This window comes from Pseudarthrobacter sp. (assembly GCF_036675385.1).
Lineage (GTDB): Bacteria > Actinomycetota > Actinomycetes > Actinomycetales > Micrococcaceae > Arthrobacter.
Window position 1 is genome coordinate 1 of sequence record NZ_JAKFFD010000158.1, and the last position, 44,862, is coordinate 44,862.

At 65.2% G+C, this 44,862-nt stretch carries 39 protein-coding genes, 4 tRNA genes and 2 pseudogenes; 17 read left to right on the top strand and 28 right to left on the bottom strand.

The genetic code is table 11. The features are described from left to right. Nucleotides 1-558 precede the first annotated feature (558 nt). Nucleotides 559-1,233, top strand: a complete 675-nt coding sequence (locus V6M49_RS12575) for a vitamin K epoxide reductase family protein (RefSeq protein ID WP_332761297.1) — start codon at nucleotides 559-561, stop codon at nucleotides 1,231-1,233. Between the two features lie 137 nt (nucleotides 1,234-1,370). Here V6M49_RS12575 and ndk read toward each other — a convergent pair whose 3' ends face one another. Next, on the bottom strand, nucleotides 1,371-1,790 hold the full coding sequence (ndk, locus tag V6M49_RS12580; protein ID WP_058932211.1) for a nucleoside-diphosphate kinase: 420 nt from the start codon (nucleotides 1,788-1,790) through the stop codon (nucleotides 1,371-1,373). A gap of 189 nt (nucleotides 1,791-1,979) precedes the next feature. Here ndk and V6M49_RS12585 point away from each other — a divergent pair, with 189 nt between their 5' ends. Continuing rightward, complete coding sequence (locus tag V6M49_RS12585; protein ID WP_332761298.1) at nucleotides 1,980-2,738, top strand: nuclear transport factor 2 family protein; 759 nt, start codon at nucleotides 1,980-1,982, stop codon at nucleotides 2,736-2,738. Here the strand turns inward: V6M49_RS12585 and V6M49_RS12590 are convergent. From V6M49_RS12590 to V6M49_RS12605, 4 genes are all read right to left on the bottom strand, one after another. Continuing rightward, nucleotides 2,735-3,184 (bottom strand): DUF4233 domain-containing protein, encoded by a 450-nt coding sequence (locus V6M49_RS12590; protein ID WP_332761299.1) that lies wholly within the window; start codon nucleotides 3,182-3,184, stop codon nucleotides 2,735-2,737. The two genes, V6M49_RS12585 and V6M49_RS12590, sit on opposite strands and share 4 nt — an antisense overlap. Nucleotides 3,185-3,186: 2 nt before the next feature. Then, nucleotides 3,187-4,545, bottom strand: coding sequence for a bifunctional folylpolyglutamate synthase/dihydrofolate synthase (locus V6M49_RS12595; protein ID WP_332761300.1), 1,359 nt, complete (start codon nucleotides 4,543-4,545; stop codon nucleotides 3,187-3,189). 3 nt (nucleotides 4,546-4,548) lie between these two features. Next, nucleotides 4,549-7,887 (bottom strand): isoleucine--tRNA ligase, encoded by a 3,339-nt coding sequence (gene ileS / locus V6M49_RS12600; protein WP_332761301.1) that lies wholly within the window; start codon nucleotides 7,885-7,887, stop codon nucleotides 4,549-4,551. A 399-nt stretch (nucleotides 7,888-8,286) separates the two neighbouring features. Then, nucleotides 8,287-9,339, bottom strand: coding sequence for a glycerophosphodiester phosphodiesterase (locus V6M49_RS12605; protein ID WP_083510487.1), 1,053 nt, complete (start codon nucleotides 9,337-9,339; stop codon nucleotides 8,287-8,289). A gap of 214 nt (nucleotides 9,340-9,553) precedes the next feature. On the opposite strand from V6M49_RS12605, the gene V6M49_RS12610 reads away from it, so the two are divergent. Further along, nucleotides 9,554-10,564 (top strand): endonuclease/exonuclease/phosphatase family protein, encoded by a 1,011-nt coding sequence (locus tag V6M49_RS12610; protein WP_332761302.1) that lies wholly within the window; start codon nucleotides 9,554-9,556, stop codon nucleotides 10,562-10,564. Here V6M49_RS12610 and V6M49_RS12615 read toward each other — a convergent pair. Further along, on the bottom strand, nucleotides 10,561-11,319 hold the full coding sequence (locus V6M49_RS12615; protein ID WP_141140833.1) for an SDR family oxidoreductase: 759 nt from the start codon (nucleotides 11,317-11,319) through the stop codon (nucleotides 10,561-10,563). The two genes, V6M49_RS12610 and V6M49_RS12615, sit on opposite strands and share 4 nt — an antisense overlap. A gap of 82 nt (nucleotides 11,320-11,401) precedes the next feature. Between V6M49_RS12615 and valS the strand changes: the two genes are divergently transcribed. Further along, complete coding sequence (valS, locus tag V6M49_RS12620) at nucleotides 11,402-14,020, top strand: valine--tRNA ligase (RefSeq protein ID WP_332761303.1); 2,619 nt, start codon at nucleotides 11,402-11,404, stop codon at nucleotides 14,018-14,020. A 314-nt stretch (nucleotides 14,021-14,334) separates the two neighbouring features. On the opposite strand, the gene V6M49_RS12625 is transcribed toward valS, so the two are convergent. The 6 genes from V6M49_RS12625 to V6M49_RS12650 all read right to left on the bottom strand — a co-directional run bounded on the left by V6M49_RS12625 (nucleotide 14,335) and on the right by V6M49_RS12650 (nucleotide 19,574). Then, nucleotides 14,335-14,949 (bottom strand): mycothiol-dependent nitroreductase Rv2466c family protein, encoded by a 615-nt coding sequence (locus tag V6M49_RS12625; protein ID WP_332761304.1) that lies wholly within the window; start codon nucleotides 14,947-14,949, stop codon nucleotides 14,335-14,337. A 68-nt stretch (nucleotides 14,950-15,017) separates the two neighbouring features. Further along, nucleotides 15,018-16,298, bottom strand: coding sequence for an ATP-dependent Clp protease ATP-binding subunit ClpX (gene clpX, locus V6M49_RS12630; RefSeq protein ID WP_056340575.1), 1,281 nt, complete (start codon nucleotides 16,296-16,298; stop codon nucleotides 15,018-15,020). Between the two features lie 179 nt (nucleotides 16,299-16,477). After that, nucleotides 16,478-17,137 (bottom strand): ATP-dependent Clp protease proteolytic subunit, encoded by a 660-nt coding sequence (locus tag V6M49_RS12635; protein WP_141140836.1) that lies wholly within the window; start codon nucleotides 17,135-17,137, stop codon nucleotides 16,478-16,480. Between the two features lie 37 nt (nucleotides 17,138-17,174). Beyond that, the gene (locus V6M49_RS12640) at nucleotides 17,175-17,798 is read right to left on the bottom strand and encodes an ATP-dependent Clp protease proteolytic subunit (RefSeq protein ID WP_056340581.1); all 624 of its coding nucleotides are present in this window, start codon (nucleotides 17,796-17,798) and stop codon (nucleotides 17,175-17,177) included. 224 nt (nucleotides 17,799-18,022) lie between these two features. Next, on the bottom strand, nucleotides 18,023-19,414 hold the full coding sequence (tig, locus tag V6M49_RS12645; RefSeq protein ID WP_332761305.1) for a trigger factor: 1,392 nt from the start codon (nucleotides 19,412-19,414) through the stop codon (nucleotides 18,023-18,025). A gap of 85 nt (nucleotides 19,415-19,499) precedes the next feature. Continuing rightward, nucleotides 19,500-19,574, bottom strand: a tRNA-Pro gene (locus tag V6M49_RS12650). 148 nt (nucleotides 19,575-19,722) lie between these two features. On the opposite strand from V6M49_RS12650, the gene V6M49_RS12655 reads away from it, so the two are divergent. Continuing rightward, a tRNA-Gly gene (locus V6M49_RS12655) sits at nucleotides 19,723-19,796 on the top strand. Nucleotides 19,797-19,855: 59 nt separating this feature from the next. Here the strand turns inward: V6M49_RS12655 and V6M49_RS12660 are convergent. The 3 genes from V6M49_RS12660 to V6M49_RS12670 form a co-directional block, all read right to left on the bottom strand. Next, on the bottom strand, nucleotides 19,856-20,776 hold the full coding sequence (locus tag V6M49_RS12660; protein ID WP_332761306.1) for an Fpg/Nei family DNA glycosylase: 921 nt from the start codon (nucleotides 20,774-20,776) through the stop codon (nucleotides 19,856-19,858). Beyond that, nucleotides 20,776-21,270 carry a ribose-5-phosphate isomerase gene (locus V6M49_RS12665; RefSeq protein WP_254751058.1) on the bottom strand — a complete coding sequence of 165 codons (495 nt, stop codon included), beginning with the start codon at nucleotides 21,268-21,270 and terminating at the stop codon, nucleotides 20,776-20,778. The genes V6M49_RS12660 and V6M49_RS12665 overlap by 1 nt, the downstream gene beginning before the upstream one ends. 79 nt (nucleotides 21,271-21,349) lie before the next feature. After that, on the bottom strand, nucleotides 21,350-22,366 hold the full coding sequence (locus V6M49_RS12670) for a hypothetical protein (protein WP_141140839.1): 1,017 nt from the start codon (nucleotides 22,364-22,366) through the stop codon (nucleotides 21,350-21,352). Between the two features lie 110 nt (nucleotides 22,367-22,476). Here V6M49_RS12670 and pepN point away from each other — a divergent pair, with 110 nt between their 5' ends. Together pepN and V6M49_RS12680 are read left to right on the top strand one after the other, a co-directional pair. After that, a complete protein-coding gene (gene pepN / locus V6M49_RS12675) occupies nucleotides 22,477-25,044 on the top strand; it encodes an aminopeptidase N (RefSeq protein ID WP_332761307.1) in 2,568 nt (855 codons plus the stop codon). Nucleotides 25,045-25,053: 9 nt separating this feature from the next. Next, nucleotides 25,054-25,527 (top strand): OsmC family protein, encoded by a 474-nt coding sequence (locus V6M49_RS12680; protein WP_104060846.1) that lies wholly within the window; start codon nucleotides 25,054-25,056, stop codon nucleotides 25,525-25,527. A gap of 7 nt (nucleotides 25,528-25,534) precedes the next feature. Here the strand turns inward: V6M49_RS12680 and V6M49_RS12685 are convergent. Then, nucleotides 25,535-26,543: pseudogene (locus tag V6M49_RS12685) on the bottom strand (NAD-dependent epimerase/dehydratase family protein). Nucleotides 26,544-26,676: 133 nt separating this feature from the next. On the opposite strand from V6M49_RS12685, the gene V6M49_RS12690 reads away from it, so the two are divergent. Both V6M49_RS12690 and V6M49_RS12695 read left to right on the top strand, forming a co-directional pair. Then, nucleotides 26,677-27,357, top strand: a complete 681-nt coding sequence (locus V6M49_RS12690; protein ID WP_371706684.1) for a mechanosensitive ion channel family protein — start codon at nucleotides 26,677-26,679, stop codon at nucleotides 27,355-27,357. 4 nt (nucleotides 27,358-27,361) lie between these two features. After that, nucleotides 27,362-27,814, top strand: coding sequence for a globin (locus V6M49_RS12695; protein WP_141140843.1), 453 nt, complete (start codon nucleotides 27,362-27,364; stop codon nucleotides 27,812-27,814). 52 nt (nucleotides 27,815-27,866) lie between these two features. Here the strand turns inward: V6M49_RS12695 and V6M49_RS12700 are convergent, their stop codons facing one another. Continuing rightward, complete coding sequence (locus tag V6M49_RS12700) at nucleotides 27,867-28,523, bottom strand: hypothetical protein (RefSeq protein ID WP_104060850.1); 657 nt, start codon at nucleotides 28,521-28,523, stop codon at nucleotides 27,867-27,869. A 63-nt stretch (nucleotides 28,524-28,586) separates the two neighbouring features. Here V6M49_RS12700 and V6M49_RS12705 point away from each other — a divergent pair, with 63 nt between their 5' ends. Further along, complete coding sequence (locus V6M49_RS12705) at nucleotides 28,587-29,567, top strand: acyl-CoA thioesterase (protein WP_332761308.1); 981 nt, start codon at nucleotides 28,587-28,589, stop codon at nucleotides 29,565-29,567. Between the two features lie 101 nt (nucleotides 29,568-29,668). On the opposite strand, the gene ettA is transcribed toward V6M49_RS12705, so the two are convergent. From ettA to V6M49_RS12720, 3 genes are all read right to left on the bottom strand, one after another. Then, the gene (ettA, locus tag V6M49_RS12710) at nucleotides 29,669-31,351 is read right to left on the bottom strand and encodes an energy-dependent translational throttle protein EttA (protein WP_058932192.1); all 1,683 of its coding nucleotides are present in this window, start codon (nucleotides 31,349-31,351) and stop codon (nucleotides 29,669-29,671) included. A 46-nt stretch (nucleotides 31,352-31,397) separates the two neighbouring features. Next, entirely contained in the window at nucleotides 31,398-31,955 is a 558-nt protein-coding gene (locus V6M49_RS12715; RefSeq protein WP_332761309.1) for a DUF6993 domain-containing protein, read from the bottom strand. A gap of 108 nt (nucleotides 31,956-32,063) precedes the next feature. Further along, nucleotides 32,064-32,645, bottom strand: coding sequence for a single-stranded DNA-binding protein (locus tag V6M49_RS12720; protein ID WP_141140845.1), 582 nt, complete (start codon nucleotides 32,643-32,645; stop codon nucleotides 32,064-32,066). Nucleotides 32,646-32,860: 215 nt separating this feature from the next. Between V6M49_RS12720 and V6M49_RS12725 the strand changes: the two genes are divergently transcribed. Beyond that, nucleotides 32,861-32,933, top strand: a tRNA-Arg gene (locus V6M49_RS12725). A gap of 112 nt (nucleotides 32,934-33,045) precedes the next feature. On the opposite strand, the gene V6M49_RS12730 is transcribed toward V6M49_RS12725, so the two are convergent. The 3 genes from V6M49_RS12730 to V6M49_RS12740 are packed head-to-tail and all read right to left on the bottom strand — an operon-like array spanning nucleotide 33,046 to nucleotide 36,283. Further along, the gene (locus V6M49_RS12730) at nucleotides 33,046-33,903 is read right to left on the bottom strand and encodes a sugar phosphate isomerase/epimerase family protein (protein ID WP_332761310.1); all 858 of its coding nucleotides are present in this window, start codon (nucleotides 33,901-33,903) and stop codon (nucleotides 33,046-33,048) included. Further along, nucleotides 33,900-35,114, bottom strand: a complete 1,215-nt coding sequence (locus tag V6M49_RS12735; RefSeq protein ID WP_332761311.1) for a dihydrodipicolinate synthase family protein — start codon at nucleotides 35,112-35,114, stop codon at nucleotides 33,900-33,902. Before V6M49_RS12735 ends, V6M49_RS12730 begins: the two co-directional genes overlap by 4 nt. Further along, nucleotides 35,114-36,283, bottom strand: coding sequence for a Gfo/Idh/MocA family protein (locus tag V6M49_RS12740; protein ID WP_141140848.1), 1,170 nt, complete (start codon nucleotides 36,281-36,283; stop codon nucleotides 35,114-35,116). The genes V6M49_RS12735 and V6M49_RS12740 overlap by 1 nt, the downstream gene beginning before the upstream one ends. Nucleotides 36,284-36,461: 178 nt before the next feature. On the opposite strand from V6M49_RS12740, the gene V6M49_RS12745 reads away from it, so the two are divergent. Together V6M49_RS12745 and V6M49_RS12750 are read left to right on the top strand one after the other, a co-directional pair. Then, on the top strand, nucleotides 36,462-37,550 hold the full coding sequence (locus V6M49_RS12745) for a LacI family DNA-binding transcriptional regulator (RefSeq protein ID WP_332761312.1): 1,089 nt from the start codon (nucleotides 36,462-36,464) through the stop codon (nucleotides 37,548-37,550). A 5-nt stretch (nucleotides 37,551-37,555) separates the two neighbouring features. Further along, nucleotides 37,556-38,191, top strand: a complete 636-nt coding sequence (locus V6M49_RS12750; RefSeq protein WP_332761313.1) for a GNAT family N-acetyltransferase — start codon at nucleotides 37,556-37,558, stop codon at nucleotides 38,189-38,191. Here the strand turns inward: V6M49_RS12750 and map are convergent. Continuing rightward, nucleotides 38,178-38,945 carry a type I methionyl aminopeptidase gene (gene map, locus V6M49_RS12755; protein WP_332761314.1) on the bottom strand — a complete coding sequence of 256 codons (768 nt, stop codon included), beginning with the start codon at nucleotides 38,943-38,945 and terminating at the stop codon, nucleotides 38,178-38,180. The two genes, V6M49_RS12750 and map, sit on opposite strands and share 14 nt — an antisense overlap. Before the next feature lie 131 nt (nucleotides 38,946-39,076). Between map and V6M49_RS12760 the strand changes: the two genes are divergently transcribed. Further along, nucleotides 39,077-39,862: a DNA alkylation repair protein gene (locus V6M49_RS12760; RefSeq protein ID WP_442959724.1), complete on the top strand. Its 786-nt coding sequence runs from the start codon at nucleotides 39,077-39,079 to the stop codon at nucleotides 39,860-39,862. 15 nt (nucleotides 39,863-39,877) lie between these two features. Here the strand turns inward: V6M49_RS12760 and mptB are convergent, their stop codons facing one another. Continuing rightward, on the bottom strand, nucleotides 39,878-41,434 hold the full coding sequence (mptB, locus tag V6M49_RS12765) for a polyprenol phosphomannose-dependent alpha 1,6 mannosyltransferase MptB (RefSeq protein ID WP_332761315.1): 1,557 nt from the start codon (nucleotides 41,432-41,434) through the stop codon (nucleotides 39,878-39,880). A gap of 163 nt (nucleotides 41,435-41,597) precedes the next feature. On the opposite strand from mptB, the gene orn reads away from it, so the two are divergent. The 3 genes from orn to def all read left to right on the top strand — a co-directional run bounded on the left by orn (nucleotide 41,598) and on the right by def (nucleotide 43,121). Further along, nucleotides 41,598-42,230: an oligoribonuclease gene (gene orn / locus V6M49_RS12770; protein ID WP_332761316.1), complete on the top strand. Its 633-nt coding sequence runs from the start codon at nucleotides 41,598-41,600 to the stop codon at nucleotides 42,228-42,230. 129 nt (nucleotides 42,231-42,359) lie between these two features. Next, nucleotides 42,360-42,432 (top strand) — tRNA-His (locus tag V6M49_RS12775). 116 nt (nucleotides 42,433-42,548) lie between these two features. Next, nucleotides 42,549-43,121 carry a peptide deformylase gene (gene def, locus V6M49_RS12780; protein ID WP_141140853.1) on the top strand — a complete coding sequence of 191 codons (573 nt, stop codon included), beginning with the start codon at nucleotides 42,549-42,551 and terminating at the stop codon, nucleotides 43,119-43,121. 9 nt (nucleotides 43,122-43,130) lie between these two features. On the opposite strand, the gene V6M49_RS12785 is transcribed toward def, so the two are convergent. The 3 genes and pseudogenes from V6M49_RS12785 to V6M49_RS12795 form a co-directional block, all read right to left on the bottom strand. Further along, complete coding sequence (locus V6M49_RS12785) at nucleotides 43,131-43,928, bottom strand: HNH endonuclease family protein (RefSeq protein WP_332761317.1); 798 nt, start codon at nucleotides 43,926-43,928, stop codon at nucleotides 43,131-43,133. A 125-nt stretch (nucleotides 43,929-44,053) separates the two neighbouring features. Further along, nucleotides 44,054-44,257, bottom strand: a complete 204-nt coding sequence (locus tag V6M49_RS12790) for a hypothetical protein (protein WP_332761318.1) — start codon at nucleotides 44,255-44,257, stop codon at nucleotides 44,054-44,056. A 77-nt stretch (nucleotides 44,258-44,334) separates the two neighbouring features. Next, a pseudogene (locus V6M49_RS12795) lies at nucleotides 44,335-44,862 on the bottom strand (glyceraldehyde-3-phosphate dehydrogenase); the annotation flags it as partial.

Consider the following 44,862-nt stretch of genomic DNA (forward strand, 5'->3'; position numbering starts at 1 on the left):
GCCTTCGGCACTGCCTTCCGGCGTGTCCGGGTGGCCTTCTTGGGCGCTTCCGTGGCCTCGGCGACGGCTTCATCATTAACGGCTGGTGTTTGTTCGTTTTCCATATGTGGCAACACTCCTGCCCCTGGCGTACCGCCACATCCGGCACCCATTGGGGCACATATTGTCAAAACCCGCAGGCGTTGACAGAAGTCAAGTGGATACTCCCAGGTTCGCACCGGCAGAGGGGTGCGGCAGCCCGTGGGAGCCGTCGGCTGTGTCCTGAAACCCGTTGTTCTACACGCCACAACCAGGTGCCGACCAATGGAATTGCGGGAAGCCGGATCAGAGAATCCGAAGCCTGCCCTGCTCATCATTGGCGGTCTTGAAACAAGCCACCGGACCGGAGTCCGAATGTGGGTCGGCCTCCAGCCATGTTCATTCTCTCACACCCGGGCTGAAAGGCGGCGGAACCACGGGCAACGGATCGGTACTTGAGTGCGCTGACTGAATGCTGCTTCCAGCCACCGGCGTTACAATCGGGGCAAGGAGCACCCGAAGCAAAGGACGCCACACACCATGCCCAGCATTTCCTCCCACGGCACCGACACGCCGGCTTCCTCTCCTCCTGCGGAGCCGTTAGCCGCCACGCCCGGGAGCGTGCCGCCGATGGCACGCAACCGGCCCTTCGGGTGGCTACTGGTCATCACCGGCGCCATCGGCTGGCTGGCCTCCGGAGCGCTGGTCCTGGAAAAGCTCGCTGTCCTCGAGGATCCGAATCACGTAACGGCCTGCGACGTTAATCCGTGGATCTCCTGCGGCCAGGTTATGCAGACGTGGCAGAGCTCGGCGTTCGGGTTCCCTAACATGTTCATTGGCATCGTGGCGTTCGCCGTCATCATCACAGTGGGCATGGCCCTGCTCTCCGGCGCCACGTTCGCACGCTGGTACTGGGCAGGACTCCAGGCCGGCGTCACGCTCGGCTTCGCGTTTGTGGTGTGGCTCTGGTCCCAGGCCCTCTACGACATCCACATCCTGTGCCCGTTCTGCATGATTGTCTGGGCCGCGATGATCCCGCTCTTCGTCTGGGTAACCATCCGAAACGTCGTCCACGGCATCATCCCCGTCCCGTCAGGTGCAGCACGCGTGCTCGGCGAATCAGGCTGGATCATCACGGCGTTGCTGTACGTGGCAGTCATCGCCAGCATCTTCTTCGCGTTCATCCAGGTGTTTGCCGGAACCTCAGGCTTCTAACGCGGACCCCGCACAAACGCACAAAGGCGCCAACGGACAAGCGCGAACGGACACTTGAGGCCCCGGTTTCCCGGGGCCTCAAGTGTCCGTTCGCGCTGTGGACTCAAATGTCCGTTCGCGCAGTTCGCGGGTGGACTTTAGTCCTGGAACCAGATCTTGATTTCGCGCTCGGCCGAGTCCACGGAGTCGGAGCCGTGGACCAGGTTCTGCTGGACCTTCAGGCCCCAGTCGCGGCCGAAGTCGCCACGGATGGTGCCGGGAGCCGCAGTGGTGGGATCCGTAGTGCCGGCCAGGGACCGGAAGCCTTCAATGACGCGGTGGCCTTCGAAGATCGCGGCCACCACCGGTCCGCTGAGCATGAATTCAACGAGGGGCTCGTAGAACGGCTTGCCCACGTGTTCTTCGTAGTGCTGCTCCAGCAGTTCCCGGCTGGCGTCAACCTTCTTCAGTTCGGCGAGGGTGTAGCCTTTGGCCTCAATGCGGCCCAGGATGGCGCCGCTGAGGTTGCGGGCAACGCCGTCGGGCTTGATCAGTACCAGGGTGCGCTCAATGGTCATAGCTGCTCCAATGCGTAATGGGTGGTTTCCCACCAGTTTACGGCGTTTAAAAAGCACCATGGGACGGGTTGTGACCGTTGACGGTCCCAGCCGAATGCCCCCTTGTCTTCCCGCGCGCAACTAGACACACTGAAAGGTGGCCGCGCAAACAGCCGTCTACGGCCGGATGCGACAGAGAGGACGCCGACAATGGACAACAAGCAGCTTGTAATGAAAGCGGGGAGCGAGCTTTTCATTGACCGCGACTTGGGGGCGGTGGACCGATGGTGGGCAGCGGACTACCGCCAACACAGCGCCATGGCCGCCGACGGACCGGAGGCGTTGCGCAGTCTGGTGGCTGGCCTGCCCGAAGGGTTCCGCTTTGAGCCGGCCAGGATGCTTGCCGACGGTGATCTGGTGGCAGTGCACTGTGTCTACCACGGCTTCGGGCCGGATCCGCTTGTGGCGTTCGACCTGTTCCGTGTCGCGGACGGCCGGATCGCCGAGCACTGGGACGCGCTCCAGCCGGCGGTGGCCAGCACCGCCAGCGGCCGGAGCCAGATCGATGGTCCGGCCGAAGTCACCGCACCGGAACAGACTGAGGCGAGCCGCGCCGTCGTCGTGGGTTTCGTCGAAACGGTCCTTAAGGGCGGGCAAGTCGACCGGATCACGGAGTTCATCAGCACGGAGCAGTACGACCAGCACAACCCTGGCGTCGCTGACGGCCTGGACGGGCTGGGTGCGGCGTTGAAGTCGTGGGGTGAACAGGGCATCACGATGCAGTACGACACCTTGCACCGTTCAGTCGCCGAGGGCGAGTTCGTGCTGACCCAGTCCGAGGGACGGCTGGGCGGCAAACCCACCGCGTTCTACGATCTGTTCCGGGTCGACGGAGGCAAGATCGTCGAGCACTGGGATGTCGTGGCGGACATTCCGGAGTCATTGCCCCACGGCAACGGCCTCTTCTAGTCCGTTTGGCCACCCTCTGCCCCGTGCGACGCGTTCCACTCGGCCTGGTCGCGTTCGCGCTTTGCGGCTTCGGAGTCGATCCGGATGCCGGTACGGATTCCATACCACCAGGCCAGGCCGAACAGCCCGCCCACAAGGAACATCATGGGCTCAACGATGCCCGTCAGGATCAGCACAATCTGCAGGATCCAGCCCAGTCCCACGCCCCAGGGCTTGGATAGCACCGCGCAGGCCAGGATCATCACCACGCTCAGTGCGATGCCGATGCCCAGGATCAGCGCCGGCGGAAACTCGCCGCGCCTGAGTCCAAAGACGGCCAGCGTTGCGAAAAAGACCACAAACGCTTCAAGCAGCAGGACGGTGGAGGCAAACATCACCTTGGTGGACCGGCGCTTCTTGGGCATTCCCGGGCGCCACTCGCGCTGCGCTTTGGTCAGCTTCGCCACGGCTAGGCCTCCGTCTTTCCGAGCAGGATCCGGGCTTCCGCCACCAGGGTGATGGACCCCGTCACCAGCACGCCGCCGGAGAGGTCGTCGCTGGCTTCGGCCCGTTCCACGGCCCATTCGAGGGCGTCGTCGAGCTTCTCAGCAATGTGGATGTTGTCTTCGCCGAAGCCCATTTCCACCGCCAGTTCAGCCAGTTCGGCCGCGGGTACCGCCCGCGGCGAGTTGGACTGGGTGAAGCAGTATTCCTGGGCGATCTCACCCAGGGATTCCTTGAGCTGGCGCAGGATCTCTTCGGCGTCCTTCTCCTTCAGGACTCCCACTACCGGCACCAGCCGGGTGAAGGTGAAGGCCTCCTGGATGGCCTCGGCCGAGACCCGGATGCCGTCCGGGTTGTGGGCCGCGTCAACGATGATGGTGGGCGCCGTCCGGACAACCTCGAGGCGGCCCGGGGACGTGACGGATGCGAATGCTTCCTGCAGCACTTCGGCGTCAAGTTCCTTTTCGCCGCCGAAGAAGGCCTCAAGGGCTGCCACGGCCACTGCCGCGTTCTGGGCCTGGTGCGCGCCGTGCAGCGGCAGCAGCAGTTCCGGGTACCGGCCGGCGATGCCCTGGATGCTCACCACCTGGCCGCCCACGGCGACCGTCCGGGATTCAACGCCGAACTCCACACCTTCAAACCGGAAAGGGACTGCCACTTCCTTGGCCTTTTCGAGCAGCACCTGCGCAGCATCAACGGGCTGCGAGGCACTGATGAGGTAACCGCCGGGCTTGATGATGCCGGCCTTCTCATAGGCAATGTCCTCGGTGGTGTCGCCCAGCAGGTCGGTGTGGTCCAGCGAGATGGGGGTAACCACCGAAACCAGGCCGTCGCCCACGTTGGTGGCATCGGTGATGCCGCCCAGGCCCACCTCGATCACGGCCACGTTGACGGGCTGGTCCGCGAAGATCGCGAAGCCCAGAATGGTCAGGCATTCGAAGTACGTGAGCCGGGGCTCCCCCGCCGCGGTGAGTTCGTCGTCGACGATCTGCAGGTACGGGCGGATCTCGTCCCAGATCCGGACGAACGTTTCGTCGGAGACGGGGTGGCCGTCGATGCTGATCCGCTCGGTGACCTTGGACAGGTGCGGGCTGGTGTAGCGGCCGGTGCTCAGGCCGTGTGCGCGCAGACCGGCCTCAATCATCCGGGCGGTGGAGGTCTTGCCGTTGGTGCCGGTCACATGGATGATCGGGAACGCCTTGTTGGGCTCCCCCAGCACATCCATCGCCCGGAACAGCGGCGCGAGACGCGGCTCCATCTTGTTTTCCGGTGCACGCCCCAGCAGCTCGGCGTAGACACTTTCCACGGAGAATTCGTCAGTCATGGCTCAGGCCCCTGCTTTTTCGACGGTGATGCGTGGTTCGCCTGACTCGGCCGGAACTGTGGCCAGCTCCAGGGTCAGCGTTTCGGTCTTGACTAGCTCGGCGTTGGCCAGTAGGGCATCGAGCACGGCGGGAACGGCCGTAACGGTGGTCCGGATCCGGTCGCTCACATTCAGTGCGGCGTCCTTGCGTGCCTGCTGGATGGCGCGGACCATGTCGCGTGCAGTCCCTTCGGCCTCAAGTTCCGGCGTGACCTCGGTGTTGAGAACCACAAAGCCGCCGCCCGGCAGGACAGCTACTGAAGCGGATCCGCCGTCGGATTCTGCCACCACCGTCTCCAGCGTGTACTCCTGGGATTCCAGCTCCAAGCCTCCGGCGATGACCGCTCCGGCGTCGGAAACCGACCAGTCGCCGGACTTGGCGCCCTTGATGGCCTGCTGGACGTTCTTGCCCAGGCGCGGTCCCGCGGCGCGTGCGTTGACCACAAGCTTCTGCTCGATGCCGAACTCCTCCGGGGAGGCGCTCTCGGCGTCCAGCAGGCGCACGGAGCGCAGGTTCAGTTCATCGGCGACGACGGCGGCGAAGCCTCCCAGCGCATCCGCGCCGGGTGCCACAACGGTCAGTTCCTGCAGCGGCAGCCGCACGCGCAGGTTGGCGGCCTTCCGCAGCGAGGATCCGGTGGAGCAGATCTGCTGCACGCGGTCCATCGCTTCCACCAGCGACGCGTCGGCCGGGAACAGGTCCGCGTCCGGCCAGTCGGCCAGGTGCACGGAGCGTCCGCCGGTGAGGCCGCGCCAGATCTCCTCGGAGACCAACGGCAGCAGCGACGCGGCCACGCGGGACACGGTCTCCAGCGCGGTGTACAGCGCGTCGAACGCATCAGCGCTCTCGTCAAAGAAGCGCTGGCGGCTGCGGCGGACGTACCAGTTCGTGAGCATGTCCAGGTAGCTGCGCAGTTCATCGCACGCACCGGAGATGTCGTAGCTGTCCAGCTGGGCGGTCATGTTGCGGACCAGGTCACCGGTGTTGGCCAGCAGGTACTGGTCCAGGGTGTCGGCGTACCCGTCGTACCGGAGCTTCGCGTCGTAACCCTTCGCTTGCCCTCCAACTACGTTGGAAGCGTTCGTGTACAGCGTGAAGAAGCTGTACACGTTCCATAGCGGCAGGATGACCTGGCGGACGCCGTCGCGGATTCCCTGTTCGGTGACCACCAGGTTGCCGCCGCGCAGGATGGGGCTGGACATCAGGAACCAGCGCATGGCGTCGGAGCCGTCACGGTCCAGGACCTCGGAGACATCCGGGTAGTTGCGCAGGCTCTTGGACATCTTCTGCCCGTCCGAGCCCAGCACAATGCCGTGGCTGATGACATTCCGGAACGCCGGACGGTCAAACAGCGCCGTGGAGAGGATGTGCAGCATGTAGAACCAGCCACGGGTCTGGCCGATGTACTCCACGATGAAGTCCGCGGGGTTGTGCGTGTCGAACCAGGCTTCGTTCTGGAACGGGTAATGCACCTGGCCGTAGGGCATGGAGCCGGAGTCGAACCAGACGTCCAGGACGTCCTCGACGCGGCGCATCACGGACTGGCCCTCTGCGGGGGTCCGGGGATCGTCCGGGTTGGGACGGGTCAGTTCGTCGATGAACGGGCGGTGCAGGTCAACCTCGCCAGCCTTGTTCAGCGGCAGGCGGCCGAAATCGGCCTCGATCTCGGCCAGGGAGCCGTAGACGTCGGTGCGCGGGAATTCCGGGTCGCTGGACTGCCACACCGGGATGGGGCTGCCCCAGTAGCGGTTGCGGCTGATGGACCAGTCGCGGGCGTTGGCGAGCCACTTGCCGAACTGGCCGTCCTTGACGTTGCCGGGGATCCAGTTGATGTCCTGGTTCAGTTCGGACATGCGGTCCTTGAACTTGGTGACCTCGACGTACCAGGAGGACACCGCGCGGTAGATCAGGGGGTTGCGGCAGCGCCAGCAGTGCGGGTAGCTGTGCTCGTAGCTGGCCTGGCGGACCAGCCGGCCCTGGGCGCGCAGCACCTGGGTGATGGGCTTGTTCGCCTCGAAGACCTGGAGGCCCGCGATGTCATGCAGGTCGCCGTGCTTGAACAGGGGAAGGAATTTGGCACCTTCGTCCACGGACAGGACCACCGGGATGCCGGCCTCTTCACAGACCTTCTGGTCGTCTTCACCATAAGCGGGCGCCTGGTGGACGATGCCAGTGCCGTCGGTGGTGGTGACGTAGTCGGCCACGAGGAAGCGCCAGGCGTTCTGCGTCCCGTACTTTTCGTCGTCGCTGAAGTCGTTCCACAGCGGCTGGTACGCCAGGCCCTCAAGGTCGGCGCCGGTGTGGGTTGACGTCACGGCAGCCTCGGCGGAGTCCGCGTCCTCATAGCCCAAGTCCTTGGCGTACGCGGCCAGCAGGTCCGCGGCCAGGAGGAAACTGCCGGAGACGGGCGCGTCCGGCGAAGCGGCCTTGACGCCGTTAGGTCCGGCGGGGAGCACGGCGTAGGTGATGGAAGGCCCGACGGCGAGCGCCAGGTTGGTGGGCAGCGTCCAGGGCGTGGTGGTCCAGGCGAGCGCCTGGACGCCGGCGAGCTGCTTGGACAGCGCCGACTCCCCTGCCGTGATCGGGAACGTCACCGTGACAGTCTGGTCCTGGCGGTTCTTGTAGACGTCGTCGTCCATGCGGAGCTCATGGTTGGACAGCGGCGTCTCGTCCTTCCAGCAATACGGCAGCACACGGTAGCCGTTGTACGTCAGGCCTTTTTCGTGCAGCTGCTTGAACGCCCACAGGACCGATTCCATGTATTCGACGTTGAGCGTCTTGTAATCGTTGTCGAAGTCCACCCAGCGGGCCTGGCGGGTGACGTAGCTCTTCCACTCATCGGCGTACTTCATCACGGAGGCACGGCAGGCGTCGTTGAACTTATCGATGCCCATGGCCTCGATCTGGGTCTTGTCCGTCATGCCCAGTTGCTTCATGGCTTCCAGTTCAGCCGGCAGTCCGTGGGTGTCCCAGCCGAAGCGGCGTTCAACGCGGCGGCCGCGCTGTGTCTGGTAGCGGCCCACGAGGTCCTTGGCGTACCCGGTCAGGAGGTGGCCGTAGTGCGGCAGGCCGTTGGCGAAGGGAGGGCCGTCGTAGAAGACGAATTCGTTGCTGCCGGGCTGCCCGCCGGGGGCGTCGGCGCTTCGCTGGTCGATGCTGGCCTGGAAAGTGCCGTCCTGGTCCCAGTACTTCAGGATGCGCTCTTCGATCTCCGGGAACTTCACGGAGGCGGAGACACCGGCGGCAGCGCCGCTCGAAACTGCAGCCGAAGGGGAAGCTGAGGCTTTGGGGTAATACGTCATTCTCGACATCCTGGGTTGAGCTGGTGAACCACTCAGCCGTTGCTGGATGGTTCCGTTCAGGATGCGAGGACGGCTCGTATGCTGTCCTGGGACTGCACGCTTACCGCGGTACCACCTCACTTACCGGCACTCCACCATGCTCCGGGGGAAGCTTGTTGGTGCGCCGGCCGCTCATTACTGCTGTGACGGGCTTACCCGTCCGGTTCTACCGGCCCTGGCGCGTGCTGATCCTTGCGCCGGGGCGTTCTTCCGGAAGCTCACCGGTGATGGCCGGGTCAAAGCTGATACGACGATGTTACCGGAGAAGTCACTGCGTTTCACTGCACGCTGCCTTGAAAGCACAGCGCGGTCCGCCGTGCAGCGAAACGCAGTGACGGTGGCTGGGCGCCCGGGCCGGTACTAGAAGCCGCGGGGCAGTTTCATCCCGGCAGCAGCCATGACATCGCGGAGCCGGTCCGGGTAGTCGGTAATGATCCCGTCAACGCCGGTGTCGATCAGCGCCCGCATGGTGGGCTGGTCATCGACGGTCCAAGGGATGACCTGCATCCCGGCAGCGTGCGCACGTTCCACCATGTCCGCGGTGACGTAGGGGACGTAGCCCGGATCGGTCACTTTGCCGTTCTGCGGGGTGCCGTGCACGGGAGAGACGGCGTCAAAGCCGAGGGAGGACGCTGCAGCGATGAGGTCGCCGCCAAAGTCGTCGGCGTCAATCCCGCCAAGCCACGGCGAGCTGCCCGGCTGCCCGGCCTGGAGGAAGTCCTTGTTGGTCAGGGCCACGGTGCGGATCTGCGGGTCGCGCTGCTGGACGAGGCGCAGGGAGCCCCAGTCGAAGCTCTGGATGGAGACGCGGCTCTGCATCTGGGCGGCGTTGATTTCCCGGAGGGCGACGTCGATGAACTGCTCGCGGGGGGCGGTTTCCGCAGGAGCGCCGGCCTCGACCTTCGTTTCAATGTTGAACTTCACCTGGCTGGCGCGGTGGGCGTCGGCGAGCTCAAAAACCTCGGCCAGAGTCGGCATCTTGGCGCCGGGAGACGCAGTCTGGCCCGGGAACTGCGGCTGGGTGAGCGAACCGCAGTCCAGGCTTCGGACCTGTTCGAAGGTCAGGTCCTTGACGTACTTGCCCACATAGGGGAACTGCGGATCATTCGGCGTGACCGGCGCGGTATCCAGGCACTTCTTGTTGCTGATCTTGCGGTCGTGCGTGATGACTTCGCGGCCGTCCTTGGTGATCTGGAGGTCAAGTTCCAGGGTGGACACGCCGGTCTCGAGGCCCTTGGCGAAAGACGCCAGGGTGGATTCGACGGTCAGGCCGAGTCCGCCGCGGTGGGCCTGTAGATCAAAATGGTTGTCCGTGCCGTTGGGGTTCGTGTCAGCGGCTTGGGCCTGGACCGAAGTCGTGAGGAGCAGGGCTGCGCTGAGTACGGCAGCGCCAAGCTTCATCGGGGTGCGCATAGGAAGGAATCTCCACTCTGGTGGTGTGCAGTTTGCGCCTGCCACAGTGCCGTCCTGCGGCCAACGCCAGGCCACAGCGGGCCGGCCGGAGTGAGACTGGACGGTAAACGTTGGGCTCCATCGCAAAGCCGATCCAATCAACGGGCGACGCCAGGGCGGCGACTCTTTAGACTCGTGCCATGACAGTCTCCCGGGCGATTTGTTCCGGTCCCTGATGGGCCATCGTGCACACCACGGCTGGCTGTGGTCTGCTGGCCTGGTTGCGGCACCTGTTGTGGTGGTGTCCTGGTTCCGCGCCGTCCCGGCGCCGTGGCCGCCGCTTGTGGTACAGGTAGTGGCTTTTACGCCGTGGCTGGCATTCCTCGCCGCGGCCGCGGTGTTGCTGGCACTGCCCAGCCGGCGTGCCTGGGCTATCCTGCCAGCGGCAATCCTGCTGATCGCACAGCTTATCTGGTTGTTCCCGCCGGAAGTGTTCCTGGCCCGGCAGGGAGGGCACCCCCAGGTCCGGGGGCCGGATGCTCCGGCCCCGGCGAAGCTGACTGTCATGAACCTCAATGCCCGGCTCGGAGGTGCTGATAGCGCCGCCATCGTCCGGCTGGTCCGGGACCACCATGTTGACCTGCTGACCGTCCAGGAGCACAGCCTGGAGTTGGAGAAGCGGCTGGCGCGGGCGGACCTGGGCAGCGTGCTTCCCCACCGTGTGTCCCATCCCCGGAACGGAGCGGCCGGCAGCGCCGTCTACTCGTCATTCCGGCTCAAGGAGGTGGGACTGGTCCCTGACACAGCGTTCAGCATGCCCGTTGTCCGGCTTGAGACCGGTGACCCGGGCGCCGGCGCCGGCCTGACGGTCATCAATGTGCACACGCACTCGCCCGTGGACATTGCCGTTCATCAATGGCGAAGCGACCTTACTGCTGTGGCCCGGGCAGCCAGCGGAGCCGGTCCTACGCTTCTGGCGGGCGATTTCAACGCGACATATGACCACTGGGAATTCCGCGCGATGCTGGAGGGGGCCGGCGGCGGCCGGAAACTGGTGGATGTTGCAACCGCGTTGGGCAGCCGGCTCATCCCCACCTGGCCGATGCGGGATTACAGCCTTCCCGGCGTGACTCTGGACCATTTGGTGACCAGCCCGGACGTTTCAAGTTCGGGCTACTCGGTCCACCCGGTCAAAGGTACCGACCACGCTGCAGTGATCGCCACCCTGGAGATCCAGCTTCCCTAACGCTTGCGGATCAGCTTGTGGGTGGCCGCCTGCGCAACGGGCCGGATCACGATCTGGTCCAGGTTGACATGGTGCGGCGCGCTGACGGCGTAGCGCACCACGTCGGCGACGTCGGCTGCGGTCAGGGGCTTCTCCACGCCCTCGTAAACCTTCTCCGCGGCGTCCTGGTCACCAAAGCGGTTGAGCGCGAACTCTTCGGTGCGGACAAGGCCCGGGGCTACCTCGATGACTCGAATGTTGTGTTCCGCCTCTTCCAGCCGGAGGGCACCGGTCAGTGCGTGCTGGGCAAACTTGGCGGCGTTGTAGCCGCCGCCGCCCTCGTAGGCCACCAGTCCGGCGGTCGACGTCAGGTTCAGGACAGTTCCTTCGCCGGTGGCACGGAGCATCGGCAGGAACGCCCGGGTGAGCTTCACGGTGCCGAGGACGTTGACCCGGAACATCCACTCCCAGTCCTCGGTGTTGGCCTCGCCCACCAGGTCAGCACCCCGGGCCCCGCCGGCGATGTTGATGAGCGTCCCCACGCCGCCGGCTTCGGTGACGCGGGCAAGGAGCCGGGCGACGTCGTCGTCCTCGGTGATGTCAGCGGGAATTCCGACGGCGCCTGTTTCAGCTTCCAGCGCGGCCAGCCGTTCGGCGCGGCGTGCCACAGCGAATACCGTCCAGCCTTCCGCCCGCAATGCCCGCACGGTTGCCTCGCCGATGCCGGTGCTGGCGCCGGTTACTACTGCTGCCTTGTTCAGTGAATCTTCAGTCATGGCACCACCCTAACGGCCCCGGCCGGTGGCATGCTTGGAGCGATGTCGCCGGATGAAGTCCCGGCCATGAAACAATTGCCAGATGGCTGAAGACACTCAGGGTACAGACACGCCCTCCACCGCCCCTATCAACGTTCCGGACAAGCCCGCCCTTGAGGGGCTCGAAGCTGCCCTCACGCAGCGCTGGCTTGCCGAAGGGACCTACAAGTTCAACCCGGACACCACCCGGGAGCAGGTCTACTCGATCGACACTCCCCCACCCACGGCGTCCGGCTCCCTGCACGTGGGGCACATGTTCTCCTTCACGCAGACGGACGTGCTGGCCCGCTACCAGCGCATGATCGGCAAGAACGTGTTCTACCCGATGGGTTGGGATGACAACGGCCTGCCCACCGAGCGCCGCGTCCAGAACTACTACGGCGTGCGCTGCGATCCGGCCATCCCGTACGACGCCGGCTACCGCGCTCCGGCCGAGCCCGCCAAGAACCAGCGCGATTTCGACGTCGTCTCGCGCCGGAACTTCATCGAGCTGTGTGAAGAACTTGCCGTGGAGGATGAGAAGGTCTTCGAAAGCCTGTTCCAGCAGCTCGGTCTTTCCGTGGACTGGCAGCTGACGTACCGGACCATCGACGACGCCTCGCGCGAAGTCTCCCAGCGCGCCTTCCTGGCCAACCTCGCAGCCGGCGACGCGTACATGGCCGAAGCGCCAACCCTCTGGGACATCACCTTCCGCACGGCCGTGGCCCAGGCGGAACTCGAAGACCGCGAAGTTGCCGGCGCGTACTACCGCTACCCGTTCTTCACCGAAGACGGCGAAAAGATCTATGTCGAGACCACCCGTCCCGAACTGCTGGCAGCCTGCGCCGCCCTCGTTGCAAACCCCGACGACGAGCGGTACCAGCCGCTGTTCGGCAAGATGGTCACGTCCCCGGTCTTCGGTGTTGAGGTTGAGGTCAAGGCCCACGCGCTGGCCAAGGCGGACAAGGGCTCCGGCATCGCCATGGTGTGCACGTTCGGTGACCTCACCGACGTCACCTGGTGGCGGGAACTCCAGCTGCCCACCCGTGCCATCGTTGGCCGGGACGGCCGCATCGTCGGCGAAACCCCGGACTGGATCACCACCGATGCAGGGCGCACCGCGTACGAAGCCATTGCCGGCAAGACCGTCTTCAGCGCCAAGGAAACAGTGGTGGAGCTCCTGGCCGCCGAAGATCTGATCGACGGCGAACCGAAGAAGATCATGCACCCGGTGAACTTCTACGAAAAGGGCGACAAGCCCCTCGAGGTTGTCACCTCACGCCAGTGGTACTACCGCAACGGCGGCCGCGACGAAGAGCGCCGCGCCCGCCTGATCGCGCGCGGCCACGAGATCGACTTCCACCCGGCCTTTATGCGGTCCCGCTTCGAGAACTGGATCTCCGGGCTGAACGGCGACTGGCTCGTGTCCCGCCAGCGCTTCTTCGGTGTGCCCATTCCCGTCTGGTACCCGCTGGACGCCGAGGGCAACCCGCAGTACGACGCCCCGATCGTGCCCCTGGACGGGCAGCTGCCGGTCGACCCCGCGGCCGATGCCGCACCCGGTTACGACGAAGCCCAGCGCGGCGTTCCCGGTGGCTTCGCCGGCGACGCCGACATCCTGGATACGTGGGCCACGTCTTCCCTGACGCCGCAGATTGTGGGCGGCTGGAGCCGGGACGAGGACCTCTTCGCCAAGGTCTTCCCGTTTGACCTGCGCCCCCAGGGCCACGACATCATCCGCACCTGGCTGTTCTCCTCGGTTGTCCAGGCGGATGCGCTGCAGCACGCCGCGCCGTGGAAGCATGCCGCCATCTCCGGCTGGATCCTGGACCCGGACCGGAAGAAGATGTCCAAGTCCAAGGGCAACGTGGTGGTTCCCACCGATGTGCTGGACGAATTCGGCTCCGACGCCGTCCGCTACTGGGCCACCTCCGCCAAGCTCGGCGCGGATACGGCGTACGAGATCGCGCAGATGAAGATCGGCCGCCGCCTTGCCATCAAGCTGCTGAACGCCTCAAAGTTCGTCCTGAACCTGGGGGCGACGGAGAATTCCGTGGTCTCCACCGATCTCTCGGTGCTGACCAACCCGTTGGACCGCGCGGTGCTGGCCCAGCTGGCCGATGTGGTGCGCCAGTCCACCAAGGCGTTCGAGAACTACGATTACGCCCGGGCCCTGCAGATCACCGAGAGCTTCTTCTGGCAGTTCACGGACGATTACGTGGAGCTCATCAAGGACCGCGCCTACGGTGCGGCCGGCGACGCTGAGCAGGCCTCCGTGCTGGCAGCTCTCGCCACCAGCCTGGACACGCTGCTGCGCCTGTTCGCCCCGTTCCTGCCCTTCGCCACCGAAGAGGTCTGGGGCTGGTGGCGCAACGGCTCCGTACACCGTGCACAGTGGCCCACCGCAGTGGACGTGGACGGCGACACCACCCTGCTTGCCACCGTTGGCACGGCCCTGAGCGGTGTCCGCAAGGCAAAGTCCGAGGCCAAGGTCAAGCAGCGCACCGAGGTCCTCTCCGCCACCATCACGGCGTCGGAATCCCTGACCACGCAGCTGAAGGCCGGACTGGGCGACCTGAAGGCAGCCTCGAACGCCCGCGAACTGACCCTCGTGGCAGGCGACGGCGAACTGACCGTCAGCGATGTCGTGCTGGCCGCTCCGGAGGATCAGCCCAAGGCCTGACCTGTTTTTTGGGCAAAGGGGAAGCCCCATCAGCGTTTTGCCGTTGGTGGGGCTTCGACTTTTCGGCCATCCTGGTGACGTCTTTGATGGTCTGGCAGGATCCTTGGATCTTCAGGTCTTCCTACCTCGTCACTGGTAGCTTGTATCTGACTTTGCCGATGGCTGCGTCGGATACATATCACTGAATCTTTGGTTCCTGCGTCCCGCTTCTTTCGAAGTGGGTAAGAACTATTGTTGTCCCGACGGTTTGGATGCGCAAGAGCCCCGGACGAACTACATCAGAGTAGTTTGTCCGGGGCTCTCTGCTGTTTGCGTCAGTTGAATTCGGGACGTTCGCTGCGGCTGCGCTTAATCTCGAAGAAGTGCGGGTACGAGGCGAGTGTGACGGTGGCATCCCACAGCTGGCCCGCCTGCTCGCCGCGCGGGATGCGGGTCAGCACGGGGCCGAAGAAAGCAGTTCCGTTGAAGGCAACAACCGGCGTGCCGACGTCCTGCCCCACCAGCGAGATGCCCTCCTCGTGGCTGGCCCTCAGCTGGGTGTCAAAGGCGCCCGTGGCAGCAACCTCTGCCAGGCCGGCCGGGAGTCCGCACTCCGCCAGTGCCTTGCTGATGACAACGCCGTAGTCCTTCTCCCCGCCAAGGTGGATCAGTGTGCCCATGGCGTCGTAGAGCGGCTTCACCACGTGGTCGCCGTGCTGCTCCTGGGCCGCGATGATGACCCGGACCGGGCCCCACGCCTTGTCCATGAGCTCCCGGTAGCCGGCGTCGAGTTCGCGCCCCTCGTTGAGGACGGCCAGGCTCATCACATGCCACACGGTTTTGATGTCGCGGACAGCCTCAACCTCGCCGATCCAGCGTGAGGTGATCCAGGCGAAAGGGCACAGCGGATCAAACCAGAAGTCGGCCTGGTTGATGGTTGTTTCAGTCATGCGTGAGTCCTCTGTTCCTGGGCATGCGGGGGTGGAAGGCGGAAGTGTCAGGCGGGGTGGCGGACGTGTCAGGCGGACTTGCGTCGCTTGGTCACGTGCGGAATGAGGGTTGGCTCGGCCTTGCTGAGGACAACGTCGGCGGTGATGACCACGCTGGCCACGTCTTCGCGGCTGGGGAGGTCGAACATGACCGGGAGCAGCACTTCCTCCATGATGGCGCGCAGGCCACGGGCACCGGTGCCACGCTCCAGGGCCTGGTCGGCGATGGCATTGAGGGCGTCGTCATCGAAGACGAGTTCCACGCCGTCGATCTGGAACATCTTCTGGTACTGCTTGACCAGCGCGTTCTTCGGCGTGGAGAGGATCTGGATGAGGGCGTCGCGGTCCAGGCTGGAGACCGTGGTGATGACGGGGAGGCGGCCGATGAATTCCGGGATCAGACCGAACTTCAGGAGGTCCTCCGGCATAACTTCACCGTAGGAGTCCACCTTGTTGCTGGCATCGTTGAGTGGGGCGCCGAAGCCAATGCCTTTGCGTCCGGAACGCGAACCGATGATCTCTTCCAGCCCGGCAAAGGCGCCCGCCACGATAAACAGCACATTGGTGGTGTCGATCTGGATGAATTCCTGGTGGGGGTGTTTGCGTCCGCCCTGGGGCGGAACGGAGGCTACGGTTCCTTCGAGGATCTTCAGGAGGGCCTGCTGGACGCCCTCGCCGGAGACGTCCCGGGTGATGGAGGGATTCTCGCTCTTGCGCGAAATCTTGTCGATTTCGTCGATGTAGATGATGCCCTGTTCGGCCTTTTTGACGTCGTAATCCGCTGACTGGATGAGCTTGAGGAGGATGTTCTCCACATCCTCACCCACATAGCCGGCTTCCGTGAGTGCCGTGGCGTCGGCAACAGCAAACGGAACATTCAACCGCCGCGCCAGTGTCTGGGCCAGGTAGGTTTTGCCGCAGCCGGTGGGGCCGATCAGGAGGATGTTGGACTTGGCGATCTCGACGTCGTCGTGGTGGCCCCCCTCGGCGAGGCTGCCGCTCTTGGGGGCGTGGCCGGCCTGGATCCGCTTGTAGTGGTTGTAAACGGCGACGGCGAGGGAACGCTTGGCAGGTTCCTGGCCGATGACGTATTCCTGCAGGAAGTCGAAGATCTCGCGGGGCTTGGGCAGCTCGAAGCTTCCCAGATCGGCGACTTCCGCGAGCTCTTCCTCAATGATCTCGTTGCAGAGCTCAATGCATTCGTCGCAGATGTAGACACCGGGCCCGGCAATGAGCTTGCGTACCTGCTTCTGGCTCTTTCCGCAGAAAGAACACTTCAGCAGATCCGTGCTCTCGCCAATCCGAGCCATATGTGAACCCCTTTAGTATCTTGCTGCCAGGCAGCTGTGCACCGTTGCTGGAATCGTGGCGGGCCTGGGAGGACCGGCCGTGACATCTTCCACTCTAGGTCACAATTGCGTCCAAGGGTGGAAAGCGAAGGCCGGTGCGGCCACATTATGTGGGACGCACCGGCCGCCGAAGAGCCGTACTACCTGGTAATTGCCTGCGGCTTGATCTTGCGGGAATCAAGGACCTGGTCGATGAGTCCGTAATCCAGGGCGTCGGCCGCGGTCAGGATCTTGTCGCGCTCGATGTCGTTGTTGACCTGCTCTGAGGTCCGGCCCGAGTGGTGGGCCAGCGTGTCCTCGAGCCAGGAACGCATCCGCATGACTTCGGCCGCCTGGATCTCAAGGTCCGAGGCCTGGCCGCCCTGGCCGCCGGACAGTGCCGGCTGGTGGATCAGGACACGGGCGTTGGGCAACGCCAAACGCTTGCCGGGGGTGCCTGCAGCGAGCAGGACCGCGGCTGCGCTGGCTGCCTGGCCCAGGCAGACGGTCTGGATCTCGGGCCGGATGTACTGCATGGTGTCGTAGATCGCCGTCATGGCGGTGAACGAGCCACCCGGTGAGTTGATGTACAGCGTGATGTCGCGGTCCGGGTCCGTGGACTCAAGGACCAGCAGCTGGGCCATGACGTCATCAGCGGAGGCGTCATCCACCTGGACGCCGAGGAAGATGATGCGGTCCTCGAACAGCTTGGTGTAGGGGTCCTGGCGCTTGAAGCCGTAAGGCGTGCGCTCTTCGAACTGGGGAAGGACGTAGCGGCTGGTCGGAAGGTTACCGGCAGTCGATCCGAAGTTGTAAGTCATTTTTGTTGCTCCTGATCTAAGTGTTCTAAGTGCCGGGTTACTTCTCGGACGCTGACTCGCCGGAGGTGCCGTTGGCGGTGCCGCCGCCGCCGGAGACGGAACCGGCGTGGGCCGCAATCTTGTCGAAGAAGCCGTATTCGAGGGCTTCAGGCGCGGTGAACCACTTGTCGCGGTCGTTGTCCTTGAGGATGGTTTCCACGGACTGGCCGGTCTGGTCCGCGGTCAATTCGGCCATGACCTTCTTCATGTGCAGGATCAGCTCGGCCTGGATCTTAATGTCCGAGGCCGTGCCGCCGATGCCGCCGGAGGGCTGGTGCATCAGGACGCGGGCGTTGGGGGTGGCGTAGCGCTTGCCCTTGGTGCCGGAGGAGAGCAGGAACTGGCCCATGGAGGCTGCCAGGCCGGTGGCGACGGTGACGACGTCGTTCGGAATGAACTGCATGGTGTCATAGATGGCCATGCCCGCGGTCACGGAGCCGCCGGGAGAGTTGATGTAAAGGTAGATGTCCTTTTCCGGGTTCTCGGCGGACAGGAGCAGCAGCTGCGAGCAGATGGCGTTGGCGTTGTCGTCACGCACCTCGGAGCCCAGCCAGATGATGCGCTCCTTCAGGAGGCGGTTGTAGATGTAGTTGTCCTGGGCGGCCGGATCTACAGTCGCCATCCGGGGGGCCTCTGCGTGCTGTGACATGTGTACTTACCTCTCGCTGGTGACGGTGACATCACTGAACTTCACTACTTGGACACTAACCGGTTTGGTGGCCGATTTGTTCGCGGGAATCGCGCTGTTCGCTGACGGCGCACGATCCCTGCGACTGCCCGTTAACCAAGGCAGCCCCCGGACCAATAGGTCCGGGGGCTGCCTTCAGTCGCACTGCCAGGGGCGTGCTAGAACTTCACGGCTGCCGGGTCGTCACTCGGGGTAGCCTCGGTCTCGGCGTTGGTGTCTTCAGCAGCCCCAGCCTCAACGGCGGAAGCCTCTTCTTCGCCGCCGGGGCGGACGAAGTCGCTGAGGTCAACGGTCTTGCCGTCGGTGTCGGTCACGGTGGCCTGGCCCAGGACAACAGCCAAGGCCTTCCGGCGGCGGACCTCGGAAACCATCATGGGAACCTGGCCGCTCTGATCGATGATCTGGGCGAACTGGTTCGGGTCCATGCCGTACTGGCTGGCGGCGCTGACGATGTAGTCGATCAGCTCAGCCTGGCTGACGTTGACTTCTTCCTTTTCGGCAATGGCGTCAAGGATGACTTCGTTCTGGAAGGCGCGGGCCGTGTTGGCCTTGACCTCTTCGCGGTGCTCCTCGGTGTCGTGTTCGCCTTCACCGTGGCCGTTGCCCTCCTTGAAGTGCGCGTCGACCTGCTCGTCGACCACGGAGTCCGGAACCGGAACCGCAATGAGCTCAACGAGCTTGTCCAGGACCTTGTCGCGGGCCTCTACGCCCTGCTCAACAACCTTGGAGTCGGCGGCCTGCTTGGCCAGGTCCTCGCGGAGTTCGGCAAGCGTGTCGAACTCGGAGGCCAGCTGGGCGAAGTCGTCGTCGGCCTCGGGAAGCTCGCGCTCCTTGACGGCCTTGACAACAACCTTCACCTGGGCGGACTCACCGGCGTGGTCACCGCCCACCAGGGTGGTTTCGAAGATGGCGTCCTCGTCAACGCTGAGGCCGGTCACGGCCTCGTCCAGGCCCTCGAGCATGGTTTCCGTGCCCACCTGGTAGGACAGGCCGGACGCGGAATCAACCTCGGCGCCGTCAATGGTGGCGGTGATGTCGATGGTCAGGAAGTCGCCATCGGCGGCCGGGCGGTCCACGGACTTCAGCGTGCCGAAGCGGCCGCGCAGTTCGTCCAGGGCCTTGTCAACGTCTTCGTCGGAGGATTCCGCTGCCGCTACCTCGACCTTGATGCCGGCATAGTCCGGGAGTTCGATCTCCGGACGGATATCGACCTCGGCGTGGAACTTCAGTTCACCGTCCGTGGAGGTGGGGTCCGGAACTTCGGTGATCTCAACCTCGGGACGGCTCAGGGGGCGGATGCCGGATTCCTGGACTGCAGCCTGGTACCAGCCGTTGAGGCCTTCGTTGATGGCCGTCTCCAGGACGTAGCCGCGGCCAACGCGCTGGTCGATCAGCTTGGACGGGACCTTGCCCTTACGGAAGCCAGGGACCTGGATCTGCGAAGCAACAGTCTTGTATGCCTCGTCGATGCTGGGCTTCAATTCCTCAAAAGGGACCTCAACATTGAGCTTGACCCGCGTGGGGGTGAGGTTCTCGACAGCGCTCTTCACGGTCTAAGTACTCCTGGGTTTGTGGGTTGGGTTTCTGCAAACGCATTTTTCTGCCCGGGCCGCTTGCACGGACCGAGCCGCAGAGTCGGGGTGACAGGATTTGAACCTGCGACTTCCTGCTCCCAAAGCAGGTGCTCTAGCCAAGCTGAGCTACACCCCGTAAGTGCACAGGCAAGTCTACGTTCATCCGGGCGTTCTTTGCACATTTGACACGTGGGGCATGAATTAGGTTTAGTTGTATCCGGCTTCAACAGCCAGCCCGAAGAAACGCAGCGCAGCCCGATGCAACAGCTGAGCCGCATTTTTCCGGGGACGTAGCTTAGTGGTAAAGCCTCAGTCTTCCAAACTGATGATGCGGGTTCGATTCCCGTCGTCCCCTCCACATAAGCAGGGCCCCTCAGCTGAGGGGCCCTGCTTTTTTGTTTGGCCGGCTGGGGTCGGCTACTGCTGGCAGCCGGGGCACCAGTAGAGCTTGCGGCCCACCATTTCAGTGATGGCCACCGGCACGGCGCAGACCCGGCAGGGCTGCCCTTCGCGCTTGTACACAAAGTGGGCGTCGCCGCCCGTGGGCAGGAGCGCCCCTGGTTCCCGGTTATCCGGCTCCCAATACACCGGCGGTGTGGTGATGATCCGCCCGTCGCGGACGCCGTCGGCCATTACTGCGGCTGTGTCGTCCCACAACAGACCGGCGGCGCCGCTGGAGAGTCCGGTACCCGGCAGCCACGGATCCAGCCGCTGCCGGAACAGCACTTCGGCCCGGTAGACATTCCCGACGCCGGCAATCACCTTCTGGTCCATCAGCAGCGCGGCGATAGACGTCTTGCGGGACAAAAGGCCCGTCACAAACCGGGTCCTGTCCGCGGGATGGTTGTGCAGCGGATCCGGCCCCAGCCGGGCCAGGACGGCCCGGGCTTCTGCCTCGGTGATGGCGGCGCAGGTGGTGGCACCGCGGAGGTCCGCCCAGCCATGCTTGCTGACCAGCCGGACACGTACGGCGCCGCGGGGCTCGGGAGGTCCCGCGTACTCAACCATCCCGGCGTCGTGGGTATTTTCGGGGTCCTCGAAAACCTCGCGCTCCCCGATCTTCCGCGGGGCGCCGATGCTGGAGGCCCCGCGGAAGGTCGCGTCGCCGCCGAAGTCCCAGGCCCCGTAGAGCCCCAGGTGGACGTGCAGCACCACGGCGTGGTCAAAGTGCAGGAAGAGGTGCTTGCCGTGGGCGCGGGAATCCGTCAGGACCTGGCCGTCCAGCAGGGCCGCGCCGGCAACGAACCGGCCCTGGGGGCTGCTGACGGACAGCGGCTCCCCGGTAAAAACGTCCGCGAACTGTTGCGCCAGGCGGCGGACGGAGTGCCCTTCGGGCACTACTCGATGACCTCGCCGGTGGTTTCGTAAGCCGCGATCTTGCCGATGCGGCGGACGTGCCTTTCGTCGTTGCTGAAGGGCTCAGTCAGGAACGCCTCGATCAGTTCGGTTGCTTCCTCGACGGTGTGCTGGCGGCCGCCCACGGCCACCACGTTGGCGTCGTTGTGTTCGCGTGCCAACGTTGCGGTGGAGTGGTTCCAGGCGAGGGCTGCGCGGACCCCCTTGACCTTGTTGGCGGCGATCTGCTCACCGTTGCCCGAGCCGCCCAGGACGATGCCCAGGGCGTGGATGCCTGCCTGCTGGTCAGCGACGACGGCGAGCGCTGCGTTGATGCAGAAGGACGGGTAGTCGTCCAGGGCGTCGTATTCCTTGGGTCCGTGGTCCACCACGTCGTAGCCCTTGGCCGTGAGGTGGCTGACCAGGTGGGCGCTGAGTTCCATGCCTGCGTGGTCGGTGGCGATGTGTACCCGCGGGAAGGCAGGGGAAGAAGTCACAGCAGTATCCGTTCGTTTCGGCGCCGGGGGGCCAGCAGCACTGGTTCGGGCCAGGGTCAGATCATCAGGGACAAGGTTACTAGGACTCAGGCTCCGGCGCGCGTTCGCCGGGGGTGCCCCCGTGCGCCCTGGCAGCCACCCGGGTCAGGACTTCCGCCAGCCGGGCCGCGGATGCCGGACTGCCGCCGCTGACCGCAAGGTTGCGCCCATCGGTTTGATGCACGACGACGGCGGGGCCGCTGCTGACCAGCATCGCGGCGGTGCCGCTGTGGTTGCGGTAGCCCCACCCGCCGTAGTCGGCGGCGCGGACGTCCGCGGCACTTGCTGTGGAGATCGCGGCCGCCGGCACATCCATGACCGGCAGCACTCCGGCCACCAGGACACGCAGGCCGCGGCGATCGGCCTTGACGCGGGCGCAGAGGAAAGCAGCGCCCACCACAGCGAGGGCAGCCACCAGGGCCCCGAGCCAGGGCAGCGCCACAGCGATCAGCGCGGCCGGGAAGAGGCTTGCCACCGCGATCATCACAAAGACCGAGCTGCGGGCGTGCACCCACATCCGGAACGTGTCCCCCGCAAGCTCCGGGTCAAGCTCGCGGGCGAGGGCACGCTCCAGGGCCCGGTCATCGTCAAGCGACCACTGCCGGTCGGCCTTGAACACGAAGCCCATGATGACACCCAGCGACAACGCCGCCCCGCTGCCCAATGCGAGGACCGTGAGATCCACCCGGGACTCCCGGGCGTCCGCGAGGCCGGCCTGCCCCACCAGCCCGGCCGCCAGGACGCTGGTGATGAACAGGCTCAGGAACAGTCCCGTCCCCATCATGATCCGGCGCATCACAGCGGGCCGGGACAGCGGTGCCGCCTGGAACATCACCAGCCAGCCTGAGGCGATGATGAGCAGCGCGCCGCCGCCTGCATAGGCGCCGAACGGGGCAAAGGAGGCGCCGCCGTCGGCCGTCCAGCTGATGGCTACGGGGTCCGGAAGATCGGGACGCAGCAAGAAGGCGCAGAACACAAAAGCCGCCGCCAGGACCATGGGAAAGCCGACGGCGAAGCGCAGTGCCTTGGTATCCACCGAATCCCGGAACTTTCCCATGCATTAACGCTACTCCCGCCGGACGCCGTGACAGAATGACTTCACTGTGCCGGTGCAGGCCACGGCCCGCCGGCAACCGCAACCCCTTCTGGAGGCCCCACTTGCCAGGTATGAACCTGACTCGCACCGAAGCCCGCGAGCGTGCCGCACTCATCAACGTTGATTCCTACGATGTCATCCTCGACCTGACCAGAGGCGAGAAGGTCTTCGGGACCACCACCACCGTGAAGTTCACGGCAGTGCCGGGTTCCACCACTTTCATCGACGCCGTAACGCATGCCGTGCACAGCATCACGCTCAATGGGCACGCCCTGGATCCTGCGGCAGTGTCCGACGGTATCCGGATCCAGTTGCCGGACCTGGCCGCGGCCAACGAGCTCACGGTGGTAGCCGACGCGCCGTACATGAACACCGGTGAAGGCCTGCACCGCTTTGTGGATCCGGTGGACCACGAGGTGTACCTGTACACGCAGTTCGAGGTTCCCGATTCGCGCCGGATGTTCGCGGTGTTTGAGCAGCCCGACCTCAAGGGCACCTTCAGATTCACGGTCACGGCGCCGTCGCACTGGGATGTCATCTCCAACTCCCCCACCCCCGGCCCGGTGGAAGCCACACCAGGGGACGACGGCGGCGCCCGCTCGGTCTGGACGTTCGCCCCCACACCGCGGCTGTCCTCCTACGTCACCGCCCTGATCGCCGGCCCGTACCAGTCGGTCCGCAGCGAAGTGGCCAGTTCCGACGGCCGCGTGATCCCGCTGGGAGTTTTTGCCCGGAAGTCCCTGATGCAGTATCTCGACGCGGACAACATCTTCGAGCTGACCCGTCAGGGCTTCGAATTCTTCGAGGCGCAGTTCGGCTTCCCGTACCCGTTCGAGAAGTACGACCAGCTCTTTGTGCCCGAGTTCAACGCCGGCGCCATGGAGAATGCCGGCGCGGTGACCATCCTCGAAGGCTACGTATTCCGGAGCAAGGTGACCGGGGCGCAGATCGAGCGTCGGGCCATCACCGTGCTGCACGAACTCGCGCACATGTGGTTCGGCGACCTGGTGACGATGCGCTGGTGGAACGACCTCTGGCTCAACGAATCCTTCGCCGAATACATGTCCCACCTCGCAGCCGTGGAAAACACGTCCTTCACCAGCGCGTGGACAACTTTCGCCTCGGTGGAGAAGTCCTGGGCCTACCGCCAGGACCAGTTGCCCACTACTCACCCGATCTTCGCCGACATCAACGACCTCCAGGACGTGGAGGTCAACTTCGACGGCATCACCTACGCCAAGGGCGCCTCGGTCCTGCGCCAGCTGGTGGCCTGGGTGGGGCCGGAGCAGTTCATGGCCGGGGTCCGGGAGTATTTCGCGAAGCACGCCTGGCAGAACACCGAGCTGAGTGACCTCATGGTGGAGCTGGAGAAGGCCAGCGGCCGCGACCTGGACCAGTGGGGCCGCCTCTGGCTGGAGACTGCCGGCGTCAATACGCTCAAGCCGGAGCTCTCCGTGGACGGCTCCGGGACGCTGACATCCTTCACCATCGTGCAGTCCGCCGTCGAGGAGTGGCCCACCATCCGTCCGCACCGGCTCGCCGTCGGGTTCTACAACCTGAACAGCGCGGGCAAGCTGGAGCGCGTGCACCGCGAGGAGCTCGACGTAGACGGCGAGCGCACCGAGGTGCCGGAGCTGGCAGGCCTGACGCAGCCGGACCTGATCCTGGTCAACGACGACGACCTCGCCTACGCCAAGGTCCGGCTGGACGAGAAGTCCCTCGCCACGGCAACGGCGCACCTGAAGGACTTCAGCGAGAGCCTGCCGCGCACTCTGGTGTGGAACTCCGCCTGGGACGCTGCCCGCGACGGCGAGTCCCCGGCGCGCCGGTATGTGGAGCTGATCCTGGCCAACGTGGCCGCGGAATCGGATTCTTCGGTGATCCTGGTCCAGCTGCGCCAGCTGGCCACGACTCTCAACTTCTATGTGGCCGAGGAGCACCGCAAGGCCACTACTGTCACCGCCGTGGACACACTCTGGGACCTGGCCAGCGCAGCGCCCGGCGGGTCCGACGCGCAGCTGCAGTTTGTGAAGTCGTTTGCCCTGTTGGCCGGCAGCCCGGGCCAGCTGGACACCGTTGCCGGACTGCTGGACGGCACGGCCACCCTGGAGGGGCTGGCCGTGGACCAGGACCTCCGCTGGGAGCTGCTGGCGTCCCTGGTGGCCGGTGGCCGGCGGGGCCAGGCACAGATCGACGCCGAACTGGAGCGCGACAACACTGCCAGCGGACAGAACGCCGCGGCGCTGGCCACGGCCGCCATCCCCACCGCCGAAGCCAAGGCCGCCGCGTGGGACTCGGTGGTGGTCACGGGAGAACTCTCCAATGCGCTCCAGGGTTCAGCGGTTACTGGCTTTATGCGGGTGCTGGACCGTTCGCTGCTCGAGCCGTATGCGGAAAAGTACTTCGAGGCTGTTCCCGGGATCGTGGCAAACCGCACGCACGCACTCGCCCAGCAGATCGTCGTCGGGCTTTATCCGGCACTGCTGACCACGCAGGCAACGGTGGACCGGACGGATGCTTTCCTCGCCGGTCTTCCGGCCGACAGCAGCGCCCTGCGCCGCATGATGCTGGAAAACCGGGACGGCGTGGCCCGGGCGCTACGGGCACGCGCGGCCGACGTGCTGCCGGGCGAAGCCTAGTCCGGCGCCATGGGCCTGGGCGAGCACCACTATTCCCTGACCGTGCAGTGGACCGGCAACCTGGGCGACGGCACGTCGTCGTACCGGGGCTACTCACGGGACCACGACATCCGGATTCCAGGGCTGCCGGTCCTGCCCGGTTCCGCCGATCCGACGTTCCATGGGGACCGTGACCGGTACAACCCGGAGCAGCTGCTCCTGGCGGCGCTGGCGCAGTGCCACATGCTGTCGTTCCTGCATGTGGCGGTGAAGCACGGGGTGGTGGTGACCGACTATCAGGACGACGCCACCGGTGTGATGCGGCTGAACCGCGACGGCAGTGGACAGTTCGAGTCCGTCACGCTGAACCCGAGGGTGACGGTGGCGGACGCGGCCCATGTGGATCTGGCGGAACAGCTTCACCGCGAAGCCAACGCGGTCTGTTTCATCGCCCGGAGCGTCAACTTCCCCGTGCATCATTCGCCCGTGACCGTGGTGGCCTGAGAGGAGTTCACCGCCCGGTCAGCACTTCACCAGCCAGTAGTTCTTGGGCCAGCCGGGCTTCGGTGGCGGGCGTGAGCCCTGCCTTGCGGGGGCGTTCCAGGCCGCGGCGGCGTTCGTCCTCCAGGGTGGCCGCCAGCGTTTCCTGCCAGCGTCTTATGGCCATCCCGGCGGCCTTGGCGGCGGTGTTGCTGCGGTTGCAGAACCCTTCGTGGCCGGGCGGCAGCCACAGCGGGAGGGAATCCGGTCCGGCCCAGTAGTCGATCCCCTGTTCCAGGAGCCACTCCTCCGGGGCATCGAGGGCCTCGCTTTGGTACCCAGCCACTGTTTTGGCCGCCTCGATGTACTCGCCAAAAGGGAACGTGCTCCCCCACTGCGTTCAGCGGCCCCGTCACCCCGCGCTGGGCGGCATCGAGGACCCAGGCCGCGAGGTCCCGCACATCAATGACCTGGGTGGCGTGGCCGGCGATGGCCGGGACCACGGCCGGGGCGTTGTCCCGGGCAAACCTTGCAGGCCAGTAGCCGTACCGGTCCGTTCCATCGCCGGGGCCGCCGATCAGGCCGGCGCGGCAGAGGTGCGCCCTGTCGCCCACAGCTTCCAGGGTTGCCTGTTCAATCGCTGACTTGGATTCCCCGTAGTTCTCCGGGGTGGAGTCCGTGCCGGCTGGCAGCGGTGCCAGCAGGTCAGCGTCCTCAGCCGCTCCCGGCGTCGAAGGGTCTGCGTAGACGGAGCAGCTGGACACAAACGTCCAGTGGGCAGCCCGGTGGGCCAGGGCGGCCAGCGCCCCCGTGGCCAGGACAGGATCGCGGGCCACGTCAATGACCGCATCCCACTCCCCTGCCACCTGTGCGTAGCTGTTCGCGCCGAGTGAACGGTCCGCTTTTACCCACCGGACACCGGCTGGCGGTTCCGTCGCGGATCCGCGGGCAAGGCACGTGACTGTGTGACCTGCGGAAACGGCCTGCCGGGCGATTTCAGACGAGAGAAAGGCGGTTCCGCCCAGAATGAGGATGCGCATGGGGCCACGCTACGGCGCTAGGGTTGAAAGAGAATAGAGCCTTATGCCGCGGGCGAACCTGTGCATGGGCCGACGTCATCCCCCGGCCGCCGCCGGTGACCCCCCAAGGAGTTTTGCCTCTATGTTCAGCACGATGTCGCTTACACCCCCGCCCCTCACCTCGCAGCCCAACGGCGTCAGCATCACAGGCATCGCGATCAGCCTTGGCGTCGGAATCGCCGTTTGGTTGGTGGCGACGTTCGTGATTTCGCGGATCACCAAACGCGTGGCTGCGGGTACCAACTTCTTCAAGAAACCACATTTCAAGTGGGTCGCCCCGGCGCTGCGGGCACTGGACCATGAACGCCGCGTGCAGCGGGCGGAAACCATCGGTTCCCTGCTCAACAGCATCGTGGGCGTACTGGTGGCCGTGATCACCATCATGTATGTGCTGCAGAACCTGGACATCAACATCGCCCCGCTGCTGACCAGCGTGGGAATCCTGGGTATCGCCATCGGTTTTGGCGCCCAGCAGCTGATCCGCGACTTCCTCGCCGGCATCTTCATCACCATCGAGGACCAGTACGGGATCGGCGACGTCATCGAAACCAGCGAAGTAGTGGGTGTGGTGGAGTCCATGGGGCTGCGCATCACCCGGGTCCGCTCGGAGGACGGCGCCATCTGGTACCTCCGCAATGGCGAGATCCTTCGCGTCGGCAACCGTTCGCAGGGCAACTACGTTCCGGTGCCGGACTCCCCTGCGGCCGAGCCGGACACTGCCCTGAGTGCGCCCGCCACCGAGGCGAAAAAGACAGAGCAAAAGGCCGGAGAATAGAGACATGACCACACCCGCAGAGCCGCAGCAGCCACGCCAGCTCATGCAGAACGATCCCTTCAGCCAGCCCGGCTACACGGAGAACTTCTACGATGCCGTGGGCGGACACGAGACGTTCGTCAAGCTGATCGATGTCTTTTACGACGGCGTCGCAACGGATCCGCTGTTGCGCCCGATGTACCCGGAGGAGGACCTCGAACCGGCCAAACGGCGGTTCCTGATGTTCCTGGAGCAGTACTGGGGCGGCCCCACCACGTACGGCGAGGAACGCGGCCACCCTCGCCTGCGGATGCGCCACATACCGTTCCGGGTCACGCCGGAAGCAAAGGACCGCTGGCTGTTCCACATGCGGACGGCCGTCGACGCCCTGGAACTGCCTCCCTTGTACGAGGGAACGCTCTGGGACTACATGGACCGTGCCGCGTTGTCCATGGTGAACAGCCCGTCGGAGGCCTGACGCGGCCTTCGGGCTTAGCGCATGGGCGCGTACGACGGCGGCTGGCCGGGTACTAGAGGCCGCTGCCGGTCCGTGCCAGGACGTGGCCGCGTGGACCACTGAGGCGGAACCAACGGCCCGCCCGGTACAGCTTCTGGTCCGCGTCTGCGAGGAATCCCAGGGTGAGGGCCGCGAAGGCGGCTCCTGCCGGAAGGCCGGAGTCATCAAGGGCACGGCCCCACACAGCGGCGCGGGCGTTGTTGACGATCAGCGCCCCCGGCTGGGCGGGCATGATGCCCGCCACTTCGGTGATGCCGGCTTCGGCCGCGCGCCGGAGTTCGGCATCCGACAACGCACCCACCAGTTCCCAGCCGGTGCGCGGTGCGCCGACGCCTGTCCACGATTCGGTGACTGTGGATGGCGGAACCGGCAGCTCGACGTCGTCCTCCCCTGCCCTGGCAAGCCGGTCAAGGACGGCTGAGAGCGGTACCGTAACGTCAATCGCGGAAGGTTCCGCCAGCGCCATGGTGCGCAGGCCCAGGATGGTGGGGGTGGATTCGCCCAGCAGGCGGGGCCGCAGAATGCACACGTAGGCCGCGAGGACGGAACCTGCGGCCTGAAGCCGGATGGCGCCGTCGTCGACCGTCTTGGCACGGGTGGTGAATGTTCGCAGATCGGCGAGATCACGCGGGTCGGCGAACCGGAAGGACTTCGTAAGTAGGTCAGACACATTAAGAACACTACCGGCTGAAGCTTGGTTGAGCAGCGGCGGGGCGGCGTCTAGAGTCGATCCATGACTGAAGCCGAAACCGGACTGCTGGCGCCACCCAGCGGCGACCCCACCGAAACGCTCATCCAGCTCCTTGACCTTGGTGAGCTTGAGGGCGCCCGGACGGATGAGGACATCTTCCTTGGCCCATCGCAGCAGCAGCCCCGGCAGCGTGTGTTCGGCGGCCAGGTGCTGGCCCAGTCGTTGGTCGCTTCCATGAGGACGGTGGACCCGGAACGGTTTGTCCATTCCATGCATGGCTATTTCCTCCGGCCCGGCGACGCCAACAAGCCCATCACGTTCGGTGTCCAGCGCCTGCGTGACGGCCGGTCCTTTTCGGCGCGGCGTGTCCATGCCTACCAGGAAGGGGTGCCCATCCTTTCGATGATCGCGTCTTTCCAGGACCTGGACGAAGGCCTCAACCACGAATCCAAGATGCCCGCCGGCATTCCCGATCCTGAGTCGCTGCCCAGCACGGCCGACCTGCTGGGCAAGTTCGACCACCCCATCGCCCAGCACTGGGCTTACGAGCGGCCCTTTGACATCAGGCATGTCGACCCGCCGCTCTACGTTTCGGCCAAAGGCAAGAAGGAGGCCCGGAACGCCGTCTGGATGAAGACGTTCGGGCCCATGCCCGATGATTCAAACCTGCACCGGGCCGCCCTGGCCTACGCCAGCGACTACACGCTGCTGGAATCCATCCTGCGCCGCCATGGCCTGAGCTGGATCACGCCCGGCATGAGTGTCGCCAGCCTCGACCACGCCATGTGGTGGCACCGTCCCGCCCGGGTGGACGAATGGCTGCTCTACGTCCAGGAATCCCCCAGCGCCCAGGGAGCCCGCGGCCTCGCAACGGGCAAAATTTTCAACCGGGCCGGGCAGCACGTTGCCTCGGTGGCGCAGGAGGGCATGGTCCGGGTTCCCACCGACCTGAAAAACAAGGTAGTTGGCGCATTCCAGTCCAAAGTCCTGGAGCACCAGATCCGCAAGGCCGGGCGGAACTGAGGCTGAGCGGGCTGACCGAGCCGGCTGACTGAGCCGGCTGACTGAGCCGGCTGGCAGCAGAAAGGCCGGCACCCCTGACGGGGTGCCGGCCTTCTTTGCGATCAGTCGCGGGTGAGGCGGCGGTGCGTCACGCGGTGCGGCTTGGCCGCATCGGGTCCGAGCCGTTCCACCTTGTTCTCCTCGTAGGATTCGAAGTTGCCCTCGAACCAGTACCACTTGGCGGGGTTTTCCTCGTCGCCTTCGTAGGCCAGGATGTGTGTGGCCACCCGGTCCAGGAACCAGCGGTCGTGCGATACCACCACGGCGCAGCCGGGGAACTCCAGCAGCGCGTTTTCAAGGCTGCTGAGGGTTTCGACGTCGAGGTCGTTAGTGGGTTCGTCAAGGAGCAGCAGGTTACCGCCCTGTTTGAGCGTCAGTGCAAGGTTGAGGCGGTTGCGCTCACCGCCGGAGAGCACCCCGGCCTTCTTCTGCTGGTCCGGACCCTTGAAGCCGAAAGCGGCAACGTAGGCGCGGGACGGCATTTCGACCTGGCCCACCTGGATGTAATCGAGGCCGTCCGAAACAACTTCCCACAGGGTCTTGTTCGGGTCGATGCCGCCGCGGCTCTGGTCCGCGTAGGAGATCTTGACCGAATCGCCGATCTTCAGCTCGCCGCCGTCGAGCGGCTCCAGGCCAATGATGGTTTTGAACAGCGTGGACTTGCCCACGCCGTTGGGGCCGATGACGCCGACGATGCCGTTGCGGGGAAGCGTGAAGGACAGCCCGTCGATCAGAGTGCGGTCGTCGAAGCCCTTCTGCAGGTTCCTGGCTTCCAGAACCAGCCCGCCCAGGCGCGGGCCCGGCGGGATCTGGATCTCTTCGAAGTCAAGCTTGCGCGTGCGGTCAGCCTCGGCAGCCATCTCCTCGTAGCGGGCCAGACGGGCCTTGGACTTGGTCTGGCGGCCCTTGGCGTTGGAGCGTACCCACTCGAGTTCCTCGGTGAGGCGCTTGGCCTGCTTGGCGTCCTTCTTGCCCTGGACTTCCAGGCGGGCCCGCTTCTTCTCCAGGTACGTGGAGTAGTTGCCTTCGTAGGGGTACAGGTGGCCGCGGTCAACCTCCGCGATCCATTCCGCGACGTGGTCGAGGAAGTACCGGTCGTGGGTTACGGCCAGGACTGCGCCGGCGTAGCTGGAGAGGTGCTGTTCCAGCCACAGCACGCTCTCGGCGTCGAGGTGGTTGGTGGGCTCGTCCAGGAGCAGGAGGTCGGGCTTCTGCAGCAGGAGCTTGCAGAGGGCCACGCGGCGGCGCTCACCGCCGGAGAGCAGCGTCACGTCGGCGTCCGCGGGCGGGCAGCGGAGGGCGTCCATGGCTTGCTCGAGCTGGGAGTCGAGATCCCAGGCCTCAGCAGCGTCAATGGCCTCCTGCAGCTGACCCATTTCTTCGAGCAGGACGTCGAAGTCAGCGTCGGGGCTGGCCATTTCCTCGGAGATCTCGTTGAAGCGCTGGATCTTGCCGTAGATCTCGCCAACGCCTTCCTGGACGTTGCCCAGGACAGTCTTTTCCTCGTTCAGTGGCGGTTCCTGCAACAGGATCCCCACGGTGTAGCCGGGGCTGAGCCGGGCCTCACCGTTGGAGGGGATGTCCAGTCCGGCCATGATCTTCAGGATGGTGGACTTACCGGCACCGTTCGGGCCAACAACACCGATTTTGGCGCCCGGGAAGAACGACATGCTTACGTTGTCAAGAATGAGTTTTTCGCCAACTGCCTTGCGGGCATTGGTCATTGTGTAGATAAATTCCGCCATGGTTCCAAATCTAGTGGGTTGGCGGGCTTAACTCACATTCGAGGCGTCAGGCAGCCGCTCCCACGAAACACTTGCCGCTGGCCAGGACCGGCAGAACGATAACGGTGACCTTGCCGTCGCGGACCTGTCCCACCACGCAGTCGGTGCCCTGCAACACAGCGGCCTCAATGGCATCAGCTTCCAGCCCGGTAGGCGTCCGGCTCGCCGACACTTCGAGCGCCGGCGGGGAAATCCCGGCGCCGGTCAGGGCATCTGTCACCTGGGCTGTGGCCGGCTTTGGTGTCCCCGCCGCCAGCTTCCCCAGCGCATCCGTCACAGTCTGTTTCATCGCCACGATGGCCGGATCCTCCGCCGGGGACGTGGCGGCGGGCTGGGTGGAGCCCGTGGTTGCCAGCCCCGAGGGGGTTGCCACTTCGCCGGGCGTGGCAGCGCCAGTGCCGGTCGCCGTTGGGGAGCCGCCGGTGCAGGCCGCAAGCGCAAGAACCATCAGGAGGCTTCCGGCGAGCGCCGCGGGCGCCCGACCCGCAGCTGGCCCAAACCGACGGGAACGGGTGGCCCGGCTGGTGATGGGGGTTGCCTGCCGGGTGTCCGTCGCGCGATTCATGCCGCCATTCTGCCACGCGGCCAAGCCTGGGACGGAACGGTGCCGGCGCGGGCGGACTGCCGGCCCCGGGCCCGCCCGCGTCCCGCGCGGTATCCAGCGCCAGCACTTTCAGACGGTGGCTCCGGCGAGCTCGCCTGTTTCAGCGTCCACCGGAATGCGGTTGCCGTCTGCATCCTCGTGGAAGACTCCCAACGCTGCAGCGTCATCGTCCGTGTGCTCTCCTTCTTCCGGGTCTCCGCCGTCGTCGTCAGGATCAGCGGGGCCGACGCCGCCGCCTTCCGCTGACGCCTCCTGCCCTGCCGCGCCGTTGTCTGAGACGAGGTGCAGTCCGGTATCGCTGGTTCGGATGTAGTTGGCCGAACCACGCTTGAGGTCGTGACCCACGGAATCCGCATCGATTTCGGCCGAATGGTAGACCCGGCCGTCTTTCTCCCAGCTGCGCAGCTTGAGCCGGCCAACGACGATGACGCACTGGCCCTTTTTGATACTGCAGGCCATGTTCCCGGCAAGCTGACGGTAGCCCTGGACGTTGAACCAGTTGGTGTGGCTGTCCACCCAGGTACTGGTGGCACGGTCAAAACGCCGCGCCGTTGAACCGAGGCGGAACGAGGCGGTGCCAACGCCGCCCGGAGTTGTGGAGGTCTTGATATCCGTGGCAACGAAGCCCCGGAATGTTTGGTAGTCAGTCATCATCTTGTCCTGTCTCGAAAGGTAGCGCCTTAGCGGCAGAACCAGCTTCGCGCGGACAGCACCGGGTCGCGAGAGACAAGTTCGCGTATGTGCACAACCCTTCCCGAAACTGCCTTGTTGAGGACAAGTAACCGGCAGCGGGCGACGCTGACGCTGCTGCACGTCGGGGCAATGTAGACTTTTGATGCGCCGGATCCATGGTCGTGGCGCCACGTGCCCCAGTAGCTCAGGGGATAGAGCAGCGGCCTTCTAATCCGCCGGTCGGGGGTTCGATTCCCTCCTGGGGCACAAGTTGTTGAGCCAGCACCTCCGTTACGGATGCGCCGGTCAGCGAAGAACACCCCCGGTCTTCAGACCGGGGGTGTTCTTCGTTGTGTGGCTGGTGTGAAATTGCCGTTTCTCAGGCGTAAGGCAGGACGAGTTCCGCGTAGCGGGCCTTGACGGTTTCCATGACAGCGTCTCCGTCGGCGTCCCAGATCTCCTGGTTGAAGATTTCAACTTCGATGTCCCCGGTGTACCCGGCGTCCCTGACCCAGGTGCTGATCGTGGCGAAGTCTATGACGCCGTCGCCCATAAAGCCCCGGGACAGCAGCGGATCGGCCGCTATGGGCATGTTGAAGTCACACACCTGGTAGGAGGCGATGCGCCCTTCCCTGCCGGCGCGTTCGATCTGCGCCTTCAGCTCCGGGTCCCACCAGACGTGAAACGTGTCGACGGCGATGCCCACGGCCTGCGCATCAAACGGGGTTGCGAGATCCAGAGCCTGGCCCAGGGTCGAAATGACGGCGCGGTCCGCTGCGTACATCGGGTGCAGCGGTTCCAGCACCAGCCGGATGCCCTGCTCCGAGGCGAACGGGACAAGATCGGCAAGTCGGTCGGCGACGCGCTGGCGGGCAGCCACCACGTCCTTCTCCCCCGGCGCCAGTCCGCCGACCACCAGGAAGAGTTCGCGGGTGTCCAGCGCAGCCGCTTCGAGAACGGCCGCGCGGTTGTCCGCCAGGGCGGCGGCCTGGCCCTCGGCGTCGGGCGCTGTCAGGAAGCCGCCGCGGCACAGGGAGGAGACACGGAGGCCGGCATCCTTGATCAGCTTGGCGGCTTTGTCCAGCCCTGCTTCTTGAACCCGGTCTCGCCACGGGGCGATCGCGGGGATTCCGGCGCGGACACAGCCATCAACCACTTCGGCAAGCGTCAGCTTCTTGGTGGTGGCGCTGTTCAGGGAAAGCCGTGAAAAAGGGGACCGTTCTGAATTAGATGTCATACTCCCACTCCGTTGATACGCAGGTAGTCGGACATCCGGAAGGCGGCGAGGGCCGGGTCCTTCAGCAGCCCTGCCTGGTCAGCCAGCTCGAACGTTTTGGCCAGGTGCACCACGGAGCGGCCGGAGTGCAGGCCGCCCACCATCTGGAAGCCGGGCTGCTTGCCGTTGAGCCAGGACATAAAGGCGATCCCGGTCTTGTAGTAGAACGTGGGGGCACTGAAGATGTGCTTGCCGAGCTCGCGGGTGGAGTCCAGGATGGCGCGCGCTTCCTCAGCCTTGCCGGCGTCGTACTTCTGCAGCGCAACCGATGCGGCAGGGTAGATCGCAGCGAAGATGCCCAGCAGCGCGTCCGAATGGTGGCTGCCGTCGCCGTCGATCAGTTCCGGGTAGTTGAAGTCGTCGCCGGTGTAGAGGCGGACCCCTTCCGGCAGGGCAGCGCGCAGGGCAACCTCGTGGGAAGCGTCCAGCAGGGAGACTTTCACGCCGTCCACCTTGTCCGCGTGCTCGCGGACAAGGGACAGAAAGGTCTCGGTCGCGGCAGCGACGTCGTCCGAACCCCAGTACCCGGCCAGCGCGGGATCGAACATGGTCCCGAGCCAGTGCAGGATGACGGGCTGGTCAACTTCCTGCAGCAACGTGGAGTAGACGTGCAGGTAGTCGTCCGGACTGTTGGCCACGCGGGCCAGCGCCCGGGAAGCCATCAGGATGATCTTGGGTCCGGCTTCACTGACGACGGCGATCTGCTCGCGGTAGGCGTCCAGGACAGCGGCGAGTCCTGCGCTGCCGGTGGGCAGTGTGGCGAGGTCCAGCTGGTCGGTGCCTGCGCCGCACGAGACGAGGTCGCGCACGGTCTTCCCGGCGGTAGCGGGGCCACCGGCAGCGACCACCGAAGCGGCCTCAACACCGGTGCGTTTGATGAGCTGCTGGGTTGCGGCCCAGTCCAGGCCCATGCCGCGCTGGGCAGTGTCCATGGCGTCGGCGACACCGAGGCCGTAGGACCAGAGTTCGTGCCGGTACGCCAGGGTGGCATCCCAGTCGAGGCTGGCCGGGGCACCTGGCGTGTTGTCCGCCAGGACCTCGGGAATGACGTGCGCGGCGGCGTAGGCACGCCGCGACGTGAGTGGGGCGGTGGGGCGGGCCCACGACACGCCGCCCTGGAGGCGGTACTCGCGGGTGCCGCCGTCGTGGGTGGGAAGAATCAGGGAAGTCATCAGAGCGTGATCTCCGGGATGTCGATGGTGCGGCGTTCGTCGTTGGACTGCAGGCCAAGCTCGGCGAGCTGGACGCCGCGGGCAGCGGACAGCAGGCCGAAGCGGTGCTCGCGGCCGGCTACGACATCGCGCAGGAACTCTTCCCACTGCAGCTTGAAGCCGTTATCCAGCTCGGCGTTGGCAGGGACTTCCTGCCACTGGCTGCGGAAGGATTCCGTGACGGGCAGGTCCGGGTTCCAGACGGGCTTGGGGGTGTGGGCACGCTGCTGGGCCACGCACTTGTTGAGTCCGGCAACGGCCGAACCGTGCGTTCCGTCGATCTGGAATTCCACAAGCTCGTCGCGGTAGACGCGGACAGCCCAAGAGGAGTTGATCTGGCCGATGACCGGCTCGCCCGCCGGGGTTTCGAGTTCGAAGATGCCGTAGGAGGCGTCGTCCGCAGTGGCCTTGTACTCCTTGCCTGCCTCGTCCCAGCGGGCCGGGATGTGGGTGGCGGTCTTGGCATTGACGCTCTTGACCTTGCCGATGATGCCTTCGAGGACATAGTTCCAGTGGCAGAACATGTCCGTGGTCATTCCGCCGCCGTCTTCCTTGCGGTAGTTCCAGGACGGGCGCTGCGCTGCCTGCACGTCGCCTTCGAAGACCCAGTAACCGAATTCGCCGCGGATGGAGAGGATGCGGCCGAAGAAACCTTCGTCAACCAGGCGGCGCAGCTTGACCAGACCCGGCAGGTACAGCTTGTCGTGAACAACGCCTGCGGTAACGCCGGCTTCCTTGCCGATCCGGGCCAGCTCGATGGCTTCTTCGAGCGATTCGGCTGTGGGCTTCTCCGTGAAGATGTGCTTGCCGGCCAGCATGGCCTTCTTCAGGGTGGCGGCACGGAGGCTGGTCATGGACGCGTCAAAGATGATGTCCACCGAAGGATCGTTGATCACGGAATCCAGGTCCGTGGTCCATTCGGCCACCTTGTGGAGCTCGGCGAGCTCGCGGATCTTGGCTTCATTGCGGCCCACCAGGATCGGCTCCACCTGGACCCTGGTGCCGTCCTCCAGCGTGAAGCCCCCGGCGTCGCGGATGGGAAGGATGGAACGCAGCAGGTGCTGGCGGTAACCCATCCGGCCGGTGATGCCATTCATGGCGATACGGATCGTCTTTGTTTCGAAGCCCATGTGTCCTCCACGGTGAGTGAGCAGTGTTACTCAAACTGAATTGGGAAAGCGCATTCCCACTGCATCCATCATGCACCGCGCCCCTTCGGGTTGGCAAGCGCTTTCCCAAAGTATCCTCAAACTGCCATACTGAAAGCGGCGCTAACGGCGCTGAAAGTCTGTACGAACGGGAGAAGTTGTGGCTGCAAGTACCCTCACCGAGGTGGCCCGGCTGGCGGGCGTGTCGCCGGCCACCGCCTCCCGCGTGCTGAACGGCTCCGCCCGGATACCCGGCAAGGATATTGCGGACCGGGTGCGCCAGGCCGCCGAATCCCTCGGCTACATTCCGAACGCCCAGGCGCAGGGGCTGGCCAAGTCCAGCTCGGGGCTGATCGGGCTGATCGTGCATGACATTGCCGATCCGTACTTCGCAGCCATTGCCCGCGGCGTCCAGGATGCCGCGAGGGAACAGCACAAGATGGTGCTGCTGGCCACCACCGGGGGCGGTCCGGACAGTGAGAAGGAGGCCGTGGCTGCCTTCGCCGCACGCCGCGCCGATTCCATCGTGATCGCAGGATCACGGACCTCCCGCACCGAGGACCTGGAAGGCAACACCGAACTCGCTGCGGAACTGGACCGATACTGCCGCAACGGCGGCCACGTGGGCGTGATCGGCCACGGGATTGTGGGGGCCGCGACAGCGGACGGCTACCACGTGGTGAGGGTGCCCAATGAGGAGCTGGCCGCGCAGCTCGCAACTGAGCTGGCCGCGTCGCGGGAAGAAGACTTCGTGATCGTCGGCGGCCCGGAAGGGCTGTTCACCTCCGACGACCGGATCCGCGGGTTCCAGCGTGGCCTCGCCAGCGCCGGCCTGCCTGCCGCGGACCTCATCCGCACGGACTTCACCCGTGCGGGCGGCTTCGAGGCCGGCCTCGCCCTGGCTGCACGGATCACAGCGTCCCAACCCGGGACCGCGGCAAAACGGCTCTGCATCTTTGCCGTCAACGATGTTATGGCCATCGGGGCCGCCGCCGCGCTGCGCTCCCAGGGACTGCGGATCCCGCGCGACGCCGCCGTTGCCGGTTTCGACGATATTGAGACTCTGCGCGATTTCCGGCCGGCCCTCTCCACGGTGCACCTTCCCCTGGAGGAGATCGGACGGCAGGCCGCCAGCAGCGCAGCCGGCCCGTCCGCCGACGATGCCGGATCGCCCCCGATAACCGGCCAGGTCATACTCCGGCGCAGCACCGAAGTGGCACACCCGAGCAGCGCCGAGTCGGTGGCCTGACCAGCATGACTGACGGGCCCGTCCCCGGCCTGACGACGGCCGCGGCGCAGTGGAACGGCGTCGAGCGCTTGTTCAGCCGCCCCGGCGAACCGTCCCGCTGCTGGTGCCGCTTCTTTGCCCTCACCGGTCCGGAGTACTCCGCGCTGGGGCCGGCCGGCCGCAAGGCACAGTTGAAGGAAAAGTTCGACGGCGGCTCCCCCGCCCCCGGCGTCCTCGCCTTTGTCGACGGTCAGCCCGTGGGCTGGTGTGCCGTGGAGCCACGGACCTGTTATCCCCGAGTGCTCCGCTCCCGCGTGCTGCGGCTGGCTGAGGAACCAAGGCCGCCCGATTCTGAAACAGCATCACCGGATGCGTCCGGCGGGGTGTGGTCAGTGACCTGCTTCGTGGTCGCCGCCGGCCACCGCCGGAGGGGTGTGGCAGCCGCGCTGCTGCGCGCCGCCGTCGAGCATGCCCGGCTCAATGGTGCCGACGTTGTGGAAGGCTACCCGGTGGACCGCGAGCAGCGGCCCAACGCAGGACCCGCAGACCTTTACCACGGCACGCTGAACCTCTTCCTGCGCGCCGGGTTCGCCGTGGTCAGCAGCGCCGTCCCGGGGCGGGGCGTGGTGCGCCTGGGCCTCACCGGACCTAAGGGAGCGTAAGGATCAGCGGCCCATCGGCAGTGATGGCCACTGTGTGTTCGCTGTGGGCAGCCCGGCGGCCATTGGCGGAACGCAGCGTCCATCCGTCGTCGTCCTGGTAGTAGTCGTCCTTGCGGCCCAGGATCAGCATGGGCTCGATGGCGATGACCAGCCCCTCGGTGAGCTTGATCCCCCGTCCCGGCCTGCCGTCGTTGGGCACGGGCGGTTCGGCGTGCATGGTGCTGCCGATCCCGTGGCCGCCGTGGTCAGCCAGCAGACCGTAGCCCGCCCGCCGCGCGGCGCCGCCGATGGCGTAGGCAAGATCGCCCATTTTGTTGCCGATCCGGGCTGCCTCGATCCCACGGGCCAAGGCGGCATCCGTGGCATCAATGAGGGCCTGGTCCACAGGATCGGGTGTTCCCACAATGAAACTGACGGCCGCATCGCCGCACCAGCCCTCCAGGAATGCCCCGCAATCCACGCTGAGCAGGTCACCGTCCTGGAGTTTGTAGCCGTCGGGGATTCCGTGGACCACGGCGTCATTCACACTTGTGCAGATCACGCCGGGAAACGGAACTGGGGCCCAGCGGGGGTGGTAGTCCAGGAAGGCCGGTGTGGCTCCCGCCGTGGCAATCGTCTCGGCGGCCAGCGCATCGAGGTCACGCAGGGTGACACCCACTCCGGCGGCCTCACGCACCGCCGTCAGCGTATTGGCCACCACCCGCCCGGCTTCGCGCATGAGGGCAATCTGCTCGGGAGTCTTGATCATGGACATACAGGGAACCTCCGACGTCGGGTGGCACGGTTCACGGGAACGTGCAGTTTGTCTGGTCCCACTCTAGAGCCGTCCCGCTGAGGATGGACCCGCCGACATCCACGCCGCCGGCACCTCGCTAAAGTTGCACCATGGACCGAATGTCGCCGAATGACGAATCGCTGGACACGGAGGCAACGGTCACGGAAGCTCCGGCCACGGACAGTCCGAACCGCGAGTTGCTGGATGCCGTGCGGGCGGCGCTGCGGGAGCGGACGGACCCGGTGCGGGCCACTGGCGCCCAGGCGTACATGAAGTCCACTCTGCCGTCACTGGGCGTCAGAGTCCCGGAAGTCAGGCGGCTGGCGCTGGCCGCTGCTTCCGTCCATCCCGTTACGTCGGCGGGCCAGTTGCGGGCAACGGTGCTGGAACTCTGGCGCGGCTCCACAGTACGCGAGGAACGCTATGCGGCCATTGACCTGACAAGCCTCCGGTTGGTGGCCCGTGACCAACTGATGCTCCCTGTCTATGAGGAGATCATCCGCACCGGCGCGTGGTGGGATTTCGTGGATGGGGTGTCGCATCGTATCGGCGGGCTTCTTCAGGCCCACCGGCCCATGATGACCGAAGTCCTGCTGGCCTGGAGTACAGACCAGGACTTCTGGATCAGGCGGTCGGCCATCACCTCGCAGTTGAAGGCCAAGGCCAGCACGGATCAGGACCTGCTGCGGGCTGTCATTGAGCCGAACCTGGCGGACCCGGAGTTTTTCATCCGGAAGGCCATTGGCTGGGCGCTCCGTGAATACGCCAAAACGGATCCGGAGTGGGTACACGATTTCGTGGTGGAAAAGGGCACGCGGTTGAGTCCGCTGTCCCGGAAGGAAGCCTTGCGGCACCTGGAACAGGGCACGACGGCGGGAATCACCGGCGCCGGATAACCGCGCCTGCGGAGACTAGATGACGGGGCGTTCGGTCACCGGTTCGGCCGACTTCCGGAAGAGCCTTTTGGTGTCTGGATCCATGAAGATCAGGTACATGGCAAAAAGCAGGCCGGTAATCGCCGCCGCGAAGCGGGCCAGCACCAGGGCAAGTCCCAAGTCCTCGGTCTGGAGGTAGGGAAATACTTCCAGCTGGTCAGAAATGGCGTAGATCATGAAGAACGACACGATGAAGTACAGGGCCTTCACCTGCCAGTCATTTCGGATGCCTGTCACCGCGAACAGCGGGATGAGCCACACCACGTACCAGGCCTGGATCATCGGCGCCAGCACCACGATGGCCGCAAACCCCAAGGTGAGGCGGCGGATCAGCCGCTCATGCTCACCCCTGAAGATCTGGAAGGCGACGACGCCTACGGCAAGTAGTTTGCCGGCGTCGAACACCCAGTCGGCGAGCGTCCACCCGTCAAGGCCGAAGGCGTTCGAAACGGAAGCGACCACCAGCCCCACCAAGCCCACCGGCGCGTACCAAATGAAGAGGCTGCCGGGGGCGGACAGCCCATTGATCCAGCCGAAGCCGAACCCGTTGACGAGGCTCAGGACGTACAGAATGGCCAGGCTCAGCCCTCCGGTCAGTCCCCAGAACAGGAATTTCCGCGGCCAGCCGGCGTTCTTGCCTGCCCAGATCAGGCCGATGAACGGCAGGAAAACGATAGTGATGGGCTTGACAGCGATGGAAAGGGTGACGAGGACTATGCCCAGGACCATGCGCCTGGTGGCCGCGTAGTACAGCCCGGCAAGGGCCAACCCGATCATGAGGGCATCGTTGTGGACGCTGGCGATGAAGTTGGTGAGGAACAGGGGGTTGGCCGCAGTGAGCCACAAAGCGCGGTGCGGATTGACGCCGTGAAGCACGGCCAGCTTGGGCACGTAGATGACACAGAGGACCACACCAAACAGCGCCACGAGCCTGAAAAGCATCACGCTGGCCTCGGGCTGGACGTTGGTGGACCAGACCACAAACTGCTCGATCCACAGAAACAGCTGGCCGTACGGCACGGGAGCTTCAGTCCACTGTTTGTCGGCGCCAAGCTGGAAATAGTTGGACAACGCCGAGATGCCGTTCTCGTAGGGGTTGAACCCCTCCACCATCAGCCTGCCCTGACCAATGTAGGCATACACGTCGCGGCTGAAGAGCGGGACGGTGAACATCAACGGCAGGCCCCATGCTGCGATGGCCTGCAGCGTTGCCTTCCGCGCCGCCGGCCCCCACACGCGGACCCGCTGGCCGAGCCTCAGCCAGGAGCGGACCAGGAGCATGCCGCCTACCGCAACCAGCACGATGGCCAGGGCAACGCCGATGGCCTCCGTCCGCATCCAGATAAAGATCGGTACGCGGCGGAGTTCGGAAACGGGGGCCAGCCAGCCGACGCCGAGGGATCCGAACACCATAAGGACCGAGCCGACAAGACCGGCAAGGATGGGGGACCTGGCGTTATCCACTTCTGCCGCACCGGGCTCCGGGATCACGCTGGCCGCCATCTCCCCCGTTGCAGGCACAGGCGCCGTCATCTCAGGATTGTCCAATCTCTTTACACTCGGCGCTTCAGCCCCCGCGGGCGGCGGTGGCCGCCCGGGCCGCGCAGACACAGCACAGCGGCAAAATCCTCGCCCCCATGTACCCGAAATCCTAGCATCGGACGGTTGCGCCGGAGCTAAACGGTAGGCTGGTCCGGTGCCTATATCTAACGAACGCATCGTCTGGATCGACTGCGAAATGACCGGCCTGGACATCAAGAACGACGCCCTGATCGAGGTGGCGGCGCTGGTGACGGACTCAGAGCTCAACATTCTCGGCGACGGTGTGGACGTGGTGATCAAGCCTGAGGATGCTGCCCTCGCCCAGATGAACGACTTCGTGAGGGACATGCACACCCGGTCCGGGCTGCTCAAGGAACTGCCGCACGGCAAGACCATGGCCGAGGCCGAAGCCGCCGTGATGGAATACATCGAAAAGTGGGTGCCGGACCCGCGCAAGGCACCGCTGGGCGGCAACTCCGTTGGAACAGACCGCGTCTTCCTCTCCCGCGACATGCCGGCCGTTGTGGAGCACCTGCATTACCGCGTGATCGACGTGAGCACCATTAAGGAACTCTCCCGCCGCTGGTTCGCCCGGGCCTACTTCCAGTCCCCCGCCAAGAAGGGCGGCCACCGCGCCCTGGGTGACATCCAGGATTCCATCGACGAGCTCCGCTACTACCGCGAGGCGGTTTTCGTTCCCGCTCCCGGGCCTGACAGCGCCACGGCCCGCGAAGTCGCCCAGCGCATCACTGCCTCGCCGGGCACAGCAGGTATTCCGAAAAAGTAATCTGCGCCACGTTTGGCGGAAATTTTCGCAAAAACCCCAAAAGTGGCGCAAGCACCGTCAAACAGCAGGTAAGCTATTTGAGTTGCCTTTCCAGAGCACCGGACCACCGGGAAATCTGTGGGGCACATGGTGGGCTTAGCTCAGTTGGCAGAGCGCCTGGTTGTGGTCCAGGAGGTCGCGGGTTCAACCCCCGTAGCTCACCCTCATAGGGCGGCAGTAAAAGCCGTCCATTTGGAGGCCGTACCGGATATCCGGTACGGCCTCCATTTTTTTGCATATCCGCCGGCGCCACGCCGCACGCACGAAGGGCCGCCTGACATGACAGTTCTGCCAATCACCGTCTGGGGTGAACCGGTGCTGCACCGCCGCGCCGCCGAGGTGGAGGTTTTCGACGACGAACTGCGCACCCTGATCGCGGACATGTTTGAAACAAACGAGGCGGCCAACGGCGTGGGCCTGGCGGCGCCGCAGGTCGGTGTGGGCAAAAGAATCTTTGTGTACAAGTACGCCAATGACGACGGCGCTCCGCCCACCGGGGTCCTGGTAAACCCGGTACTGACCCTGTCCAAGATCTCCGGCGCGCTGCCGGACCCCGAGGAAGAGGAAGAGGGCTGCCTCTCCTTCCCCGGCGGCGCATACCCGCTCAAGCGTGCGGAGTGGGCGCGGGTGGAAGGATTTGACGGCCATGGGCAGCCTGTGGAGTTCGAAGCAACCGGATGGTTCGCACGGGTCATCCAGCACGAATACGACCACCTCGACGGAAAGCTCTACGTCAACCGGCTGATTGACCGCTATGCACGGAAGGCCATGAAACTGGCCAAGAAGAGCGGCTGGGGTGTGCCCGGCCTGACCTGGATGCCCGGCGTGGATCCGGACCCGTTCGGCCACTGAGCCCACACATTACCTCGCGGTTATGGTTGGCTGGTCCGGGCAGGAGTCCAGGACGCGCTTCATCGCATCCTTCTCCGGCTGCGTGACCCACAGTCCATAGGATGCCTTCACCGAGATCTGGCGGGCCACGTAATGGCAGCGGATGTTCTTGTTCTTCGGCAGCCAGGTGGCGGCGTCGCTTGCGCTCTTCTGCTGATTTGCAGGACCGTCCGCGGCGATGAGGTTTATCGGATCGTTGGCCAGGCTCTGGCGCTGCTGCGGGGTCAGCCCCTGTGCGCCTTTCTGCCACGCGTCACTGAGCGCCACGACGTGATCGATCTGGATTTCCTTGCTGCTTTCCGGGCCACGCCGGAACTCCATGGCTTTGCCCGTGTACGGCTCATGGATGGACCCTGACACTACCTTGCATTTGGACCCCTCCGTGAAGCCCACAGCTGTGAGGTCCCTGCGGAGGATGTCATTGCGGGTGTCGCAGCCGTTCCGGTCCACGTCCAGCCAGGCCTGCCCGAAGGCCTCCCGCTGGTAATTGTCTTTGGGAGCCCGTCCCTTGACGGAAAGCCGCTCGAGGGCGGTCCGGGCACTCCCCTGCGGTACAGCGTGCACCGGGATGACGGGCTTCATCCAGGTCCCGTCGAAAACAGGCGCCTCCCGGGGACCGGCGATTGCCGGTTCTGCCGCAGCGAACTGGCCCGCGGTGAAAAACCACCCCGCAGAGCCCACTGCAGACACGGCCAGCACTGCCAGCAGAGCCCAGGCCTGCCTCGAGCGGCGGCGGGCACGGCGGTAGGCACGCCAGCTGACGGTCATGGGCAACCGGCTCTTCCGGAAATGTAATGCACCAGAAGAGCCTAGGCCACCCCACTGACACCCCTGCGGTTATCCACAATGGGGAGGACGAGTGGCCCGGGTGATCCGCTTACTGCTGTGGCCGGCTACTGCTCCCGGACTACACGGCGCAGGTCTTCTTCGGCAAGCTGGAGGAGCCCTTCGAGCTGGCGCACACGGTCGTCGCCGACGTCGCCGGAAGCCCGGGACGCGCGGGCCTGCTCCAGGAGCCTGATGGCTTCTTTGTGGTTGGCCCTGGCGACGTCGAGGGCGTGTTCAAGGGTGGTCTCGTGGAGAGTTTCGTTATCCATGCCACCAGTGTGGTCCCGATTCCCGGCTGATTCCAGCGAATCAGCCGGGAATGTCGGGTGGCTGGCCCGCAAACGGCTTAGACGGCGATTGCGGCCAAGGCCGCAGCGGCTTCCTTGGCGGGGAACGCCGGCGGGTTGACGCCGGCCATCTCTTCCATAACCCGGACTACCTGGCAGCTGTAGCCGAACTCGTTGTCGTACCAGACGTAAAGAATCAGGTTTTTCTCGTTGGAGATCGTGGCAAGGCCGTCAACGATGCCGGCACGGCGTGAGCCGACGAAGTCCGTAGAAACAACCTCGGGCGAATCGATGTAGTCGATCTGCTTGCGCAGGTCCGAATGCAGGGACATCTGACGCAGATAATCATTCACCTCATCCTTGGTGGTGCCGTTTTCCAGGCTGAGGTTCAGGATGGCCAGCGAGACGTCCGGGGTGGGGACGCGGATGGAGCTGCCGGTGAGCTTGCCCTGAAGTTCGGGCAGTGCCTTCGCCACGGCAGTGGCCGCTCCGGTTTCGGTGATGACCATGTTCAGCGCGGCGGAGCGGCCGCGGCGGTCGCCCTTGTGGAAGTTGTCGATCAGGTTCTGGTCGTTGGTGAAGGAGTG

Coding starts and splice junctions, on each gene's coding strand:
- V6M49_RS12575 (WP_332761297.1), top strand. CDS start 559: ATGCCCAGCATTTCCTCCCACGGCACCGACACGCCGGCTTCCTCTCCT.
- ndk (WP_058932211.1), bottom strand. CDS start 1,790: ATGACCATTGAGCGCACCCTGGTACTGATCAAGCCCGACGGCGTTGCC.
- V6M49_RS12585 (WP_332761298.1), top strand. CDS start 1,980: ATGGACAACAAGCAGCTTGTAATGAAAGCGGGGAGCGAGCTTTTCATT.
- V6M49_RS12595 (WP_332761300.1), bottom strand. CDS start 4,545: ATGACTGACGAATTCTCCGTGGAAAGTGTCTACGCCGAGCTGCTGGGG.
- ileS (WP_332761301.1), bottom strand. CDS start 7,887: ATGACGTATTACCCCAAAGCCTCAGCTTCCCCTTCGGCTGCAGTTTCG.
- V6M49_RS12605 (WP_083510487.1), bottom strand. CDS start 9,339: ATGCGCACCCCGATGAAGCTTGGCGCTGCCGTACTCAGCGCAGCCCTG.
- V6M49_RS12610 (WP_332761302.1), top strand. CDS start 9,554: ATGGGCCATCGTGCACACCACGGCTGGCTGTGGTCTGCTGGCCTGGTT.
- V6M49_RS12615 (WP_141140833.1), bottom strand. CDS start 11,319: ATGACTGAAGATTCACTGAACAAGGCAGCAGTAGTAACCGGCGCCAGC.
- valS (WP_332761303.1), top strand. CDS start 11,402: ATGGCTGAAGACACTCAGGGTACAGACACGCCCTCCACCGCCCCTATC.
- V6M49_RS12625 (WP_332761304.1), bottom strand. CDS start 14,949: ATGACTGAAACAACCATCAACCAGGCCGACTTCTGGTTTGATCCGCTG.
- clpX (WP_056340575.1), bottom strand. CDS start 16,298: ATGGCTCGGATTGGCGAGAGCACGGATCTGCTGAAGTGTTCTTTCTGC.
- V6M49_RS12635 (WP_141140836.1), bottom strand. CDS start 17,137: ATGACTTACAACTTCGGATCGACTGCCGGTAACCTTCCGACCAGCCGC.
- V6M49_RS12640 (WP_056340581.1), bottom strand. CDS start 17,798: ATGGCGACTGTAGATCCGGCCGCCCAGGACAACTACATCTACAACCGC.
- V6M49_RS12670 (WP_141140839.1), bottom strand. CDS start 22,366: ATGGGAAAGTTCCGGGATTCGGTGGATACCAAGGCACTGCGCTTCGCC.
- pepN (WP_332761307.1), top strand. CDS start 22,477: ATGAACCTGACTCGCACCGAAGCCCGCGAGCGTGCCGCACTCATCAAC.
- V6M49_RS12680 (WP_104060846.1), top strand. CDS start 25,054: ATGGGCCTGGGCGAGCACCACTATTCCCTGACCGTGCAGTGGACCGGC.
- V6M49_RS12690 (WP_371706684.1), top strand. CDS start 26,677: ATGTCGCTTACACCCCCGCCCCTCACCTCGCAGCCCAACGGCGTCAGC.
- V6M49_RS12695 (WP_141140843.1), top strand. CDS start 27,362: ATGACCACACCCGCAGAGCCGCAGCAGCCACGCCAGCTCATGCAGAAC.
- V6M49_RS12705 (WP_332761308.1), top strand. CDS start 28,587: ATGACTGAAGCCGAAACCGGACTGCTGGCGCCACCCAGCGGCGACCCC.
- ettA (WP_058932192.1), bottom strand. CDS start 31,351: ATGGCGGAATTTATCTACACAATGACCAATGCCCGCAAGGCAGTTGGC.
- V6M49_RS12715 (WP_332761309.1), bottom strand. CDS start 31,955: ATGAATCGCGCGACGGACACCCGGCAGGCAACCCCCATCACCAGCCGG.
- V6M49_RS12720 (WP_141140845.1), bottom strand. CDS start 32,645: ATGACTGACTACCAAACATTCCGGGGCTTCGTTGCCACGGATATCAAG.
- V6M49_RS12730 (WP_332761310.1), bottom strand. CDS start 33,903: ATGACATCTAATTCAGAACGGTCCCCTTTTTCACGGCTTTCCCTGAAC.
- V6M49_RS12735 (WP_332761311.1), bottom strand. CDS start 35,114: ATGACTTCCCTGATTCTTCCCACCCACGACGGCGGCACCCGCGAGTAC.
- V6M49_RS12740 (WP_141140848.1), bottom strand. CDS start 36,283: ATGGGCTTCGAAACAAAGACGATCCGTATCGCCATGAATGGCATCACC.
- V6M49_RS12750 (WP_332761313.1), top strand. CDS start 37,556: ATGACTGACGGGCCCGTCCCCGGCCTGACGACGGCCGCGGCGCAGTGG.
- map (WP_332761314.1), bottom strand. CDS start 38,945: ATGTCCATGATCAAGACTCCCGAGCAGATTGCCCTCATGCGCGAAGCC.
- V6M49_RS12760 (WP_442959724.1), top strand. CDS start 39,077: ATGGACCGAATGTCGCCGAATGACGAATCGCTGGACACGGAGGCAACG.
- mptB (WP_332761315.1), bottom strand. CDS start 41,434: ATGACGGCGCCTGTGCCTGCAACGGGGGAGATGGCGGCCAGCGTGATC.
- def (WP_141140853.1), top strand. CDS start 42,549: ATGACAGTTCTGCCAATCACCGTCTGGGGTGAACCGGTGCTGCACCGC.
- V6M49_RS12785 (WP_332761317.1), bottom strand. CDS start 43,928: ATGACCGTCAGCTGGCGTGCCTACCGCCGTGCCCGCCGCCGCTCGAGG.
- V6M49_RS12790 (WP_332761318.1), bottom strand. CDS start 44,257: ATGGATAACGAAACTCTCCACGAGACCACCCTTGAACACGCCCTCGAC.